30 protein-coding genes and 1 pseudogene (1 of these 31 running past the window's edge) are annotated in these 57,671 nt (G+C 43.2%); 23 read left to right on the top strand and 8 right to left on the bottom strand.

What is annotated here, in order from left to right; translation table 11 throughout:
* The 5 genes from RDN93_RS04285 to RDN93_RS04265 all read right to left on the bottom strand — a co-directional run.
* Nucleotides 1–617, bottom strand: the 5' portion of a protein-coding gene (locus RDN93_RS04285; protein ID WP_308744332.1) for a polysaccharide biosynthesis/export family protein. It extends 184 nt beyond the left edge of the window; only the first 617 of its 801 coding nucleotides appear in the window; the start codon lies at nt 615–617; the stop codon falls past the left edge of the window.
* Between the two features lie 42 nt (nt 618–659).
* Nucleotides 660–1,238, bottom strand: a complete 579-nt coding sequence (locus RDN93_RS04280; RefSeq protein WP_308744331.1) for a UpxY family transcription antiterminator — start codon at nt 1,236–1,238, stop codon at nt 660–662.
* A 342-nt stretch (nt 1,239–1,580) separates the two neighbouring features.
* Nucleotides 1,581–2,528: a tyrosine-type DNA invertase cluster 3b gene (locus RDN93_RS04275; protein WP_308744330.1), complete on the bottom strand. Its 948-nt coding sequence runs from the start codon at nt 2,526–2,528 to the stop codon at nt 1,581–1,583.
* Between the two features lie 198 nt (nt 2,529–2,726).
* A complete protein-coding gene (locus RDN93_RS04270; protein ID WP_308744329.1) occupies nt 2,727–3,905 on the bottom strand; it encodes a heparin lyase I family protein in 1,179 nt (392 codons plus the stop codon).
* Nucleotides 3,906–4,028: 123 nt separating this feature from the next.
* Nucleotides 4,029–4,580, bottom strand: a complete 552-nt coding sequence (locus RDN93_RS04265; protein WP_308744328.1) for a DUF4738 domain-containing protein — start codon at nt 4,578–4,580, stop codon at nt 4,029–4,031.
* Nucleotides 4,581–4,694: 114 nt separating this feature from the next.
* Between RDN93_RS04265 and RDN93_RS04260 the strand changes: the two genes are divergently transcribed.
* From RDN93_RS04260 to galB, 8 genes and pseudogenes are all read left to right on the top strand, one after another.
* Complete coding sequence (locus tag RDN93_RS04260; protein ID WP_308744327.1) at nt 4,695–8,207, top strand: two-component regulator propeller domain-containing protein; 3,513 nt, start codon at nt 4,695–4,697, stop codon at nt 8,205–8,207.
* A gap of 175 nt (nt 8,208–8,382) precedes the next feature.
* Entirely contained in the window at nt 8,383–10,989 is a 2,607-nt protein-coding gene (locus RDN93_RS04255) for a cellulase family glycosylhydrolase (protein ID WP_308744326.1), read from the top strand.
* A gap of 304 nt (nt 10,990–11,293) precedes the next feature.
* Nucleotides 11,294–14,269, top strand: a complete 2,976-nt coding sequence (locus tag RDN93_RS04250; RefSeq protein WP_308744325.1) for a TonB-dependent receptor — start codon at nt 11,294–11,296, stop codon at nt 14,267–14,269.
* Between the two features lie 20 nt (nt 14,270–14,289).
* Nucleotides 14,290–15,867 carry a RagB/SusD family nutrient uptake outer membrane protein gene (locus RDN93_RS04245; RefSeq protein WP_308744324.1) on the top strand — a complete coding sequence of 526 codons (1,578 nt, stop codon included), beginning with the start codon at nt 14,290–14,292 and terminating at the stop codon, nt 15,865–15,867.
* Between the two features lie 2 nt (nt 15,868–15,869).
* A pseudogene (locus tag RDN93_RS04240) lies at nt 15,870–16,661 on the top strand (DUF5111 domain-containing protein); the annotation flags it as partial.
* 27 nt (nt 16,662–16,688) lie between these two features.
* Nucleotides 16,689–17,603 (top strand): DUF5114 domain-containing protein, encoded by a 915-nt coding sequence (locus RDN93_RS04235; RefSeq protein WP_308744367.1) that lies wholly within the window; start codon nt 16,689–16,691, stop codon nt 17,601–17,603.
* 11 nt (nt 17,604–17,614) lie between these two features.
* Entirely contained in the window at nt 17,615–18,694 is a 1,080-nt protein-coding gene (locus tag RDN93_RS04230; protein ID WP_308744323.1) for a glycosyl hydrolase 53 family protein, read from the top strand.
* A gap of 65 nt (nt 18,695–18,759) precedes the next feature.
* Complete coding sequence (gene galB, locus RDN93_RS04225; protein ID WP_308744322.1) at nt 18,760–21,207, top strand: beta-galactosidase GalB; 2,448 nt, start codon at nt 18,760–18,762, stop codon at nt 21,205–21,207.
* 117 nt (nt 21,208–21,324) lie between these two features.
* Here the strand turns inward: galB and RDN93_RS04220 are convergent, their stop codons facing one another.
* Together RDN93_RS04220 and RDN93_RS04215 are read right to left on the bottom strand one after the other, a co-directional pair.
* Nucleotides 21,325–22,011 carry a TrkA family potassium uptake protein gene (locus RDN93_RS04220; RefSeq protein ID WP_308744321.1) on the bottom strand — a complete coding sequence of 229 codons (687 nt, stop codon included), beginning with the start codon at nt 22,009–22,011 and terminating at the stop codon, nt 21,325–21,327.
* Nucleotides 22,012–22,015: 4 nt separating this feature from the next.
* Complete coding sequence (locus RDN93_RS04215) at nt 22,016–23,845, bottom strand: potassium transporter TrkG (protein WP_308744320.1); 1,830 nt, start codon at nt 23,843–23,845, stop codon at nt 22,016–22,018.
* A gap of 131 nt (nt 23,846–23,976) precedes the next feature.
* Here RDN93_RS04215 and RDN93_RS04210 point away from each other — a divergent pair, with 131 nt between their 5' ends.
* The 15 genes from RDN93_RS04210 (at nt 23,977) to RDN93_RS04140 (ending at nt 56,019) form a co-directional block, all read left to right on the top strand.
* On the top strand, nt 23,977–25,347 hold the full coding sequence (locus RDN93_RS04210; RefSeq protein WP_308744319.1) for a TrpB-like pyridoxal phosphate-dependent enzyme: 1,371 nt from the start codon (nt 23,977–23,979) through the stop codon (nt 25,345–25,347).
* A 210-nt stretch (nt 25,348–25,557) separates the two neighbouring features.
* Nucleotides 25,558–29,619: a two-component regulator propeller domain-containing protein gene (locus RDN93_RS04205; RefSeq protein ID WP_308744318.1), complete on the top strand. Its 4,062-nt coding sequence runs from the start codon at nt 25,558–25,560 to the stop codon at nt 29,617–29,619.
* 593 nt (nt 29,620–30,212) lie between these two features.
* Nucleotides 30,213–32,348 carry a heparin-sulfate lyase HepC gene (hepC, locus tag RDN93_RS04200; protein ID WP_308744317.1) on the top strand — a complete coding sequence of 712 codons (2,136 nt, stop codon included), beginning with the start codon at nt 30,213–30,215 and terminating at the stop codon, nt 32,346–32,348.
* A gap of 16 nt (nt 32,349–32,364) precedes the next feature.
* Nucleotides 32,365–34,626: a glycoside hydrolase family 95-like protein gene (locus RDN93_RS04195; RefSeq protein WP_308744316.1), complete on the top strand. Its 2,262-nt coding sequence runs from the start codon at nt 32,365–32,367 to the stop codon at nt 34,624–34,626.
* A 250-nt stretch (nt 34,627–34,876) separates the two neighbouring features.
* Nucleotides 34,877–37,039, top strand: coding sequence for a heparin-sulfate lyase HepC (gene hepC / locus RDN93_RS04190; protein ID WP_308744315.1), 2,163 nt, complete (start codon nt 34,877–34,879; stop codon nt 37,037–37,039).
* 30 nt (nt 37,040–37,069) lie between these two features.
* Nucleotides 37,070–39,304, top strand: a complete 2,235-nt coding sequence (locus tag RDN93_RS04185; protein ID WP_308744314.1) for a surface glycan-binding family protein — start codon at nt 37,070–37,072, stop codon at nt 39,302–39,304.
* A 14-nt stretch (nt 39,305–39,318) separates the two neighbouring features.
* Nucleotides 39,319–42,474, top strand: a complete 3,156-nt coding sequence (locus RDN93_RS04180) for a TonB-dependent receptor (RefSeq protein ID WP_308744313.1) — start codon at nt 39,319–39,321, stop codon at nt 42,472–42,474.
* 18 nt (nt 42,475–42,492) lie between these two features.
* Complete coding sequence (locus RDN93_RS04175; protein ID WP_308744312.1) at nt 42,493–44,226, top strand: RagB/SusD family nutrient uptake outer membrane protein; 1,734 nt, start codon at nt 42,493–42,495, stop codon at nt 44,224–44,226.
* Between the two features lie 203 nt (nt 44,227–44,429).
* Nucleotides 44,430–45,716 (top strand): DUF4995 domain-containing protein, encoded by a 1,287-nt coding sequence (locus tag RDN93_RS04170; protein ID WP_308744311.1) that lies wholly within the window; start codon nt 44,430–44,432, stop codon nt 45,714–45,716.
* Between the two features lie 28 nt (nt 45,717–45,744).
* Nucleotides 45,745–47,745, top strand: a complete 2,001-nt coding sequence (gene hepC, locus RDN93_RS04165) for a heparin-sulfate lyase HepC (protein WP_308744310.1) — start codon at nt 45,745–45,747, stop codon at nt 47,743–47,745.
* Between the two features lie 101 nt (nt 47,746–47,846).
* On the top strand, nt 47,847–49,463 hold the full coding sequence (locus RDN93_RS04160) for a sulfatase (RefSeq protein WP_308744309.1): 1,617 nt from the start codon (nt 47,847–47,849) through the stop codon (nt 49,461–49,463).
* A gap of 25 nt (nt 49,464–49,488) precedes the next feature.
* Entirely contained in the window at nt 49,489–51,117 is a 1,629-nt protein-coding gene (locus tag RDN93_RS04155; protein ID WP_308744308.1) for a Tat pathway signal sequence, read from the top strand.
* 44 nt (nt 51,118–51,161) lie between these two features.
* Entirely contained in the window at nt 51,162–52,133 is a 972-nt protein-coding gene (locus RDN93_RS04150; protein WP_308744307.1) for an ROK family protein, read from the top strand.
* A complete protein-coding gene (locus RDN93_RS04145) occupies nt 52,130–53,398 on the top strand; it encodes a sugar MFS transporter (RefSeq protein WP_308744306.1) in 1,269 nt (422 codons plus the stop codon). The genes RDN93_RS04150 and RDN93_RS04145 overlap by 4 nt, the downstream gene beginning before the upstream one ends.
* Before the next feature lie 2 nt (nt 53,399–53,400).
* Nucleotides 53,401–56,019: a DUF4962 domain-containing protein gene (locus tag RDN93_RS04140; protein WP_308744305.1), complete on the top strand. Its 2,619-nt coding sequence runs from the start codon at nt 53,401–53,403 to the stop codon at nt 56,017–56,019.
* Nucleotides 56,020–56,103: 84 nt separating this feature from the next.
* Here the strand turns inward: RDN93_RS04140 and RDN93_RS04135 are convergent, their stop codons facing one another.
* Nucleotides 56,104–57,627, bottom strand: coding sequence for a RagB/SusD family nutrient uptake outer membrane protein (locus RDN93_RS04135; protein WP_308744304.1), 1,524 nt, complete (start codon nt 57,625–57,627; stop codon nt 56,104–56,106).
* Between the last annotated feature and the right edge of the window lie 44 nt (nt 57,628–57,671).

The raw sequence follows: 57,671 nt of genomic DNA, 5'->3' as shown, positions 1-57,671 counted from the left end.
GTAAGATCAACGCTATAACTCTTACGTTCACCATTTTCCTCTCGGATAACCAGAATATTCTCCCGATGGGCTGTCGGCGGTAAATCACCTGCCAGTCCGATAGCTTCGAGTATGGTAACACGTTCACCGGGCAAGTCTTTTACTCCGGGACTGCCCACTTCACCGAGCACTACTATTTTTGCACCTTTAAAGCGTACTAATACGGTAGGATCCTTGATATACTCGCCTTCAATAAGTTTGTTTTTAATCGCATCCGCCAATTCTTGGCGTGTCAACCCTGCCGCCTGCATCTCACCCAAAACAGGTATTTCTATTTTACCACTCTGACTGACTAAAAGGCCGGTGCTTTCCTGGGTATTCGTAGACGAACTTGAACCTAATACCTGGCTGTTCGCGAAAGGAGTTAACAACTCCGGAGCCTTACTATTAATCGTAATCAGAAGCTGGTCATCCGGTTTGATACGCAATTCATAATTATTTTCTATTTTCTGTGGATTCTCATGCAGTTTATCAGCACCTTGCAGATAAAGCATCTTTTTGGATGACACACAAGAAGTCATCCCACCCAAAACACATGCTAATAACATAAAAAGGAAGGAAACTCTACAGTTTTTCATATTCATTATAAATTGAGGATAAAACAAAAAAGAGGGGAAAAATTAGTTTTTCTCGCTGATTGCCTCTACATAACCAATAGGCATATCAACACAAGCACAACCAAGCATATTCAAGCGAACGGCAATCTTACTTTTACCGTCAACATTGACCAGTTCACCAACAAGTCCGGTCAAAGGACCTTTGATGACACGAACCTTTTCACCACGTGCCAAAGGAGAACTGTTCATACAGATTGCTTCTTCGGAATAATCAAGCATAAAACGGAAACGCGCCATTTGATCATCAGGAATCACCGCCGGTGCACTCTCACCCCGCATCACCATATAACGACTCACTGTAGAAAAACTCAAAACTTCCATACGCTCTTTCGGATCAACATGGACAAAAACCATCATTGGAAGCAAGACTGACTCGACCATCTTTCGCCGGTCACTCCATTGATGAATTTCCTGTTGGACAGGAACAAAACTCTCAATCCCCATTCTGTCCAAACGCTCTGCAACCTTCTTCTCGTGATGCATACGAACCAAAGCTACATACCAGCGTTTAGAGTGTGCTACGCCTTCCCCTGTCCCATTACTAGGCCCAGCAATTACTGATTTTGCTTTTGTTAAAATCATGTTTTTTTACCCCATATTTGTCCGTTACTTCTTAGGTAACGGATTGAGTACACACAGCAATGAAAAGGGAAATTACACACATAGACAGGGCACGAGAAAAGCAACTGCCTATTATTCAGCGAGAAAGTCCCTGAATTTTGGCAATAAGAAGTTGGAGCATGAAATTTATATTATTTCATGTTCAGATAGTTTTTTGCCCTATGTTTCAGATAAAACTAAAAAAAGTGAAGAAATATTTGTGTGCTATCTATGTTTTTGTCTATCTTTGCGTCAAATTTATATCCGTTACCTAAGAAGTAACGGCTAGTTACTATCACTGATTACCAATACATTATATCATAGTCATCTGCTAGCGCAGTAGTTCCTTACGTAAGATAAATTCCCTTTATTTACCTCTGTACGTTCTTCCAGTCCGAAGCCTTTCAAATAGATTTGCGTGGTCTTTATAGATTTGTGCCCCAATGATTCACTAATCATTTCAATTGAGACTCCCCGATACTTGGCGGTAGTAGCCCAGGAATGGCGGAACGTGTAGGAAGAAACCGGAGAATTCAGATGTAGCGCCCTTGCCAAATCCTTCAAGCTATTATTAAACCGACGGAGGGCAGACTGATATTCACGGTAAGCACGTTCATCTTTCCGTTTCTTGTCACCATGGAGAATATCGAATAGGTAATCAGGGCAATCGGGCAGAGAGTCCTGCTTGTTCCGTAGTTGGTCAATCATTTCCTTTGCACTGTCCAACACCTCCACACTCATAGGAGTTTTAGTTTTGATACGGCTATAACGCAATACATTGCTTTCCAAAGCCGATTTTTCCAAATGAGCCAAATCTGCGAATGACATCCCGCAAAACTGGAACATCAGAGCAGCAATAGATTGTGTACGGCGTAAACGCTCAGACTTAGGATCTTCGTAAAGAAGCTTATGCAGTTCGGCGGCAGACAAGGCTTTTTTCTGACGGACATCCACGCCCGTATAGACATCACTGAACAACCGCGGCACGTAAGAGGCATTCCCCGCTTCCACTCCCCGATTATAAATGCTACGAAGCATGCGCATATACGTAGAAATCGTATTAGGCTTCAGACCACATTCGTTAAGATACTGCCCGTAGCACCGTAAACGCTCACGGGTGACTTGCCTGAACGACAGATTAGATATGCCGCAGAACTTGCTGAAAGAAAAGAGGGCGTTCTTGTAGACGTGCGCCGTAGAGTGGCGTCCCTCTTTTCGTAAACGACCGATGTAGAGTTCCCCACACCGGCTAAATCCATTTTTACTCATCATTTACATCACTAGTTATTTTATACATATACCATTTGGCAGGTGGCAAAAAAACGAATCTTTTCGCATACCTGGAACGTATTTGCCAAACGGCATATGATTATTGACATTTTTTAATATTACCAGATTCACATAAAAAAATATCCGGATGCCCACTGAAGAACATCCGGATAACACACTCTCTTTACCTTTTTGACTAATTTACCTCTCTGAATAGTTTGCCAGATTGTAACATACCGGCTTCGTGCTATTACCTACACGGTAAATACCGAATTTAAAATAATAGCCGTCTTTGTCGTTACGTCCAATCAGGATTTTCTCATTATCCACAATATGTTTACTAACCTTTTTTCCCTTGTCCTGATAGTCCATCTGCACATCAAGCATACCCGGCTTCACGATTGTTTCGGCTTCTTTCCCATAGACCGTCCAGTCAATATGGATACGGAACGTAATCCAGCAATCCTTCGGAAAATCGGCGAAAGGCATCTTGTAAGCAATGGTAGATGCTTTATATTCAGAGGTCACAGGCTTCATTATTTGCGTTTTTTCTACATTTGCGTTGCAACGGTCGTCTTTATCCGTCAGCCATTTACGGTCGGAGTTTGCCTTGATATAAAACCAGCCGCCGGAAAATCCGAATGCCAAAGGCGGATACCCGCCCTGTTCAACCAGCCAGCCGTTGGCTTTACCGGCTACGTACACCGGATTACCTTGTTTGTCTTTTACCGGATTGCCCTGCTTGTCCAGTTTGGCTTTTTTCTCGTGTCCCATGTTCTTCTTGAAGATAGTAGTCTTGTCCAGCTCGATAAATTCATCAACAGTCAGTGTCTTCACTTCACCCTGCGGAGTCTGAACCAAAGTACGGTCCGGCATTCCGTGCCACTGGGCAAAAATTGTCGAGACATCACTGCCCAATGTAGAAGAAATATATACCGAGAACTCATAGTCGCGGGAAGAGCCTTGCGGGCAAGCTCCTTTACCATGATGATATACAGTTTTCATTATTTGTGCCTTTTTATACGTATCGGCAGGCTTCCCTTTGAAATCATCGGAAGTTGCATAACAATAAGAAAATTCCGCACGCCCTTTTGTTTCCCCTTTGGCGTATCCCGACAGTGTGTTATCATCTTCTTTCAGTTCGAAACGATAAGAAGGTTTTCCGTCGAACATACAGGTGAAGTCGCGTTGAATGGCATGCGGCTTTTTAGAACCGACTGCTACCCAGCAACCGTCTATAATCTGATTGATACGTGCCGAATCTGACTGCACGTTTACACGTTCGGTCAGTGGAACCAGCGTTTGTGTATTTTTAGTCTGGGCGGTCAGTGCCGTGCATCCTACTGCTACCACACAGACAGCTAAAATGTTTTTCTTCATTCTATTCGGTATTAAGTTTGTTGACAGTGCAAAAATACGAAAGGCAACCTCTTCGGCTGCCCTTCATTTGTCTCAAATGTTTTCACATTTGTATAATTCTACTGTCAGTACCCGTTCACAGGCTTAATTGGACGGTTCGTCATTATATTCCTCCTCAAGCATATCCACTCTTTGTATGCTCATCTTTCCATCGGCAGTAATGGTGATAGAAAGCGGCATATACAAATCCGTCTGCGGATAACAAACACTTGCCGCATACACTATTCCCTGCGGAGTGGTCTTGTCATATACGATTCCTTCAAGGACAGAATGCGACAGGAATTTAGCATCCACTACGGACGAGAAGTCATTCTTAGTAAAAGTTTTATCAAACACCTTCTCGCTGCCACGTGTCAGGCGCAACACGATTTTATTATCGACATAGGTATCTCCCATTTCGTTGGTGACATGGGGCAGACTTTCGTCCGGCGTACGCGAAACCATGGAATGATAATCTTTTCCTCTAAACTTGAAGTCCGTTTCGCTTTTGGAAGTTTGCATACGTTGCAGTCCGCGGGCATCCACACTGTCCATTGTAGCCAACGTCGATTTATTATCTGAAGCTCCTTTTTTACCGCCACATGCAGTCACAGCCACTGCCAATGGCAACAAAAGCAAATAAATTAGTTTTCTCATACTAAAGTTTTCTGTTTATAAATAGGTAACAAAGGAACAAAAAGAGCGGGATATTTACAAGTGTAACCGACATTTTTCCTACATTTGCGAAATAAAACTTGTAAACCTGATACCATGTACCGACGAATTAGATGGATTCTTTTACTCATTTGCATCTGCTGCATCCCTTGTGATGTATATGGGCAAAAAGTGAATTATCAGCAGTTCGACAATATCTATCTCGGTGCCGAAGCTTCGGTTATCAGTTGTTTCCTGCAAGATAGCGAGGGGCTGATATGGATAGGTTCCAACAAAGGATTATTCAGTTATGACGGCTATTCCACCCAACAACATTTCACGTATGGCGAACGCAATAATACACGCATCTATTGCGGTATTATCGCAGACAATACGTATCTGTATCTGGGAACAGATAACGGAATACTTGTTTACAATTACCACACAGACAAATATGAACAGCCGGAGACGGATTTCCCCACCGATGTCCGCACCATGGCACTTCAGGGAGATACCTTATGGATAGGTTCGTTGAACGGACTCTACACTTACCGGTTAAAAGACCGCAAATTGTCCCGTTTCGACAGCAATCGTAGCGGCTTGTCTCATAATACAATCTATTCTATTATCCACACGAAAGACAATCAGATTTATGTGGGCACTTATAATGGTTTGTGCCGTTATATACCGGAACATGGAAAGTTTAAAAGTATTTTTCTGCCTGTCGACCGGGCGATAAGCAATCTGTTTGTCAATTCCTTATTGGAAGATATCACCCGGCAGTGCATTTGGATTGGCATGGAAGGCTATCTCTTCCAATACATCCCTGCAACAGGAAAGATGAATGCGATAGAAGTTTTTCATAATAACTCCATCAAATCACTGGCTTTGGATGGAGACGGAAACTTATTGGCTGGTACGGATAACGGACTTTATGTATATAAGAACGATGAAGAGCCTTTGCAACATATCATTCATGACTCACGCAATATCCAGTCGCTGACCAACAACATCGTCTGGAATATCTTTTCCGATCAGGAACAGAATATTTGGTTAGGGACTGATTATGGAATCTCTTTGTCACGCTATAACAGTGCCCTGCAATTCGTGCCAATCTCCCAAATCACGGGCACGGGAGACGGAAACCAGTTCTACTCACTGTTCCGCGATTCAAAAGGCTTTTACTGGTTTGGCGGCACGAACGGGCTACTCCGTTTCATCCACCCCACCGGAACACGCCACGAGGCAGCCTGGTATAAAATGGGAGATAAAACATATCCTTTATCCCACAACCGTATCCGTCATATTTACGAAGATAAGGAACAGCAATTATGGATAGCTACGGATGGCAGCATCAACCGTTATAATTATGCCACTCAGCAGTTTATACATTATAACATCATTGACAGCACGGGGACTTACAATACAAACTGGGCTTATTACCTCTTTGAAGACAATTCCGGCCATCTATGGATTGCCACCTGTCTGGGTGGAATCTTTGTAGTAGACAAGCATAAATTAATGCAATCTGCCGGCGGACAATACATAGCCGAACAAAATTACTCCGTTCACAACGGACTGTCGGGTATGTTTATCAATCAAATCATGCCCGATAAAGAAGGGAACGTATGGGTATTGCTGTACAATAGTAAAGGGCTGGACAAAATCGACCCGCGTACACGGCAAATCACCAAGCTATTTGCCGACGAGTTGAGTGGGGAAAAGAGTCCGAACTACCTGCTTTGCGATACAGACGGTATGCTGTGGGTCGGATATCACGGGGGAGTGATGCGTATCAATCCTAAAGACTCCAGCCGGCAAAGCATATCATTCGGAAGTTTCAATAACAACGAGATTCTGTCCATGACATCGGTGAAAGACCATATTTGGGTTTCCACCACCAACGGGCTATGGATTATCGACCGGAAAACAATGGAGGCACGTCAGCAGAATATGACGGACAAACGTTTTACCAGTTTGCTGTTCGATTCGAAGGACGGGAATATCTATCTGGGCGGTGCCGACGGTTTCGCCGTATCCCATCCCGATATACAGGCAATGCATCATCAAGAACGCCCCATTCTCCTGACAGCTCTGTACATCAATAATCAATTGATGAATCCGGCTACCGCAGATATCCCCAATATCCGCTACACAAACGCCATTGAATTGAAGCATGACCAGAACAATCTGGCTTTTGAGTTGTCCGACCTCCCCTATTCTCTCGAAGAAAAAAACAAATTCGTTTACAGGCTTGAAGGGATGGATAAAGAATGGAATTCTCTGAAATCCAACACAAACCGCATCACTTACAGCAATTTAAGCTATGGAGATTATCAGCTACTTATCAGCAAAGTAGAAAAGAACGGATTTCCTTCCGAGCACCCTTATATATTGGATATAAAGATTCTGCCACCCTGGTATTATACGCTTTGGGCGAAAGTACTCTACTGCCTTTTATTCCTGAGCCTGGTCGCTTGGACCATCAACTTTTTCCGGGTTAAAAACCGGTTGAAGATGGAACGTCTGGAGAAAGAGAAGATTCTGGAACAGTCACGTCAGAAAATGGCATTCTTCACCAACCTGTCCAATGAACTGAAAACGCCCCTCAGCCGGATTATCGCTCCTGTCAGCCAATTGCTTCCTGCCGCGGAAGCGACGCACGAGAAGCAAACTCTGGAAGAAGTGCAACGTAATGCGATGAAGATAAACTCATTGATTCATCAGGTGCTCAACTTCAACCGGATTGAAGACAATGCGGATTCGTTGCTTATCCTGTCGCGTATTGAATTGGTATCTTTCAGTCGCAGCCTGTTCTCCGTTTATGAAGAAAACCCGCGGCTCACTTTCCAGTTCGAAGCGAACAAGGCCAAGATTTATGCGGATATGGATGCTATCAAACTGGGAGTGATACTGGACAGCCTGCTCTCAAATGCCGTGAAGTTTACCCCGGACGGCGGAAGCGTACGTCTCTCCCTTTTCTATTCGCAGGAAAGCGGGCAACTGGATATTTGTGTTTCAGACACCGGAACCGGAATTTCACAACAGGACATTCCATATATCTTCCAGCGCTTTTACCAGTCTCCCCGCTCGGGACATAAGGATGGCACAGGTATCGGACTTTATCTGGTGAAAACTTATACGGAACTGCATGGAGGACATATCAACGGGGTCACTTCTGAAGAGAACCAGGGAACGAGTGTAGGGCTGAGCATTCCTGTCGCCGCCATCGAAGAGGAAGAAGTACCGGCTAATCAGACGAAAAAGTCGTTGGAATCACTGCCTGTACTCAAACCGATTGAAGCCGAATCCCAGGATGAGAAATTCCTGTCGAATATTATCCGCCTGATCGAAGACCATCTTTCCGACGCAGACCTGAATGTTAATGCTTTGTGCGAACTTTCCGGCTTCAGTAACAAGCAGATTTACCGGAAGATTAAACAACTGACGGGAATGTCTCCGGTAGAATATATCAAGTCCATCCGGATGAAAAAGGCGGCAATGTTATTGCAACAGAAGAAATTCACTGTTGCCGAAGTGATGTATATGGTAGGTTTCTCCAATCACTCTTATTTCTCCAAATGTTTCCAGGCTGAGTTCGGAGAAACGCCGAAGCAATATATGCAATGAGACAATTCAACGCTTCTTCACCGCCACTTTAAAATATGAACTTATAAATAACGCTTTCATAGGAAGTTAAGCCTCTTTCGTCCTATTTTTATCCTTATATGTCCAATCTGTGCTTTCATCAAATCAGCACTTCGTATACCTTTGTCGGCATAAATAACCCGCTAAATTTGATAGCATGAAAAGACAGTTTATCCTTACCTTTATTTGCTTGTTGTTCCTCTTCACCGGTATACAGGGGAAAACGAATCCACCTATTATATATATAGACGGAAACGGAGTGATGCGCTGGAGCGACACCCGCGAAGAGGCCTCTTTCTTCGGAACGAATTATACCTTGCCTTTCGCCCACGCCTACCGCGCACTCGGCTATCTGGGATTCGACCGCAAAACTGCTATAGATAAAGATGTATACCATCTCTCCCGCCTGGGACTGAACGCCTACCGCATTCATCTATGGGACGTGGAACTGACCGACGAACAGGGTAATCTACTCGAAAACGAGCATCTTGACCTCATGGATTATCTGATTGCCAAGCTCAAAGAGCGCAATATCCATATTGTCATCACCGCACAGACTAACTTCGGAAATGGTTACCCGGAACGAAACATACAAACGGGTGGTTTCTCTTATAAATATGATAAATGCGATATACACTCCAACCCGCAAGCTATCAGCGCACAGGAAACTTATCTCCGTGACCTGGTGAAACATACCAATCCTTATACGGGACTGGCTTATAAGGACGACCCTTCTATCGTAGGTTTCGAGATTAATAACGAACCCTGCCATTCCGGCACAAAAGAAGATGTAAAAACCTATATCAACCGGATGCTGAAAGCAATCAATAAAACAGGAAACCGCAAGCCTGTATTCTATAATGTAAGCCATAACGGATATGTGGTAGATGCTTACTATGAGACAGCCATTCAGGGAACTACCTATCAATGGTATCCTATCGGACTGGTGGCCGGACACACGCAACAAGGGAATTTTCTCCCTTACGTAGACCGTTATGACATTCCCTTTGCCGATAAAGTGAAAGGATTCAACAAGAAAGCACGGATGATATATGAATTCGACCCGGCGGATATTATGTATTCTTATATGTATCCGGCTATGGCGCGTACTTTCCGCACAGCCGGTTTCCAGTGGATTACGCAGTTTGCCTATGACCCGATAGACATTGCGTCTGCCAATACGGAATATCAGACTCATTTTCTGAATCTTGCCTATACTCCCAATAAAGCTATCAGTATGAAAATCGCCGCCGAAGCTGCCCGAAGTTTGAAAAGAGGAGAATCGTATGGAAGCTATCCGCAGGATACTATATTCGGTGACGGCTTTCGCGTCAGTTATACGGAAGATTTAAGTGAGTTGAATAATGGGGAGAAGTTTTATTACTCCAATCAGACAAATACACAGCCCAGGGATGCATCAAAGTTGGTTTCAATTGCCGGATGCGGCAGTTCGCCGATAGTAGGTTATGAGGGTACGGGAGCTTATTTCATTGATTGCCTCGAATCAGGAGTATGGCGACTCGAAATAATGCCGGATGCGATAGTAGTCAATGACCCGTTTGCCAAGCCGTCACCCGAGAAGGAAGTGGTCAGCATTATTTACGGTGCATGGGATATGGCCTTACAAATCCCCGATTTGGGTAAAGTATTTACTCTTACCGCTCTAAATAAGGAGAATAGCCGGAAAGAAGAAACAGTAACGGATGGAGTTATCCGTGACCTTCATCCGGGTGTTTATCTGTTGAAACGTAACGGTTGCAACCCGAAGCAGAACTGGAAAAGGGATTCCCAATGGAATTCGATTCGAATCGGAGAATTTGTTGCTCCCGCTCCCCGCGCTATGAATTATAAAGTCGCCCATACTCCGGCAACAACTGTTGAAGCAGGCAAAACGCTGACTATTAACGCACAAGTAGCAGGAAGTGTTTTACCCGATTCCGTCATCATCTACACAGATAAGGTTTCTTTCTGGAACGAGCATAACCCGTATATAAAGATGAAACGTACAAACGGATATACATATCAGGCTACTATTCCTGCCGAAAAAATAAAGGAAGATTGTTTCAGGTATAACATCATCGTCTGCCGGGGCGACAGCACCCGTACTTATCCTGCCGGAAACTCCGCCACCGGAAATTCCTCGGGAACAAAAGGAACTCCATTAGACTGGAACTACACTTCCGATTCATACTGGACTACTCGTGTTGTCGTCCCAGGCAGTGCGATACAACTGCTGAAAATAACAGATACAGATAACCGGATAGAAGCATATACGCTTCCCGAATGGAACGACCTGCAACGTACTTTGATTGATTCTTCTCCGGTTGAAAAGCCGCTGCGCCGGTTCAGATTCACGCCGAAAGGAGAGAATCCGCAACACTTTCTCCGCACATTCGTGAAAGATGGAATCGAAGAAAGAAAAGATAAAGTGAAAAACTGTACTACGCTCTGCATTCGCGTAAACTGCGACAAGCCCCTTCCACAAGGATTCAGCGCAGGTTTCGTCACTTCGGACGGATATACTTACAAAAGCTTATGCCCTGCTCCGACTGCAGATGGTATTATACGGATACCTCTGAAAAAGTTGCGCCAGACGGACACGGCATTATTGCCCATAGCTTATCCGACATTCCTGAAACAATATTTCCACCCGGAGACGGGAATTCCTTTCCGACCGGAAAAGATAGAGAAACTGGAACTGTCGATGTCGGGAGCCGGCGAGCCAACCGTAGAGATTGAACTCGGTGATGTATGGCTGGAATAAACGTATCTAAGAGTTTTTATTTAATACAGAAAATAAGAGTTTTCAGTGCGGAGAATAAGAATTTTGAGTGCAGTAAACTATAATCTTTTATGCACTCGCGTAGTTGTCCCGTTGCAAGGTGACAATAGTCACCTTATAAAGAAACAAATGTCACTCTATAACATGACATTTATCACGATGCTATGTGACCACCAGCTTCCAAAAGGCGGAAAATTCTTAAAGATACGAAATATATTAGTGAAAAGCAAGAGAAGAAATAAATAAGAATCAATACAATAAATCTATTATCAATAACACATTAATTATGAATAGGAACATCTTAAATCTACGCCATCTGACTGTACTGCTAATATTGTGTACAGCCTTTTTAGGAGGCGCGATTCCTGCCCTCGCCCAACAGGCTGGCAAAAAAATCACCGGACAAGTGATTGATGAGAACAAAGAACCGATGATTGGAGTAAGCATCCTCATCATGGGCACTTCTACCGGTACGGTTACCGACTTTGACGGTAACTACACATTGAACGTGCCGCAAGGCAGCAAAGAGTTGCAATTCTCTTATGTAGGATACGAAACAAAAGTCGTAGCCCTTCCTGCAAGCGGTTCTGTATTGAACGTACAGATGAAAAGCGATTCTCAGGTATTAAGTGACGTAGTCGTTATCGGATATGGTACGCAACGTAAGAGTGACCTGACCGGCTCGGTGACAAACGTCAGCAGCAAAGACTTCAATATGGGACTGGTCAGTTCTCCCGAGCAACTGATTAACGGCAAAATCTCCGGTGTGCAGATTATGTCCAACAGCGGTTCGCCCACGGCGGGAAGTACGATTCGCGTACGTGGCGGTGCCTCACTGAATGCCAGCAATGACCCGTTGATTGTATTGGACGGTGTCCCTTTGGAACAGGGCGGTATCAGCGGCAACGACGGAAACTTCCTGAGCCTCATCAACCCGAACGACATTGAAAGCATGACGATTCTAAAAGACGCTTCTTCCACCGCCATCTACGGTTCGCGTGCCTCCAACGGGGTAATCCTTATCACTACCAAGAAAGGGACTTCGGACAAATTGCAAATCACATTCAGCACTACCAATTCCATTCAGACGCGTACGAAACTGGCGGATATGTTGAGCTACGACCAGTTCGTCAACACAATCCGGACGCAAGGGACTACCGCCCAGCAAGCTCTGTTGGGAACAGCCCGCACGGACTGGAACGATGAGATTTATCAGAACGCTTTCGGCACGGACAACAATCTGAGCATCTCCGGAAAGATTGCCAAGAACTGGCCGTTCCGTGTGTCGGTAGGCTATTATAACCAAAGCGGTCTGCTACGCACCGACAATGCGGAACGCTATACGGGAAGCATCATGCTGACTCCTTCTTTCTTCAAAGACCACTTGAAGTTGAATATCAACGCCAAAGGTTCTATCAATAACAACACATTCGGCAATACAGACGCCATCTGGGCGGCGGCCACCATGAATCCGACGGTTCCCGTCTATTCGGGACTGGATACCTTCGGCGGATACACGGAAGCAACGGACAACACAGGAGCTCCCGTCAACGGTGCTGTAATGAATCCCGTAGGACTTGTTAAAATGAATGATTCTCAAAGTAACGTAAGACGTTTTATCGGAAATGTAGATGCGGATTACCGTGTTCATTTCTTCCCCGACCTAAAGCTGCACGCTACACTGGGTTATGACTACGCACAAGGCAAGGGCAGCGTATATGTCCCGGCAGAAGCGGCACAAAACTATAATACCTCCGGTCTGGATTACAGCTACGGCCCCGAAAAGAAGGAAAACCGCCTGCTCACCTTATACGCCAATTACAACAAACTCGTCGAATCTATCAAGAGCAGCTTTGACGTGACAGCCGGCTACGACTATCAGTACTGGAAATCGACCACTCCGCTTTATAGCGAAATGAATACGCTGGGAGAGATACAAAAGACTTCCAAGGCGAAGGACGAACGCCACGTGTTGCTCTCCTACTACGGCCGTCTGAATTATTCGTTCGATTCACGATATATGTTGACTACGACTATCCGCCGGGACGCCACTTCACGCTTTGCCAAGAATGTACGTTGGGGTACTTTCCCTTCGGTAGCTTTGGGCTGGAGAGTGACGGAAGAATCTTTCCTGAAAGAAAATAAAGTATTGAGCAACCTGAAAATCCGTGCAAGCTACGGTGTGACCGGACAGCAGGACGGTATCGGCAACTATAATTATCTGCCTATCTACACTCAGAGCCAGAATGGAGCGGAAGCCAGCATGGGCAACGGATACATTCATACCTATCGTCCCAGTTCGTACGTGCCCGACTTGAAATGGGAAACGACCACTTCATGGAACGTCGGATTTGACTTCGGCTTCCTGAAAGACCGGATTACAGGTAGCTTCGACTACTACACCCGTCAGACAAAAGATTTGATTGCCACAGTTCCCGCTGCTGCCGGAACGACTTTCGACCGTAATATCACTACGAACGTAGGAAATGTGGACAGCCGGGGTATCGAATTCAGCATTAACGCAACACCCGTTCAGACTAAAGACTGGAACTGGGATGTCAGCTTCAATATGACCTGGCAGAAGATGAAAGTCAAGAACCTGTCGCTCGTTGCCGGTGCCGCCGCAACCAATACTTCGGTCGGCCCAACCATCGACAGCTATCAAGTGCAGACGTTGACCGAAGGATATGCTCCTTATATGTTCTACGTGTATCACCAGCTCTATGACGAAAAGACCGGAAAGCCCGTAGAAGGCGCTTACGTGGACCTCAACGGAGACGGGGAAATCAACACGGAAGATTTATACCGTTACCACTCTCCCGCTCCCGACTATATCCTCGGTTTCAGCACTTCCCTACGCTGGAAGAAATGGACATTAAATACCAGTCTGCGTGCCAATATCGGTAACTACGTCTACAATGCCATGGCAATGAATGCCGGAGCTTGGGAAACAGTGAGCTACAACTCTTATCAGTTGAACAACCTGTCGACCAGTTATCTGAAAACCGGATTCAAGACCCGCCAATACTTGTCCGACTATTATGTAGAGAATGCTTCTTTCCTGAAAATGGATAACTTGTCACTGAACTATAACTTCGGGCAGATTTGCAAAGGATGCAGCCTGAATGTCAGTGCAATGGTTCAGAATGTATTCTGCATCACGAAGTACAGCGGCGTAGACCCGGAAGTGCCGAACGGTGTAGATAATTCTTTCTACCCGCGTCCGCGTACATTCTCACTTAACGTAGGTTTCAACTTCTAATCACTAAAAACAAGCGAATCATGAAAAAGATATTATATACAGCCTTCTATTTTTGCAGCACATTGCTGCTGGGTTCCTGTATAGGCGACTTAGACCAATATCCGCACGAAGACGAAACATCTTCTACGATTTATACAAGTGCCGATAATTATAAAGCCGTTTTAGGTAAAATATATGCCGCTATGGTCACCACAGGCCAAGAAAAAGGCGGTGATCCGGATCTGAGCAGTAACAGCGGCCAGGATTATATGCGTTGCTTCTTCAATCTACAGGAATGTGGAACGGACGAGGTAGCTTCCACCTGGCTGTCAGGCGATAACGTTACCGGACTGACTTATCTGAGTTGGGATGCCAACGACCCTTGGGTATCGGATATGTACTATCGTATTTATTACAACATCGCACTGTGCAACGAGTTTCTCCGTAATGCTACGGATGAAAAACTCTCCCAATTCACGGAACAGGAACAGGGTGAAATCCGTCATTACCGTGCCGAAGCCCGTTTCATGCGTGCCTTGTTCTACTATCATGCAATGGATTTGTTCCGTAATATCCCATTTATTACAGAGAATGACCCGACTGTCGGCTATCTGCCTCCGCGATATACAGCTACACAGGTTTTCAGCTATATTGAATCAGAACTGACAAGCATCACGAGCGATATGCTCGACAAAGCCAACTGTCCTTACGGACGGGCTTCCCAGGGAGCTGCCTACACATTGCTGGCCAAACTGTATCTGAATGCGGAAGTTTACATCAATACACCAAAATATACCGAATGTATCAGTGCCTGCAAAGAAGTTATCAAGCAGGGATATTCGCTGGAAGATGATTATAGCAAACTGTTCAATGCAGATAATGATAAACGCACTGCCAATGAAATCATCTTTACCTTGCCGGTAGACGCTACGCATACCGTATCATGGGGTTCTTCCACTTACATTGTCTGCGGTGCGGTAAGTAATACCTCGGACTTGCAGAAACCGGAAGATTACGGAGTGAAAAGCGGTTGGGGCATGTTCCGTGTACGTGGAGAAATCCCTTCCCTGTTCACGGGAGAAGAGGATAAACGTGTTATGTTCTTCACCGACGGGCAAACGCTGAACTTGGATAAGATAGACAACCAAAGCAATGGTTACTTTGTCACTAAATGGACTAACCTGACTGATGCAGGGGAAACAGCCTCGAATACAGCAGATGGTGGCGTCAATACGGACTATCCTTTGTTTCGCCTGGCAGATGTGTATCTGATGATGGCAGAAGCCGTAGTACGCGGCGGAAGCGGAAGCGACAGGGGTACAATCCTGGGATATATAAACGAATTGCAAGAACGTGCTTACGGTGATGACAGCCATAAAAAAACCGATGCAGACCTAACGGAAGATTTCATTCTGAAAGAACGTGCCCGCGAACTTTATTGGGAAGGCCATCGCCGTACAGACCTAATCCGCTTCGGTATGTTCACAACCAACAAATATTTATGGCAATGGAAAGGTGGGGAAAAGAATGGCGCGCCGGTCAACAGCAAGTACAATATCTACCCGATACCCAACACTGAACTCACCGCAAATCCGAATTTATTCAATGAGAATTATTAATCATGCTAATACGGAACTACAATATGAAAAGAATTAATAACCTATTAATAATATTCTCCGCACTTCTGCTTCTTGGAGCCTGCGAGAACGACGGAGATAAATATTTTCTGTCCACCCCGACAGAGAACGAACTGATTGCTTCCTCTGACGCTGTAGTGCTGACCGAAGCCACCGCCAAACTTTACGCTCTATCATTTGCCTGGACAGAACGCACCCTGCAAATCAGCGACCCGGTCCTGAAAGCCCCCGATGTATTGAAAACCGCACTGGAAGTATCATTGAATGAGGATTTCTCCGGGACAATAGTGGAGTCTACCGAAAGCGGACTTTCCAAATCTTATACGGGTGCCACCCTGAATATCGTTGCCAATACATTAGGAGCAACCCCCAACGTAGCTACCCCTTTCTATTTCCGTCTGAAAGGTACAACAGGAAATAATATGGAGCCGATTTACAGTAATGTGGAAAAGGTTAATGTTACTTCTTACGAATTGGATATGAGATTCGGAAATATCCTTGACCAGAACGCACAGGACACGAACCTGGACTTGTTCTCCACCAACTCCAACAGAATCTATACAGGATTTATCGGAGCGACCAGTTGGATGAACTTCCTTTTCCAGGAAGCTGACGGAACAATCTGAAGAACAGCTAACTCCAGTGATATCGGAAAGCCTTTCATCATTACTTCCGAAGGCACATGGGGCATCTGGTTCCCGAATCCGGCAGGGTGTTATTATGTAAATTTCGATATTCCGGCCAAACAATGGACTGCATTACTACTGCCTTCACTCACCGTCAACGGAATAGAAGGCATCACTATGACTTACAACCGTTCTACCAATCAATGGCAAGGAACATTCACGGCAACAGAAGCCGGAGATATCACCATTCAGATTAGTGGTACAGGCAAGCAATATGACCATACAACCGTTACCGGAAGCGACAACGCAATCAGTGATGAACTAGCTAAAGATACCCCGTTCGCCTTCAACGGAAATTCCAACGGGCTTACTTTCGGAACAACCTCCGGTGATATCACGGTTAATGTTCCGCAAGCAGGCGAATGTACGTTAACGATTGATTTAAGTAATCCGCAACAATGGACTGCGGCAGTAACCGCAGGAGGAAGTAGCGAGCCTACCTATCCGGCAACATTAGCCATATACAGTGCAGAAACATCCCCCCAATTCTTGACTACCCTGACACCTACCGGTAAAGAAGGAGAAGAAGGTACATTCCAAGGTGTTTTCCAAATGAAAACCGGTTGGGAGAATTTCAAGATTGCAGACACAGAAGGGAGTATATGGTATGGTCCGGTGGACGGCTCTCCTCAAAGTTTAGTTGCCGGTTCTGATTGGAGTTTTTGGTTTGACCAAGAAGCCCTTGAAAGTTTTATGATTACAGCCAGCCTTCGCGACATGACATGGACACCGACAAAAATCAGTCAAATCAACATCTGTGGTGGATTCAACAACTGGTCATTAACCAGTGATGTAATGACATATAACGCCGGTACACAAACGTGGAGTGCTACCTGCAATATCTCCAACACAGAAAACGGATTCTATTTCTTATTAAATCAAAATTGGGATTGGTCTCTTAAAGGAAGTACCGACGGTCTGTATCTCGCGCCATCTGCTGGCGACGGCAGCTATATACCCGCAGAAGCCGGTACATACTTGATTACTCTTGACATAAGAACTATGACATTTACAATGGATAAACAAAATTAAATGAACGAGTTATGAAACGATTCAAACATATACTTCTGGCTTCCGCACTTATGTGCGGAGCCTTCTTCACCGCCTGCAACGACAATGAAAACACTCCTGTATTCCCGGAACAACAAGAAGAATATTACGATATGTCCGGCTTTGCCAAAGGCGCTGATGTCAGTTGGTTGACGGAGATGGAGAACTCCGGCTATCTGTTTTATGACGCTGACGGAAAGGACAGAGAATGCATGGAACTATTGCGCAGTCTCGGCATGAACGCTATCCGCCTGCGTGTATGGGTAAATCCCAGTGAAGACGTATTCGGTTGGTGTAACAAGAACGATGTCTTAGTCAAGGCATGGAGAGCGCAAAGACTGGGCTTCCGTCTGATGATAGATTTCCACTACAGCGACACCTGGGCCGACCCCGGAAAACAATACAAGCCGGCAGCTTGGGAAAACATGAATGTGGAAGAACTGAAAACAGCTATTGCCGACCATACCAAAGAGGTGCTTAATATGCTGAAAACAAATGGCATTGATGTGGAATGGGTACAAGTGGGCAACGAGACACATCAAGGTATGTTGTTTCCCACCGGCCAGACTACAACAGATGAAGGAAGTAGAAACTTCGCCCGGTTTATTACCTCCGGTTATGATGCGGTAAAGGAAATCTATCCGGATGCCAAAGTCATCGTACACCTTGACCAGGGACAAAGGGCCAGTCTGTATAACAGTATTTTTGACGGACTAAAACAAAACGGAGGCAAATGGGATATCATCGGTATGTCACTCTATCCGGACATGATGCCCGATGAAGGAGAACCCGATGACTGGGAAGCTATGAATAACGCCTGTATCGCCAATATGAAAGCACTAATAGCCAAATACAACACTCCGGTAATGATGTGTGAAATCGGCGTCAACTGGAATTATGAAAAAGCAGAAGCATTCTTTACCGACTTCATGACCAAAGCTAAAGAAATAGACCAATGCCTCGGCGTTTTCACTTGGGAACCCCAGTGCTATGGTGGCTGGAAAGGCTACCACAAAGGAATGTTTGACGACAGCGGCAGACCCACTGATTCATTTAATGCCTTCAAGAGATAAAATTATTGGAAGCTTTTTTATATCTTTACCCCGAATCCAAAATTATTTATACCTGAAAAGTGAAAATGAACATGAAACACCAAAAACAGTTAGTAACTGTACTTTTGATGGGAGCCGCTTGCAGCCTGCAGGCGCAGCGCAGCGAGACGCTGCTCGAGAAGAACTGGAAATTCAGTAAAGGAGACTTCAAAGAAGCTAGTCAGCCTGAGTTTAATGACACAAAATGGGAATCGGTCGTCATCCCGCACGACTGGGCAATCTTTGGCCCTTTCGACATGAATAACGACCTTCAGAATGTTGCCGTCACACAGAATTTCGAGAAAAAAGCATCTTTGAAAACAGGACGCACCGGTGGACTGCCTTATGTAGGCTCCGGTTGGTATCGTACCAGTTTTGATACTCCTGCCGATAAGGAAGTGACCCTACTCTTTGACGGCGCCATGAGTGAAGCCCGCGTCTATGTAAACGGCAAAGAAGCTTGCTTCTGGCCTTTCGGCTACAATTCTTTCCATTGCAATGTGACTCCTTTCCTGAATAAAGACGGAAAGAGCAATACACTCGCCGTACGTCTGGAAAACCGTCCGCAATCTTCGCGCTGGTATCCGGGAGCCGGCTTGTATCGCAATGTACACTTGATTGTTACCGACAAAGTTCATGTGCCTGTATGGGGAACACAGATTACAACTCCTCATGTGAGCAAGGAATTTGCAGCCGTACGCCTGCAAACGAAAATAGAAAATGCCGGTGAAAAAACACAAATCCGTGTAGAGACGGAAATACTGTCTCCGGACGGAAAGGTCGTTACCCGTAAAGAGAATACAAGCCGCATCAACCACGGACAGCCGTTCGAACAGAATTTCATTGTAAACGCACCTGAACTTTGGTCACCGGAAAGCCCGTCTCTCTACAAAGCGGTTTCTAAAATCTATGCAGACAACAAGCTGGTAGATACCTATACTACCCGCTTCGGTATCCGCAGCATCGAGTATATCGCTGATAAAGGTTTCTACCTGAACGGAGAACACCGGAAATTCCAGGGAGTATGTAATCATCACGACTTGGGTCCGTTGGGAGCGGCTATCAATGTAGCGGCACTCCGCCACCAACTTACCCTTCTGAAAGATATGGGTTGTGACGCTATCCGTACATCGCACAATATGCCCGCTCCGGAACTTGTTGAACTATGTGACGAAATGGGATTTATGATGATGATTGAACCGTTTGACGAATGGGATATTGCCAAATGTACAAATGGTTATCACCGTTATTTCGATGAATGGGCGGAACGCGATATGGTGAATATGCTTCACAATTACCGTAATAATCCTTGTGTAGTGATGTGGAGTATCGGTAATGAAGTTCCCACTCAGTGTAGCCCAGTCGGTTATAAAGTGGCTAAGTTCCTGCAGGACATCTGCCACCGTGAAGACCCGACCCGCCCTGTGACTTGCGGAATGGATCAAGTGAGCTGTGTGCTTGCCAACGGTTTTGCAGCAATGATTGACATTCCGGGACTTAATTATCGTACGCAGCGTTATAAAGAATCTTACGACCAGCTTCCACAGAACTTGATTCTAGGTAGCGAGACAGCTTCTACCGTCAGTTCACGCGGAGTTTACAAATTTCCGGTGGAAGATAAGAAAGGTGCTAAATATGAAGACCACCAATGTTCTTCGTATGACGTGGAAGTATGCCCTTGGTCGAATATTCCGGATGAAGATTTCGCATTAGCCGATGATAACCACTGGACTATCGGACAGTTCGTATGGACAGGATTCGATTATCTGGGTGAGCCTTCACCGTATGATACCGATTCATGGCCGAATCATAGTTCCATGTTTGGCATTATCGACCTTGCCAGTATTCCTAAAGACCGCTACTATCTTTACCGTAGCGTATGGAACAGGAATGCAGAGACACTGCATATCCTTCCTCATTGGACTTGGCCGGGGCGCGAAGGTGAGATAACTCCGGTATTCGTATATACCAACTACCCGACAGCCGAACTGTTTATCAACGGAAAAAGCTATGGCAAACAAAGCAAGAACAACAGTTCTTTGAAGAACCGTTACCGCTTGATGTGGATGGATGCCGTATATGAACCGGGCGAAGTAAAAGTAGTAGCTTATAACAAGGACGGAAAAGCAGTAGCAGAAAAAACAGTCCGCACTGCCGGCAAGCCTCATCATATCGAACTGACCAGCAACCGCAACGAACTGACAGCCGACGGGAAAGACCTCGCCTATGTCACCGTAAAAGTGGTAGATAAGGACGGTAACCTCTGCCCTGCCGACAACCGGCTGATAAACTTCTCCGTAAAAGGAGCCGGCAAATTCCGGGCAGTAGCCAATGGCGACCCCACCAATCTGGAACAATTCCATCTCCCGAAGATGCATGCTTTCTATGGAATGCTGACGGCTATTGTACAGACTGATGAAACAGCCGGAGAAATCGTACTGACCGCCAAAGCAGGCGGTGTGAAAGCCGGAACAGTCCGTCTTCAGGCAAAATAATTACGCTGTTCCCAATTAGACTTTATAAGAAAGCCGGATAATCATTGTAGTCTTTTCAGATTACAACAGATTATCCGGCTCTTCTAATCATATTTTATAAGCCAACATGAATAATCATCAAATAGCCTTCCAGAAAGATTGAAAGTCCCGGTATTTACCGTAACAAACCAATTCATCCCCTTCTTCTACTTTTTCATTTTCCGGCAGTTCGTTCTTCACATGAAGTTCTGTCAGAGAAACACCCAGGCAATTGGTTATTTTATCCGCCCGCTTCAGTCCGATGAGTTTCAGGTGGAATTCCTCATATAAGTTCAGTTCATTGACAAAGTATCCCACAAACTTATGCGGTACGGTGAACTTCACGACATAATATTCCGAATCAATGCGAAAAGCTTCCATGTTTGTCCCGAAATCAAGTAACTGCACCAGGCTGCGGGCAGCATCCTCCTCCGGCGTCAATATCTTCTCCAGACTAAAAGCTTCCAGTACGGCTTTATGCACCCCATCAATCGCACGAGCATAAATACGGGCTACCTTCTTCTGTTTCAACAAGGCTACTACCCGCACAGACGCACCGAAATTCTCGCCAATCGCGACAATCACCACATCCACACTATTCAGCGGAAGTACCGACAAGGATTGTTCATCCGTTGCGTCAATCACAAATGCAGTGGCAATCTTATCTTTGATGCTATCCACACGGCTCTCACTAATATCCGCGCCAATAATCTCGTGTCCCAACGCAGATAATTCTTCGGCCAACACATAGCCGTAATTTCCTAAGCCGATAATAATATACTTCATATCTTTAGTTTATGATTATGTTATCACTCGGATAACGGTATTTTGTATTCTTTTTCTGTTTCACAATTCCAAGCATCAGCGTAATCAAGCCCACACGCCCGATAAACATCAATAATGCCACCAATAACTTACTTGCGTCACACAACTTCGGAGTCAGATTCAAGCTGGAACCTACCGTACTAAGCGCCGACACACACTCGAAGGTCAATGCCATCAACGATGCCTGAGGTTCAAGGATGCTCAATATAAAGATAAAGAGAAACAGTACTCCCAGTGACATGACTACCGTAGCATTGGAACGCCGGATAGAGTCGTGGGAGAGTTCCCTGCCGAATACTTCCACACGTTCTGTCCCACGCAGCACAGCTACAAGATTCATGACAACTACCGCAAAAGCATTTACCTTGACACCACCCGCAGTAGACTGGGCGCCACCGCCAATCCACATCAACACCAGATAGACCAACAAAGTCTGTACACTCAAAGAAGCCAGATCTACACTACTGAAACCGGCTGTTCGCGGACAAGTCGCATTGAAGAAAGCCTGCGTCCATTTGTCCGCAACGGGCATTCCTGCAAACGAGGCGTTCCATTCGAAAGCAGCAATCGCCAACGTGCCGATAACCAACAGCAGGAAAGTCATAATCAGCACAATCTTGGTATTCAGATTATAGAGATGAAGCATACGGTGCTTTTCCAGTTTGCGGGTACGTACCAACTTCCAGAAATGACGCAAATGATACAATACAATATCTTTGAAATTGACCAGAATAGGGAAACCGATACCACCCAGGATAATCAGCAAGGATACTGAGATAAACAACCAATTATGATTAGTCATCACCATCGGATTTCCTAAATTCCCGGAAAGTGTGGAGAATCCGGCATTACAAAAAGCGGAAATAGAATGGAAAGCGGAAAAAGCCAGCTCACCCTCCAAACTCATTCCCAGTGTGCCGTGAATACTGAACCAGATAGAAACCATGCCGATGCCTTCAATCACTAAAGTAAACCCCAATATATATAATAAGGTGGACAGCAACGAGCTTAATGAATTGGAACTGACCATATCACGTACAACCAACTGATTGTAAAGAGAAGTGTTTCCCATAAAGAACATCGCAAAGAAACTGGTCAAGGTCATCACTCCCAGTCCGCCTATCTGAATCAGTAAAATAATGACGACAAGACCGCCGGTAGTAAAGGTGGTCGATACATCCACCGGAACTAACCCCGTGACACATACCGCACTCGTAGCCGTGAACAACGAATCAACCCATGTGATGCCGTTCACCGTACATCGTGGCAACATCAGCAACCCTGTACCTATTAGAATAATAGCGAGAAAACTGACAGCCAGTATCAAAGACGGATTGGTGCGGCGTCCCAACAGGCGTACCAGTCCGTTGGACAGATTCAATAAGGAGAAAATCAGCAGTAATACCAAATGATAAAACTTTCCATGCAAGAACTCCCAAAGTTGCAAAATAGCTCCTTCCTCTTCCGGACGGTGGAATATGACCGGTATCAAAGTGAGATACAGCAATCCGCTCAATATCCATGCCAACCTTCGATATTGCTTTTTAGTACTTCGGTATTCAAGAGAGATGTGCAAGGTAACATCAATCAGGAAGATAACCCAGACAGCTTTGTAAAGGACTTGTATTTTCGCTATTTCATCTACCGACAGCGGAAAACCATGTTCGTAAATAACCCCGACAATCAGCGCAAGAGACGCCAAGTAGGTTAATGCTTCTACTAAGCCCAGTATAATACGTATATAAGGTTTTAGCAGTTTGTTTTGGTATAACAAGAATTTATGATAAATCTTCATATCATATTTTTTATAACGTCGTGCAAACTTAACTAAAATAACAATCGAAACCGATTCTTTGTTGACAAAATTACCCGAATATTAAAAATTTTGTCTACATTTGGCAGCAGAAAATTAAAAACCACAATATTATGAGTGACAAAAGAAAACGGTATATCCTACCGGAAGAAGAAATTCCACACTACTGGTACAACATTCAAGCCGATATGGTAAATAAACCGATGCCACCATTGCATCCGGGAACCAAGCAACCACTGAAAGCTGAAGACTTGTATCCTATTTTTGCAGAAGAACTATGCCGCCAGGAGCTGAATCAGACTGACGCATGGATTGAAATACCGGAAGAAGTACGCGAAATGTACAAGTATTACCGCAGCACTCCGTTGGTACGCGCCTACGGATTGGAAAAAGCCCTCGGTACTCCGGCACATATTTATTTCAAGAATGAAAGTGTAAGCCCTATCGGTTCTCACAAACTGAACTCTGCTCTGGCTCAGGCTTATTATTGCAAGCAGGAAGGCGTTACCAATATCACCACCGAAACCGGTGCCGGACAATGGGGAGCCGCTCTTTCTTACGCAGCTAAAGTATTCGGTTTGGAAGCAGCCGTTTATCAGGTAAAAATCAGCTATGAACAGAAGCCTTACCGCCGCAGCATCATGCAGACTTTCGGAGCACAGGTCACGCCTTCTCCGTCCATGTCCACCCGTGCAGGTAAAGATATCCTAACCGCGCATCCTAATTACCAGGGTTCACTGGGTACAGCCATTTCGGAAGCTATCGAGCTGGCACAAATGACTCCTAACTGTAAATACACGCTAGGTTCGGTACTTAGCCACGTAGCTCTTCACCAGACAATTATCGGTCTGGAAGCTGAGAAGCAGATGGAAATGGCGGGTGAATATCCGGATGTGGTCATCGGCTGTTTCGGTGGCGGTTCCAACTTCGGCGGTATCTCCTTCCCTTTCATGCGTCATAACATCCTGGAAGGAAAGAAAACCCGTTTTGTTGCTGCCGAGCCCGCTTCTTGCCCGAAACTGACACGCGGTAAATTCCAATATGACTTCGGCGACGAGGCAGGATATACTCCGCTGCTCCCGATGTTTACATTAGGACACAATTTCGCTCCGGCTCATATCCATGCCGGCGGTCTTCGCTATCACGGCGCAGGTGTCATCGTTTCCCAATTACTCAAAGACGGTCTGATGGAAGCGATGGATATCCAACAGTTGGAATCGTTCGAAACCGGTTGCCTGTTTGCACAGATGGAAGGTATTATTCCGGCTCCGGAATCCTGCCACGCTATCGCGGCTGCCGTTCGCGAAGCCAATAAATGCAAGGAGACAGGAGAAGAAAAAGTAATCCTGTTCAACCTGTCCGGTCATGGGTTGATCGATATGGCTTCTTATGATAAATATTTGGCCGGCGATTTGGTCAACTATTCATTGACAGATGAAGATATTCAGAAGAATCTGGATGCGATAGGTGATTTAGCCAAATAATCTACTTATTTCACAATCAAGCTATATAAACCAAGCCCGGGCAGCCAATGTACCGGGCTTATTCGTTTTTCAGTAAGCATCTCCACTTATTACATACCTACAAGATATTTAACATAACCCTGGAAAAATAGAACAGATTCCCTGTCATTTTACACAGCATATAAAAGAATTTACTATCTTTGATGCCATTATTAATCTTATGACCTAATAATGAGCTATCTAAAAAATATAGTAATCTGCCTGTTCTTTTTATGCATAGGAACGAATTCAGCCTTTTCCGAAATTCCGGAACAAATCAATTTTTCCTATATTTCTATCAATGAAGGATTGTCGCAAAGTACCGTATTTGCCATTGACCAGGACAAACGGGGTAATATGTGGTTTGCGACTTATGACGGAGTGAACAAATATGACGGATATGCATTTACGGTTTACCAGCATAATGAGGATGACCCTAACAGCATTGCCAATGACATCGCACGAATCGTAAAGACAGATAGCCGGGGACGGGTCTGGATAGGCACGCGGGACGGGCTGTCATGGTATAACGAAGAAAAAGACCAGTTCAACAATTTCTTCTATGAAAGGAAAGGGAAACGCCTGCAAATCAACGGCATTGCCGAAATATCACCGGAACAGTTACTTATAAGTACACAGGAAGGCCTGATTATGTTCGACATAAAAGAATCCAGATTTGTGGATGATTCTTTCAGTACGGCCATGCATAAGATTGTAGCTTCCACTCTCTACAGATATGGCGATATTATCTACATCGGCACAATGGAAAACGGGCTATATAGCTATTCCATTCCTGAAAAGAAACTGGAGAAAGTTATTCCCATACAGGACAGCAAGCAAATTCAAGCTATTTTACAACAATCACCTACCCGCATCTGGGTGGCTACCGAAGGAGCAGGCCTGCTTCTGCTCAATCCGAAAACCCAAAAGGTAAAGGTCTATCAGCACTCTTCTTCCAATCCCAAGAGCATTAGCTCCAATTACATACGTTCACTGGCACTGGATTCGCAAAACCGCTTATGGATAGGGACATTTAATGACTTAAACATTTATCATGAGGCAAGCGACTCGTTCATTTCATACAGCAGCAGCCCGGTGGAAAACGGCAGCCTGTCGCAACGTTCCGTACGCAGCATCTACATGGACTCACAAGGGGGGATGTGGCTCGGTACGTATTTCGGAGGATTGAACTATTACCATCCTATCCGAAACCGTTTTAAGAATATCCGACGCATTCCTTATAAAAATTCGTTGAGCGACAATGTCGTAAGTTGTATCGTAGAAGATAAGAACAAGAACTTATGGATAGGCACGAACGATGGCGGACTGAATCTGTTCACGCCCGGTACGCAACAGTTTACACATTATGCGTTGCAAGAAGACGAGCGGGAAAAAGGAATCGGTTCCAATAATATCAAAGCGGTATATGTAGACGAGCAGAAATCACTGGTATATATAGGTACGCATGCGGGAGGATTGACCGTACTCCATCGTAACGGTGGGCAGATGGAAAGTTTCAATCAACGCAACAGCCAACTGGTGAATGAAAATGTATATGCCATTCTTCCCGACGGAGAGGGTAATCTTTTATTGGGGACACTAAGTGCACTGGTCAGCTTCAACCCGGAGAAACGAAGTTTTACTACGATAAACAAGGAAAAAGATGGTACTCCATTCACTTCCCAACGGATAACAATCCTGTTCAGAGATTCGCGCAAGCGTCTTTGGATTGGCGGCGAAGAGGGAGTATCGGTCTTTCAGCAACAAGGGTCGGATATACAGAAGGCGCCTATTCTCCCGACATCTTCCGTTACGAAAATGTTTACCAACTGTATTTATGAGGCCAATAATGGTATCATTTGGATAGGCACGCGCGAAGGTTTCTATTGCTTCAATGAAAAAGAAAAGTCAATCAAACGGTATACCACAGCCGACGGTTTGCCCAATAATGTAGTCTACGGTATTCTGGAAGATACTTTCGGACGCCTTTGGTTAAGTACGAACCGGGGAATTTCCTGCTTTAACCCGGAGACTGAAAAGTTCCGCAACTTTACCGAATCAGACGGTTTGCAAAGTAACCAGTTTAATACTTCCTCGTACTGCCGCACTTCCAACGGGCAAATGTATTTCGGCGGTATCAACGGTATCACAACTTTCCGTCCGGAATTACTGCTGGACAACCCTTATACTCCGCCGGTAGTCATAACCAAACTGCAACTGTTCAATAAAACGGTTCGTCCGGATGACGAAACAGGTATCCTGACCAAGAATATCAATGAAACGGAAAGTATCACATTGAAATCCTGGCAAACCGCCTTTACTATCGAGTTTGTCGTATCCAACTATATTTCAGGACAGCATAATACATTTGCCTACAAGCTGGAAGGTTATGACAAAGAATGGTATTATCTGACAGACAAACGTTCTGTCTCCTACTCCAACCTGCCGCAAGGTACTTATCATTTTCTGGTAAAGGCTGCCAATAGTGACGGAAAATGGAATATGACTCCCACCGTACTCGAAATTATCGTTCTCCCTGTATGGTATAAGACGTGGTGGGCAATACTTCTCTTCCTCGCCACTTTCATCGGCTTCATCACTTTCGTATTCCGTTTCTTCTGGATGCGTAAAAGCATGGAAGCGGAACTGGAAATAGAACGCAGGGACAAAGAGCACCAGGAAGAAATCAACCAGATGAAGATGCGTTTCTTCATCAATATTTCTCATGAACTGCGTACCCCATTGACTCTTATCTTAGCTCCTTTACAGGAAATCATCAATAAAATAAGCGACCGTTGGACACGGAACCAACTGGAGTATATCCAGCGGAATGCCAATCGCCTGCTACACCTTGTCAACCAGTTGATGGATTATCGCCGCGCTGAACTTGGAGTATTCGAATTAAAGGTAAAGAAAGAGAATGCCCACCAATTGATACATGATAATTTCCTGTTCTATGATAAGTTGGCACGTCATAAAAAGATAACCTATACTCTCCATTCCGAGTTGGAAGACAAAGAAGTGTTGTTCGATCCCAATTATCTGGAACTGATAGTCAACAACCTGCTTTCAAATGCTTTCAAATATACGGAAAGCGGACAAAGTATCACTGTTACCCTGAAAGAGGAAAATAACTATCTGGTATTGCAGGTCAGTGATACCGGTATCGGTATTCCTATCAACAAACAGGGGAAGATATTCGAACGCTTCTATCAGATTGAAAGCGAGCACGTGGGAAGCGGTATCGGTCTTTCATTGGTACAACGTCTGGTAGAGTTGCATCATGGGCGCATCGAATTGGATAGTGAAGAGGGAAAAGGCAGTACATTCTCTGTATATCTGCCGCAGGATATAAATATCTACAAGCCATCCGAGCTAGCTTCCAACGATACCAAAAACGAAGAAGAGCAAGTCTATTCCACCAACTCCAAGGATATGTATTTCATTGATACGGAAAAGATTGAAAATGAAGTCATAGAGTCAGGTGACAAGAAGCGGGGAACGATTCTTATTGTAGAAGACAATAATGAAATCCGTCATTATCTCAGCAGCGGACTTTCCGAGCTATTCAATACGCTGGAAGCCGGAAACGGTGAAGAAGCTCTGGAGAAACTGAAAGACAATGAAGTCGATATCATTGTTACTGATGTGATGATGCCCGTAATGGATGGCATCAAATTTTGTAAGAATGTGAAACAGAATATCCGCACCTGCCATATCCCGGTTATTATCCTGTCAGCCAAAAGCGAAATAAAAGACCAGATGGAAGGCCTGCAAATGGGCGCGGATGATTATATCCCCAAACCATTCTCTCTTGCCATACTGACTACAAAGATACAGAACATGATGCGTACCCGCAGGCGTATGATCGAACGCTATTCCAAGTCTTTGGAAGTGGAACCGGAGAAGATTACGTTCAATGCCATGGATGAAGCCTTGCTGAAACGCGCCGTTGCCATTGTAGAAAAGAATATGGATAACATCGAATTCTCTACAGACGAGTTTGCCAGAGAAATGAACATGAGCCGTTCCAACCTGCATCTGAAATTGAAGGCTATCACCGGTGAGTCTACTATTGATTTTATTCGCAAGATTCGCTTTAATGAAGCTGCCAAGTTACTGAAAGACGGACGTTATACGGTAGCGGAAGTCAGTACGATGGTAGGATTCAATACGCCGTCTTACTTTGCTACAAGCTTCAAGAAATATTTCGGATGCTTGCCTACGGAGTATATAAAGAAGGCCAAAGGATAATCTCGGAGAAATCATAAATCCATAAACTGCCACATTTTTGTATTTATTCTACGTATTATAGGGGGAAAATACAAAAATATGGCAGAACTAATAATCAGCTATTTACCCCCCAAAATAGGGTGAAATTAAGATTAGTTTACAGAAAACAATAGGATGATTTTGCTTTTTTCAGACTGAGAACTGCATTTTTCTCTGAATCCACTATCTGTCAACACATTACCTATAATCTTCCCCTGTTTTTTATCATTAGTGAATTACAGTTGTGCAATCGCCAAGTTACACTTGTCCTTCCGAATAGATACACAAGTGTAACTCATGAGGTACTCAACTGTAACCAGTCAACTCTATTAGAAGAAAACATTAAAAGGATAGTATGATTTATACAATTCAATTAGATGAAATCATTATACTTCCGCATAATTTGGAGAACGAATACGGTCCTTTATACATATCCAACAGTATCATTACACAAATTTGATATACTATTCGATAAAACTATTAACAACAAAGCTACTTTCTCCCATATATTTGCATAGAGTTAGTGACCATCTCAAATATAAAAATCAAAATCTATCCAAACTAAAGTTTATACTATGAATTGCAAAAACAGATTCCGAATTAATATATGGCTGTTTCTTATCATTACACTCGCAGGATGTACAGATAATGATATTCCACAAAAAGAAAATAACGACATTCCGCCAAAAGAGGAACCAACACCCCCAAAAGAGGATACCGAAGAATCTTTATTTGATATTCTCAATCTTGATTATTCCGGATTAGAAGAAGTGAAGGCTTTGTATAAAGCCGGTGATAACGATGCAGCCATGCAAAAACTGCTTACCTATTACCAAAACAGAACTGAGATTCTAAATCCGAATCTATCTACCACCCTTAATGAAACGGAACAGGGTTATGCTGACTATGCGATAAACGAATATCGTTTTTATGTCAATGACAATTATCTGGAAGATAAAACTAGAAAGATTCCTTATTCATTGCAAAACAACGATAAAACAATCAATTGGGAATTTGCTCCAAAGGGTGCTGACAACGAATATCAGAAACAATTGCATCGTCACAATTGGATCCCCCTTCAAGGGAAAGCCTACCAAAACTCACATGATGAAAAATACATGCTCTCATGGAAAGAAGTGTATGCCGACTGGATTGCCAAGAACCCCAAGCCGGATGGGAAACCGGACAAATTCAAATGGTATCAACTTCAAGTATCCACACGTATCATGGGACAAACAGAGTCATTCGAGTATTTCAAGTCCTCTCCCAACTTCACTACCGAATGGCTTTCTTTTTTCCTCATACACTTTGCAGAACACGCCGACTATTTGTCCTTGTACAAATATGCCGGAGAAAACAATATTCTACTGAGCCAGGCAGTAGCATTAGTATTTGCAGGGACTCTATTCCCTGAACTTAAAAATGCCCCACAATGGCAAAAAACGGGATGCGACATCATCAATGAACAGACCTCTAAATTGTTTTTAAAAGATGGAATGACGAATGACCTCTCACTCCATTATCATATCGGTATAGTGGACGGTCTATACGATTTAAAAAGACTCATCCAATTGAACAAGCTACCGGACAATCTGCTTTCTCCAGAACTGGACAACGCCCTACTGAAAGCGACTAAAGTCGTCATGCACTTTACATATCCCAATTACTTCACAAAAGGAAGTAAGAATTGCAGTCCCGCATTCAATGATTCGTGGATAAAAACACGCAGCGTACTGAACAAAAATTTCGTAAAATACGCTGAAATGTACCCGGATGATTCAGAACTTGACTACATGAAAACTTATGGACAAGGAACTCCACCCGATAATAAAATCAAAACATTCGAATATTCAGGATTTTATGTACTACGCAATGGCTGGACTCCCCAATCGACGATGTTGGTACACAGTAACAATATATCTTCCAAGTTAGAAGACTCAAGCCACAACCAACTCGATAACGGAACGTTCGAGCTATATCGCAACGGCCGTAACTTCTTTCCGGATTCCGGTGTTTGCTCGTATGTGAAAGAAAATGATACGGAAGTAATGGAACTACGCAGATGGTTCCGCCAAACCAAGGCACACAACACAATGATTCTTGGAAAATCGAAAGAGCATGAAGCCACCGGAACCGAAAACATTAACAAGACACAAGGCAAGCTATTACTTGCCGAAGAAAACGATAGCCAACAATTAATAGTAACGGAAAATCAAGGATACAGTAACTTCAAACACCGACGCGCCATCTTCTATATGAAAAAGCCTGTCGAATTCTTCGCTTTCGTGGATGAAGGCTTCGGAACAGCTACCGGATATTCCAAATTATATTTCCATCTTTGTGACGAGGCATCAGTCAACAATGTCAATTTGGATATTCAAGAGATAGGTGCGCATACTACTTTTGAAGACAATAATAACTTACTTATTCGCAGTTTTGGGAATCAAAACATTGTATTAAAACCTTTTGAGGGACGAATCTCTTATCAGACAGATAGAAAATTCTCTGTCAGAAAGGCTTATTCACTTGTCATGGAGAAAAAGAAAAATACATCCGTACGTTATATTACCATATTATATCCGGTAACAACAGCTTCCAATCACAAGATTAATGCTAAATTTACAGATAATCCTTCAAATTCGGACAATGTCTCCATCGAAGTGACTATTGATAATGATACATATAATTTAAATTACCAGCTTAAGAATTAATATAAAAAACAACACTATGAACATTCGACGCAGATACTTTAACTGCATCCTTTTATTTTTAATCTACTCTTTCACTGTAGATGCCCAACCTATAACTCTTAAACAGGATATTAATTGGCCTGAATTCATGAGCCGGCAAGATATGATATGGGAAAAGTTACCTGAATACTGGCATGAATCGGCTTATCTGGGCAACGGCAGATTAGGATTAATGATTTATAAAGAACCCGGAGAAAACTACTTACGTCTTGAAACGGGCAACTGTGATGTGCACGATCATCGTACAAAAAGAGATGTATTCGGAATCCCCAGACTACTTACCGGATACTTTGCCCTGCATCCCAAAGGAGAAATAATCAGCGGCAAGATGCGTCTTGACCTTTGGAATGCCGAAGCATCAACAGATATTATCACGACCAAAGGGGTTATCCATCTACAAACCTTTGTCCACACTGACAATATGATAATAGCAGTAAAAGCAACTACTGAAGGAGAAGAGCATGACTTCAAATGGGAATGGGTAGCCGCAGAAGCTAACAGTCCCCGCTATCTACTTTTTAAAAAACGGGGACAAACCAATAAAATTCCCAAAGACTATGAACTCAACCCTGCACCGATAATCAACCGGAAAGGGGATATCAACTTATCTGTTCAGAAGTTACTGGCAGGTGGTGAGACAACAGTAGGCTGGAAAGAGACTCAACCGACTAAAAAAGAACGTACTTTATGGATAAACCTTACACATACATACCCTCAAAACAATTCAAGTGAAATATGTAAAACTGAAATCCGGAAAGCTATACGCGAAGGCTATCCATCCTTGCAAAAGACACATCGTAAATGGTGGAATTCCTTTTACCCAAGTAGCTTCATTACATTGCCGGAAGCGCAAAAAGAGAACTTTTATTGGATTCAAATGTACAAACTAGCTTCTGCCACCCGTGGCGACCGTGCCCTAATAGACAATACAGGGCCGTGGCTGACGGAGACTCCCTGGCCAAATGCCTGGTGGGACCTCAATGTACAACTCACATACTGGGCACTGAATGCTTCCGACCATTTAGATCTCGCAGCCTCTTTAGAAAATGCACTTTACAATCACATAGACCAGCTACGTCTCAATATTAATCCGGCTTATCGCCATAATTCGTTAGGAATAGGAGTCGCTTCCAATTTGGAATGTATGAGCACAGAGGTAGGTATTCCAGGAAAAGGAAGAACGCAAGTAGGTTTGCTCCCGTGGGCTTGCCATAACCTATGGCTTATTTATCGCCACAAGATGGATGATGATATCCTGCGAAATAAATTATTTCCTTTATTGAAAGAATCAATCAACTACTATCTGCACTTTCTAAAAAAGGGAGAAGATGGAAAACTTCATCTTCCGGCAACTTACTCTCCAGAGTACGATACTGCGGAAGATTGCAATTTTGATCTTGCACTATTACGTTGGGGATGCCAGACACTACTGGAATCAGCACAACGCTTGAATATTCAAGATCCATTGGCTGAAACATGGGAAGACGTTCTTCATAATCTCACTCCTTACCCTATGGATGAGAATGGATTACTTATCGGGAAGGACATGCCATATGTTTTCTCGCACAGGCATTATTCACACTTACTCGCCATCTATCCCCTATATCTTATCAATAAAGAGCAACCAGGCGATATTGAAACGATTGAGAAATCACTCGTTTTTTGGCAAAGCAAACCCAAGGCGCTCTTAGGCTACTCATGTACAGGTGCTTCTTCCATATCTTCTGCTATTGGAAAAGGAAATGACGCATTATCTTATTTGAACAAATTATTCGGCAAGTTCCTCAGCCCTACTACCATGTATAAGGAAAGCGGCCCGGTTATTGAGACACCTCTATCCGGTGCTCAAAGTATTCACGATATGCTACTACAAAGTTGGGGTGGTAAGATCCGCATTTTCCCGGCTATTCCAGATGCATGGAAAGACATAGCATATTCCGGTCTACGCACGGAAGGGGCATTCAAAGTATCTGCCGGCAGAAAAAAGGGAAAGACACAATTTATTCATATCAAAAGCCTGGCAGGGGAGCCTTGTATTATAACGACTGACATAACTAATCCTGTCTTTAATGGAAAAAGAAATTTCACTGTGCAATCCCTCGAAAACAGTACTTACCAAATTGATTTAAAGAAAGGAGAAGAGGTGTTCATTTCCCCAAAAGGAGAAGAACCGGAGTTTGTCATCTCCCCGATTCCCCATACTTCCCATAATCATTTTGGATTAAAAATCATCCAATAGGATATCTAAAAACGTACAAAACCTGTTTTGTAAATAAATAGGATTAGATTACATTATGGCACATAATAAGCCTGCTATCAGAGTTATAGCAGGCTTATTAAACAGAAATAATATATGATTCAACAAATTTAATATCAAAAAAATCATTTTTGAACAAAGCTTGAACAACATAGCCTAATTATCATAAATAAACAAAGTACATTTGCAAGCAGTAAAATATAACTTTTAATAATTAAAAACCTAATAAAGTATGAAGAACATCTTCTATTATTTATTTACCTGTTCGTTCTGCTTATTTGCATTCAGTGCATGCACAGACGATGACGATGAACTGACCACAAACGGAAGCGAATTTACATATCCGCAACCCAAGCCTAATGATGTTATAAATGAAAAAGTTTTCGATGTTATTAATCTCGATTATCCGGGATTAGAACAAGTTAAAGCACATTATGAAAAAGGTAATTTGTATTATGCCGCAAAAGCACTACTTAATTACTACCAAAGAAGGACAGGGGTACCTGCTAACCCACTTCTTAACTTAATGAATATTACTGCTACAGACAATGATGTAAGCAAAGCTGAAAACGCATTGACATACCGTTTCTTCGTAAATGGTTTTACTGACAAAAGCGATCTACCTTATCAACTAAAAAAGACAGATGGAAAACTTAATTGGAACAACCATCCAGATGGCACTTCTGATGAATATCCCAAACAGCTTCACCGCCATCAATGGTTCATTCCCCAAGCTAAAGTATATCGTACAACAGGCAATGAACAGCATGTTCTTTCATGGATTGACGTTTATGGAGATTGGATTGCGCAAAACCCTAAGCCTACAGAAGAAGTAAAAGACATTAAACCATGGTGGCAATTACAAACAGCCACCCGTTTGGCAGATCAAGTCGAATTATTTGAATATTATAAAAATTCGATCAATTTCACCCCAGAATGGCTTTCTACCTTTTTATGTAGTTTTGCAGACCATTGTGATTACTTGACACAATATAAATATTCCGAAGGTGGTAATGTTTTAGCTACCCAAGCCCGCGCATTGGCATTCGCCGGAACATTGTATCCCGAATTTAAAAATTCCATAAAATGGGCGGAAACAGGTTTCAGTTACTTAGGTAATCAATTCTTAGAAGACGGAATGCATGAAGAGTTAGATCTTAGTTATCACATTGATGTGTTCAACACATGTAGTGATCTTATTAAACTAATAAATGCTAATAACCTAAACAACTCATTTGCTACTAATTTAAAAACATCATTGGAGAAAGCAGGGAATATCATTGTACAATTCACTTATCCCAATTACTTTAAAGGCGTTAATTTCAAAGACAACAGCAATGACAAAGATGATTTTAGAGAATATTATGTTCCTGGATTTAACGATACTCGTCAAAGGTCTTGGAATAGAAGTGTCTTAAACAAAAACTTCACAACTGCCGCCACACTTTTTCCTGATAATGAAGAATTCAAATTTATGGCAAGTTATGGAAATAATGGTGGAACTTGTCCGACAAATGAAATAAGAGTATTCAAAGAATCCGGATATTATATACTACGGAACGGTTGGGAAAAATCATCAACGATGATGATACTCAGCAACAATTATTTAGACAACGGAAATCCGAAAAACTCACCTTGGTCTCACAATCAACCGGATAATGGAACATTTGAACTTTACCACAATGGTCGTAATTTCTTTCCAGACTCAGGAGTATGCGAATACTATAGTTATACCGGTTCTACAGCTGCACAAACAAATGCAAGACGAGCTAAATTCCGCTCAAGTAAGATGCATAACACACTTACACTTAACGGAAAAGATTACACTGCAACTTTAGGAAAATATCTTTCACACGGAACTATTGAAAATAAAACCGAAGTAATTGTTTTTGAGAACAAAGGATACTCAAATCTGACACATCGCCGTTATGTCTTTTTCGTTGAAAAAAAATTCTTTGTTATTGTAGATGAAGGAATCGGAGAAGGGGTTAAAGAAGAGCCGACATTGCTCCATTTCAATCTTTGCGATGGTGGAATAATCAATATTAATAAAGAGAACAAAGAAGTGCGGGCAACTTTTACAGACAACAACAATATTATTATTAGCACTGTATTTGCAAATGGAGACTATACATTGACCGAATCTCAAGAGGGAGAAATGTCATTCAAAACATCCGAAGCCAAATATACAGTTCCTCGTCCTGCATATTATCTCACTATGCCCAAAGGAGAAAGAACAGCTTCTCGTTTCTTAACCATCATTTATCCGAAACAAGGATCGCTTGATGATGTGAAAATCACAGGTAGTATGAATGCAGACTACAACGATAAGGGAGTGTCTGGTATTACAGTAACTATAGATGGTGAGACTTATAATTTATCCTATACGTTATAATACAAATTCAAATTCTAAAATAATACAGAAATGAACCTTAAAGAATTATTTACCAAATGTTTCATGCTCTTCTCAATATGTTTATTGGGGCATGTAGCTGTATCTTGCTCGGATACGGAAACGACCGATTCCGGGAATTTTACGCTCTTCTTTTATGGAGTCACTGACATAGGTCCCTCAATGAGTTGTGAACTACAAGCTCCAAGCTATATTGGAGGCACACCTTATGATTTTGCTATCACAAACGTGACACACGAAGGTGAAACATATACAACAGAAAGTTTCACGGTCAATGCTGAGACAGGAGTCATAAACATTCAAAACACCAATACATTACCCACCGGTTTATACAGTATTAGTGTATCTTGTTTCTGCAACGGCAAATATTATGAATTCAAAGATGCCGTAAAAGTAAATATGCTTCTTGCAGTTCCTGAAGGAGTGTCCGTTACACCTGAAGAAGTCCTCTTAAAAATGGATGAAAACGATTGGGTAAAAGCAAGCGCACAAGTAACTACAGAGAAAGAAAGTCATGTATCCATTACCCAATATGCTATTGCGAAAGATCCTTCAAAAGAATACATGGAATATTTTACAATATCTCCAACTACTGGCAAAATCACTATTGTTGAAAGCTTTGCAAACCAAATCATAGCAGGTGAAGAATATGTATTGGACTTGAAACTAACGACGAAAGCTGGTGAACATATTTATCCGAATGCAGTAACTTTCAAAGCTATTTCTAAGCCACGTAATTTATCATATTCCCCTATTTATGCAGAAGTAGATGAAGGATATGCACACGAATCTGCAATTCCTTCTATCCAAGGTTCAAAAGAAGAACTAAAATACGCCATTAAATCTGTAAATCCGGCAACTACCGCATTTACAATAGACCAAGCAACCGGTAAGATTTCTCTAGCAGAGAATAATGGTTTAGAAAAGAGTGAAACTCCATATGTTATCGACATAACCGTCAGCAATATTTACGGAAGTACTGAATTCACAGAAGCCTATAGCATAAAAATTGTTGAATACACTGCACCTATAATACCAGAAACATTCTCATACGAAGCTCTCTCCCTCTTCAAAGGCGAAGAAGGTAACCAAACCATCAAAAAAGGTTTTGAAGGCGGTAATCCTTATTTTGATTTTGATGAAGGCAATAGTGCGGAAATACAAAAACTTCTAAATAAAAAAATAATAATTGATAATGCAACCGGTTCAATTTCCGTAAGTGCAGATAATAATCTGGAGGCTGACAAGACATATGATATTCATGTAAAAGTAACAAATAGTAAGCCAGTGATAGGAACCGCTATATTCAAACTTACCATAAAGAAAAATCCGAATGACTTTACATTTGTTAGTTACGGAACAAATCTAGAACAGCCTATGCCTGAAATTGGTTCCAAAATGAACCTTGACATAGAAGAAGAAGAGAACGAGGCAAACCGTAATCAATTCAGATTTATCAATAGAGGAAATCTTCCCAAAACGCTTTCCGTGTTCAAGAATGACATACCAAGTAGTGCTACTCAAACATTCAAAATCGCTGAAAGATACGGCAAATTTGCCAATACAACCATTGATGAAAATAACGGAACTATAACATTAGGTTCAAGTCCGATGAGTGCTTATGAAGGTGGCATTCTTTTAATTGAAGTAACATCATCAGGAAATGATGCACCGTCAATATCAAAAAGAATCCCATTATTCTTCAGCACTCCTAAAAATATAAATAATCAAGTTTTACTTTATACGCCTATTGTTGTCAGAGCTAATCCACGTACAGGCGTTTCTAGTAAGACGAAATGTGAAGTTATCAAATGGGCATCGGGTCAAATTTTCAACGGTTATGAAGACATTACAAAGCTTGTTTTAGATTACAGGGCTAATCATACATTCTACAACTTTAGTGTAAACCCGAATCATGGCAGTGGAGCTTTAGCCCAAAACCCCAACCTATTAATATATCAAGTATGGAATAAATATAAACCGGGAAGTACAGAAAAAGATGCAATGTCTTATTACATGAGCACAGGAAACTATGATGCCAAACTTGCTTATATCAACGCCGCAGATCGCCAAATAATAGTAAATCCAGATAAATGGATAGGTAATGATAATGAATATGCCAACGGAGCTGTTACAGCCCAAATCAGACTCAATTTGAATGGAATACCTGAAAATATAGAAAGCTCAGGAAGTCAATATTTCTCTGTCATTATCTGGCTTGACGAAAACTATGAACCTAATAAATAGAAAAAGCAACAATTATGTATAAATCGAATTACCATATATTGAGCAAAAGAGGGTGCACCACCCTCTTGGCTCTCCTAGTATCTATCATCACATTTGCACAGAATGTGACGATAAAAGGAGTTATTTTTGACGAAACAAATCTACCTTTAATCGGTGCAACAGTACAAGTGAAAGGCGGACAGGCAGGTGCCGCAACTGATTTAGATGGGAAATATAGCATTCAAGCACCTAAAAACGGAACACTTATAATCAGCTATATTGGTTATAAGACACAAGAAATAAAGATACAAGGAAAAACAAGCATCAACGTAACTCTTATGCCGGACAATCAGACATTAGACGAGGTTGTTGTCGTTGGTTATGGAACTATGAAAAAAAGCGACTTAACAGGTTCCGTAGCATCTGTCTCGCAGAAGAATGTGGAAGGCTTCAAAACAAGTTCTGTCATGGAAGCTTTAGGTGGCCAAATCGCCGGTGTACAAATCACCCAAAATGACGGTACTCCCGGTTCCGGATTCAACGTAAACATCCGCGGTGTAGGAACTTTGACCGGAGACGCTTCTCCTCTTTATATTGTAGACGGATTTGAGGTATCCGGCATTGACCATCTCGCTAACTCAGATATAGAATCTATAGAAATTTTAAAGGATGCTTCCGCATCTGCTATTTACGGTGCTCGTGCAGCTAATGGTGTTGTATTAGTAACCACTAGATCCGGTAAAACAGGCAAACCAGTCATTGTTTACAACGGTTCTGCAAGTTATCGCAATATCAGCAAAAAATTAGATATGCTATCACCCTATGAATTTGTAAAACTTCAAGTAGAACTGAACAAAAAATATACAGACGGATATTACCGTGAAGGAGTAGATAAAGATGGAAAACCTTATCCCTATCAAACCTTGGATGATTACCTCACAGAAGGAGGGGTAAGATGGCAAGACGAAACATTTAATCCGACTTGGTCACAAGATCACAATGTAACAATCACTGGTGGTACAAATGACACCAAATACTCTGCATCATTCTCACACTATGATGAGAACGGTATTTTTACCAATAGCGGATTCAAAAAAACTACAGGTAAATTCCGTGTTAATCAGAAACTGACCAAATCGATTACATTAGATGCTACATTCAACTATTCTAATATCATACGCGAAGGAGTAGGAACTACAGCAGACAGCGGACGTTTCAATATGCTTGCAATGATTTTACGTGCACGTCCGACTGGCGGTAACAGTATGACAAACGAAGAGTTATTGAACTCTGCTATTGACGTTATAGAATTGACTGAAGGAGATGGAAGTCTCGCACAAGTAAATCCTATCAAACAAGCAGAATCTGTAAATAATAAAAGAAATGCCGAAATGTGGGGAACCAATATGTCGCTCACTTACAAGATAACAAAAGACTTGACTTTCAAAACTGCTGCAACTTATAATACGACTAACACTCGTGCTGATATCTTCTACACACAAGAATCACGTGAAGCCTATCGAAGCGGCGGTAATCCTTATGGACAGACACAGATGACCAAAGATGTACGCTTTGTGAATTATAATAACTTAACTTATAGAAAGAAATTCAACAAGAAGAACACTCTGGACGTAATGCTTGGCCATGAATACTCCTATCGTGGAAGCGAATATTTATTAGGACAAGCCAAAGATTTTCCATTTGATAATCTAGGAAATAACAACTTAGGATTGGGAGCCACTCCCAGCCAGGTAAGAACCTATAAAAGTGAAAAGAGATCACTTTCGTTTTTTGCGCGCGGTACTTACAACTACGACAACCGCTATCTACTGACAGCTACAGTGCGTGCCGATGGTTCTACAGTATTCTCCAAGAAAAACAAATGGGGATATTTCCCGTCATTTTCAGCAGCTTGGAGAGTTTCAGAAGAGGCATTCCTCAAAAATATCGAATGGATTTCCAATATGAAAGTACGTTTAGGATGGGGAATCGTTGGTAATGACCGTATTGCTAACAACCTTTCACAAGATTTATATACAACAAGTAAATACGGAATAGGAAGTAGTCTTGTTACTGTACTCAATTCCAAACACTTGCCCAATAAAGATTTGAAATGGGAAGGTTCTTCCACCACAAACTTAGGTTTCGACTTAGGCTTCTTAGCTAACCGACTGAATGTAACAGCCGATTTCTTTATCAAAAATACTAAAGACTTACTATTAAGCCAAGATTTAGCCTTTGTATCCGGATTTAGTAGCCAAACGCAAAACATCGGTAAAATACAGAACAAAGGCATTGAATTAAGTATCAATAGTACTAACATTCAAACACGCAACTTCAGTTGGCAGACGGATTTCAATATATCTTTCATTAAAAACACATTGAAAGAGCTACAACCTGGAACCTACACCAAATATGACCGTGCAGGATTCAGCGGTGATTTCAAAGGATACGATTACATTGCTACTATTAACTCTCCATTAGGACAGATGTATGGTTATGTATTCGACGGTGTCTATCAATATTCTGATTTCTACCAAGTGGCAGGAAGTGACCAATTCATATTAAAACCCGGAGTGACTGATATTAGTGAACATGCTGGAACAACCGTAAAACCTGGTATGGTGAAATATAAAGATATAGACGGAGATGGTGTAATCACAACCAGTGACCGTACAGTCATTGGTAACGGTATCCCAAAATGGTATGGTGGTATCACCAACACTTTTAAATATAGAGAGTTTGACCTTAGCTTTATGCTTCAGTTTAACTACGGTAACGATATTTATAACGCAACCCGTTTGTTTGCTACTCAGTCACAAGACGAACGCTCCAACCAGTTGGCAGAAGTTGCAGACCGATGGACTCCGACACATGCTTCCAATAAAGTTCCATCCGCCAAAGGATATGTCAAAAATGAATTATATTCCCGCTTCATTGAAGATGGTTCATTCTTACGTTTAAAGAATGTAGTCCTTGGATATACTATCCCAAACAAATGGACTAAAAAAGCATATATATCACGCTTACGCGTCTATGCTTCTGCACAAAACTTATTCTGCATCAGCGGATACAGCGGATATGACCCAGAAGTTAGCACAGCTTCCAGTAATCCAATGACTCCAGGACTTGATTGGGGAGCCTATCCAAAGAGTCGAATTTTCACATTCGGCCTTGAAGTTCAGTTTTAACAACTAATACCAAATAAAATGAAGAAATTTATCTATTATATCATTACATTAGCTTGTATATGCTCTGTAAGTTCTTGTTCACTAGACGAGGAAGTATATACAGAAGCTGACAAAACGACATACATGAAAAATGCTTCAGAAGCACAATATGTATTGTTGGGAGTTTATCGGGATATGGTTCAAGCCAATTTATATGGCTACAATCTCTCATGCCTACTCCCCATCCCTAGTGACTTGGCAAAATGCGAAGGAAGCACAACTAATGGTTTCCGTCAAGTACCGGCTAATGCATATACCCCTGCACAAGCCGACATACAAAACACATGGCAGTCTCTTTATGGAGCGGTCTATGATGCCAACAATTTTATTGAAATGTTACAATTACGTATCAATGAATTTCCTGAAAAAGACCGTTCATTAGCTACCATCTATATGGCAGAAGCACGCGGATTAAGAGCTTTATATTATTTCGAATTGGTACGTTGGTTTGGAAATATCGCATTAATCACCAATACACAACAATCCTATCAGCATCCTTCTACATACACACAGGCAAAACCGGAAGATGTATATAAATTTATTGAAGAAGATTTGCTATACGCTGTAGACAATTTACCTTATGCAAAAGATGATGCGTCACGTTCTGATAATCGCTTCCGTTTATCTAAAGGTGCTGCAATGGGATTATTAGCAAAAGTCTATGCAACTTGGGCCGGACAGCCTGTTAATGACGAAAGTAAATGGGAAAAAGCAGCACAAATTGCTGGGGAATTAATAAACTCCGGCAAACATCAACTACTCAGCGACTACGAACAACTTTGGAAGAATACCTGTAACGGAGTATGGGATGCAAATGAGAGCCTAATTGAAGTTAGTTTCTATGCACCTGCAATCACAGGTTCTTCACTTTTGGATCCTTGTGGACGCATTGGAAAATGGAATGGAGTAGCCTTAAGCGGAAAGAGAAGTAATAAAGGTAACTGGAAAGTTTCCTGTACTTTTCTTCGTGATTGGTACAAACGCCAAGATGACAAGAGATGGGCACTTTCATTCGCAGATTATATATATGCAGAAGATAAAGAAACAGGTAAAGACGGAATTAAAACTCCTGTAAATTCAAACTTTACTTTTGAACAAGCTATCACCAGCGATGAGGAACTAAGTAATAGTGGCATGAAAGATAGTGATATTAAAAAGTTACGAGAAGCTCGTTATAAAGATTTCGATAACAAATGTTGTCCCGCCAAATGGGATACAGAAAAATATGTAGAAGCCAACAATGCATTATTAAGCACTGACTATTCTAACATTAATTGGTATATTCTCCGTTATGCTGATGTATTACTACTCTATGCAGAAGCGTTAAATGAATGGAAACAAGGTCCAACAACTGAAGCGTATACAGCCTTAAATATGGTACGTAGACGTGGATTTGGGAAAGACGTCCAAACACCAAATACCAATGTGGACCGAAGTGGACTGGATTACAAAACGTTCCAACAAGCAGTGCGCGATGAAAGAGCTTATGAATTAGCATATGAAGGACATCGACGTCAAGACTTAGTCCGTTGGGGGATTTACTATGAAACTATCCAGAATACTTATTACGATATGCTGGATTGGTGTGGACAGACTCCTCACTACATATGCTTTGAATTCACTCAAAAGGGTAAACATGAACTACTTCCTATTCCACAACGTGATTTAGACTTGATGACTAGTTTTAAGCAAAATCCAGGCTGGGGAAAATAAGTAATTTCCCTTTAAAATAAAAAGAATAATCCTCTCCAATATGCCCTCACCAAGGCATATTGGAGAATATTAAAACCTTTTTCAACAAAATCGAAACTTGAAAAGCAGAGTTCAAACACCTTTTGGACAATCCTGCAACGCAAAGTTTGCCCTTTCCACTACTTTTGTATCAGTTACAAAACTTCTAAAAACAATCACTTAAAATGAATAACATGAAAAAGAAACTTGTTCTCTTTGCTTCGGTTACTATTGCACTTGCATCGTGCCAGACAGCCCCAAAGGAAGACTACAGTTGGATTAAAAAAGGACTGGATGTAGCTTCTGCACAATTACAGCTTTCAGCAGAAGAAGTTGACGGTACAGGCCAGCTTCCACGTTCCATCCGCACAGGTTATGATATGAATTTCCTTTGCCGTCAGTTGGAAAGAGACTCATTGACTTTCAAAGACTCACTCCGCGCACAACCGACAGCAGAACAACTGGGCAAACGCCGTCTTTGCGGTGTTTACGACTGGACAAGCGGTTTCTTCCCCGGTTCTTTATGGTACGCATACGAACTGACAGGAAACGATACACTGAAAACAGAAGCTATCCAATATACCAATCTACTGAATCCGGTACGCTATTATAAAGGCACACACGATTTGGGATTCATGATTAATTGCAGCTACGGTAACGCAGAACGTCTTGCACCCAACGACACAATCGCAGCAGTGATGAGAGAAACAGCCGACAATCTTTGCGGACGTTTCGACGATTCTATCGGTGCTATCCGCTCATGGGATTTCGGAACGTGGAACTTCCCGGTTATCATCGACAACATGATGAATCTCGACCTTCTGTTCAATGTAGCAAAAGCAACCGGTGACAGCAAATATAAAGATATTGCTATCAAACATGCCATGACTACCATGCACAACCATTTCCGTCCTGACTATACTTGCTGGCATGTAGTGAGCTATAACAATGACGGTACAGTGGAAAAGAAACAAACTTTCCAAGGCAAGAACGATGATTCTTCATGGGCACGCGGACAGGCATGGGCTGTATATGGTTATACAGCTTGCTATCGTGAAACAAATGACAGCACTTTCCTGAACTTCGCCGTCAAAATTGCCGACATGATTATGAATCGTGTAAAGACAGACGATGCTATCCCATACTGGGATTATGACGCTCCCGTCGCAGAAGAAACTCCGCGTGACGCTTCGGCCGCTTCTGTTACTGCTTCGGCATTAATCGAATTAAGCACAATGGTTCCCGACGGAAAGAAATACCTGGATTACGCAGAAAAGATTCTGAAGAGCTTGTCAAGCGACGCATATCTTGCAAAAGTTGGCGACAACCAGGGATTCATCCTGATGCACTCTGTAGGTTCACTGCCTAACGGCTCTGAAATTGATACTCCGCTGAATTATGCTGACTACTACTATTTGGAAGCATTGAAGAGATTCATGGACCTGAAAGGTATCAACTACAAAAATATCTAAGACATAAAACCATAACACCGATTATATCATGAATAAGACTTTAAAGTATATCGTTCTGCTGGCAATCGCTTGTTTTGTAGGCAGAGCTAGCGCCCAAGAGTTGAAAAGCGAAGTATTTTCGCTTCTCAACCTCGACTACCCGGGACTGGAAAAAGTAAAAGCCCTGCACCAGGAAGGTAAAGACGAAGATGCCGCAAAAGCATTGCTTGACTACTACCGGGCTCGCACTAATGTAAAAACTCCGGATATTAACTTGAAAAAAGTCACTATCGGCAAAGAAGAGCAACAATGGGCGGACGACGCACTGAAGCATACTTTCTTTGTTCACAAAGGTTATCAGCCTTCTTATAACTACGGAGAAGACATCAACTGGCAATACTGGCCGGTAAAGGATAACGAACTTCGCTGGCAGCTTCACCGTCACAAATGGTTTACTCCGATGGGTAAGGCTTACCGTGTATCCGGTGATGAAAAATATGCCAAAGAATGGGCATACCAATACATCGACTGGATTAAAAAGAATCCGTTAGTGAAGATGGACAAGAAAGAGTACGAAATGGTAAGTGATGGAAAAATCAAAGGCGAAGTGGAAAACGTACGTTTCGCATGGCGTCCTCTGGAAGTGAGCAACCGTCTGCAAGACCAGACTTCACAGTTCCAGTTGTTCCTGCCTTCTCCTTCTTTCACTCCGGACTTCCTGACTGAATTTCTGGTGAACTACCACAAACATGCCGTACATATCTTAGGCAACTACTCCGACAAGGGTAATCACTTGCTGTTCGAAGCCCAACGCATGATTTATGCCGGCGCTTTCTTCCCTGAATTCAAAGATGCTCCGGCTTGGAGAAAAAGCGGTATCGACATTCTGAACCGTGAAATCCATGTACAGGTATATGAAGACGGCGGACAGTTTGAACTCGACCCGCACTATCATCTTGCCGCTATCAACATTTTCTGCAAGGCATTAGGTATCGCAGATGCCAACGGATTCCGCAAGGAATTTCCGCAGGATTATCTGGATACTATCGAAAGTATGATTATGTTCTACGCAAACATCTCTTTCCCGGATTACACTAACCCATGTTTCAGCGATGCCAAGTTGACAACAAAGAAAGAAATGGTGAAGAACTACAAGTCATGGAGCAAATTGTTCCCGAAAAACCAGGCTATCAAATACTTCGCAACAGAAGGCAAAGAAGGTGCATTGCCGGATTATATGTCCAAAGGTTTCCTGAAATCAGGTTTCTTCGTATTCCGTAATTCTTGGGGAATGGATGCCACTCAGATGGTAGTAAAAGCCGGACCGAAGGCATTCTGGCACTGCCAACCGGACAACGGTACTTTCGAACTTTGGTTCAACGGCAAAAACCTGTTCCCGGATTCAGGCTCATATGTATATGCAGGCGAGGGTGAAGTTATGGAACAACGCAACTGGCATCGCCAAACTTGTGTGCACAACACTGTTACTCTGAACAACAAGAACCTGGATACTACGGAATCTGTTACCAAACTCTGGCAGCCGGAAGGTGCAATCCAAACTTTGGTTACTGAAAATCCGAGCTACAAGAATCTGAAACACCGTCGTTCCGTATTCTTCGTTGATAACACTTACTTTGTAATTGTAGACGAAATGGCGGGCAGCGCCAAAGGTTCTATCAACCTTCATTACCAGATGCCGAAGGGAGAAATCGCAAACAGCCGCGAAGACATGACATTCCTCACTCAGTTCGAGGATGGAAGCAACATGAAATTGCAATGTTTCGGACCTGACGGTATGAGTATGAAAAAAGAACCCGGATGGTGTTCAACTGCTTACCGCAAACGTTACAAACGTATGAATGTATCGTTCAACGTGAAGAAAGACAGCGAAGAAGCTGTACGTTACATCACTGTTATCTACCCGGTTAAGAAGAGCGCAGATGCCCCTAAATTTGCAGCTAAATTCAAGAACAAGGCGTTCGATGAAAACGGACTGGAAGTAGAAGTGAAAGTGAACGGAAAGAAACAGTCATTAAAATATAAACTATAAAAAAGCTGACTAAACAGTCGGTTGTGTCCCAAATTCTCCTCCCTCCGGAAGGAGGGAAATCAGAGATGCGACCGACTGTTTAGTCAGTCTCTTTCAGCATTATGAAAAACTATTACTACTCTTCTCCCCTACTCCTTCCATTGGCTGCATTAAGCCTCGCTTCCTGCGGCAACCAAAAGAAAGAAGAAACCAAACGCCCGAACATCATCTTTATGATGACGGACGACCATACCACCCAAGCGATGTCCTGCTATGGTGGAAACTTAATCCAAACTCCTAACATGGACCGGATTGCCAACGAAGGCATCCGCTTCGACAACTGTTATGCAGTCAACGCCCTCTCCGGCCCTTCACGTGCTTGTATCCTCACCGGCAAATTCAGCCACGAAAACGGTTTTACCGATAACGCAAGCACATTCAACGGCGACCAGCAGACATTCCCAAAACTTCTCCAACAAGCCGGATACCAAACCGCAATGATCGGTAAATGGCATCTTATCAGCGAACCGCAAGGTTTCGACCATTGGAGCATCCTCAGCGGCCAGCATGAACAAGGTGACTACTACGACCCCGACTTTTGGGAAGACGGCAAGCATATCGTAGAAAAGGGATATGCAACGGATATTATCACTGACAAAGCAATCGAATTTCTCGAAGGCCGCGATAAGAACAAACCGTTCTGTATGATGTATCATCAGAAAGCGCCGCACCGTAACTGGATGCCTGCTCCCCGCTACTTGGGTATTTTCAACAATACCACTTTCCCGGAACCGGCCAACCTGTTCGACGACTACGAAGGACGTGGAAAGGCAGCCCGTGAACAAGATATGTCCATCGAACACACGCTGACTGAAGACTGGGATCTCAAGCTACTGACCCGCGAAGAGATGCTGAAAGATACCACAAACCGTCTTTACAGCGTATATAAACGCATGCCTCTCGAAGTACAGGATAAATGGGATTCTGTATATGCACAGCGTATCGCTGAATATCGCAAGGGTGATTTGAAAGGCAAGGCATTAATCAGTTGGAAATATCAACAGTATATGCGCGACTATCTGGCTACCACATTAGCGGTAGATGAAAATATCGGTCGCCTGATGAATTATCTCGAAAAGATTGGCGAACTGGACAACACCATTATTGTCTACACTTCCGACCAAGGTTTCTTCCTTGGCGAACACGGCTGGTTTGACAAACGCTTCATGTACGAAGAATGTCAACGTATGCCACTTATTATCCGCTATCCGAAAGCTATCAAGGCAGGAAGCACAAGCAATGCCATCAGTATGAACGTGGACTTTGCCCCTACTTTCCTCGACTTTGCCGGAGTGGAAATCCCGTCTGATATCCAAGGCGCATCCTTGAAACCGATATTGGTAAACGAAGGCAAAACTCCCGCCGACTGGCGCAAAGCCGCTTACTATCATTACTACGAGTATCCGGCTGAACATTCTGTAAAACGCCACTACGGTATCCGTACACAGGATTTCAAACTCATTCATTTCTACAATGATATCGACGAATGGGAAATGTATGACATGAAAGCCGACCCAAGAGAAATGAACAACGTCTTTGGCAAACCGGAATATGCAGAGAAGCAGCAGGAATTGATGCAGCTTCTCCAAGATACCCAAAAGCAATATAAAGATACCGACCCCGATGAAAAGGAAAAAGTTCTTTTCAAAGGCGACAGAAGACTGATGAAGAACAGATAAAGATTAACCAAAAAACAATTATATCATGGATAGAAGAAGTTTCTTAAAAAACACAGGCTGGTCTTTCCTCGGATTGGCAGCTTCAGGCAGTTTATTGGGAGCTTGCGCACCAGGAAGCAAGGATGCCAAGAAAATCATGCCATCAGCAAGCAACCTCAAAATGTATTGGGGCGACTTACACAACCACTGTAACATCACATACGGACACGGCGACATGCGCGACGCTTTTGAAGCGGCAAAAGGACAATTGGATTTTGTCAGTGTAACCCCTCATGCCATGTGGCCGGATATTCCCGGCGCGGACGACCCTCGTCTGAAATGGGTAATCGACTACCACACAGGTGCTTTCAAACGTTTACGTGAAGGCGGTTACGAGAAATATGTAAAGATGACGAACGAGTACAACAAGGAAGGTGAATTCCTGACATTCGTAGGATACGAGGCGCATAGCATGGAACATGGAGATCATGTTGCATTGAACTATGATTTGGACGCACCACTTGTAGAATGTACTTCAATCGAGGATTGGAAAGAAAAAGCCAAAGGACACAAGGTATTCGTCACTCCGCACCATATGGGATACCAAGGCGGTTATCGCGGTTACAACTGGAATTGCTTTACCGAAGGTGATATTACTCCGTTCGTAGAAATGTATTCCCGCCACGGTCTGGCAGAAAGCGACCAGGGCGATTATCCTTATCTGCATGATATGGGACCGCGCCAGTGGGAAGGAACGATTCAATACGGTCTTGACCAAGGCAAGAAATTTGGTATCATGGCTTCTACCGACCAGCACTCCGGTTATCCGGGAAGTTATGGCGACGGACGTATCGGTGTACTGGCTCCGTCACTGACCCGTGACGCTATCTGGGAAGCGCTCCGCACCCGTCACGTATGCGCCGCGACAGGTGACAAGATTCTTATAGATTTCCGTTTGAACGACGCCCTTATGGGTGATGTAGTTCGTGGCAACAGCCGTCGCATCTATCTGAACATAACGGGCGAAAGTTGCATTGACTATGTAGATATTGTGAAGAACGGCCAGATTCTGGCCCGTATGAACGGCCCGTTGACTCCGGTTGCCCCGGAAGGCGATACCGTACGTTGCAAAGTGAAAGTTGATTTCGGTTGGAACCGTGAAGAAAGATACGTACATTGGCAGGGTAAACTGTCACTGGACAAAGGACAGCTTCATAGCGTGACTCCTTGTTTCCGTGGCGCAGCCTTCACTTCTCCGCAGGAAGGTGAAACAGAGTTCCACACACACGTCAACCGCATCGTATCTGTCGGCGACAAGGAAACCGAACTGGATATGTATAGCAGCAAAAACCCGAACACAACAACTGCAGCCATGCAAGCTGTAATCCTTGATGTTGAGATGCCGAAAGACGGTAAGATTATCGCTGAATTCAACGGCAAGAAGTTTGAACATACATTGGGCGAACTGCTCGAAGGTTCACGTTCGCACTTCATGATCGGCTGGTTGAGCGAAGCAATCCTCTTCAACCGTGCAATGCCGGAAAGCTGCTTCACAGTAGAGCACTATATGGAAGATAAAGAGCCTCAACGCGATACTGACTATTACTATGTACGCGTCCGCCAACGTGACGGACAATGGGCTTGGAGTTCACCAATCTGGGCAGAAAGAGTGTGATTTTCAGCTATTAAGCAATAAATATCAAGCATTACTTTGCAGATATGGAAAAAGAATACGCTATAGGGATAGACCTTGGCGGAACTTCTGTGAAATACGCCCTTATTGATAATGAAGGCGTATTTCATTTTCAAGGGAAGTTACCGTCGAAAGCCGATGTATCAGCAGAAGCTGTCATCGGGCAGTTGATTGCCGCCATCAACGAAGTGAAGGCTTTTGCAGAAAAGCAAGGGCTCAAGGTGGACGGCATAGGAATCGGAACACCGGGAATCGTGGATTGTACGAACCGTATTGTTCTGGGTGGCGCGGAAAATATCAAAGGCTGGGAAAACCTGCACTTGGCAGACCGCATTGAATCGGAAACCGGTATTTCGGCTTTATTGGGAAATGACGCCAATCTGATGGGATTGGGCGAAACGATGTACGGAGCTGGCCAAGGCTCTACCCATGTTGTTTTCTTAACGGTAGGAACCGGTATCGGCGGTGCGGTAGTCATCGACGGCAAACTGTTCAATGGTTATGCCAACCGGGGAACGGAATTGGGGCATGTGCCTCTAATAGCCAACGGCGAACCTTGTGCCTGTGGCTCTGTCGGCTGTCTGGAGCATTATGCTTCTACTTCAGCTTTGGTGAGACGTTTCAGCCAACGGATAGCGAAAGCCGGCATTTCTTATCCGGGTGAAGAAGTCAACGGAGAACTGATTGTACGTCTTTACAAAGAAGGCGACAGGATTGCGACCGAATCCCTCGAAGAACATTGTGACTTCCTGGGACATGGAATCGCCGGATTTATCAATATCTTCAGTCCGCAAAAAGTCGTAATCGGTGGCGGACTGTCGGAAGCCGGAGATTTCTATATCCGGAAAGTAAGTGAGAAAGCTCACCGTTATGCCATCTCCGACTGTGCCGTGAATACGGAAATCATGGCTGCCGCATTAGGCAATAAAGCCGGAAGTATCGGAGCTGCCTCACTTGTATTTACTCAATTTTCCGCTCCCAATCTAATTAAATTATGAAAAGAAATTTAGGAATGCTGGCGCTGATTATGGCGTTCTGGTTCACCATCTCATTTATTACTAATATTCTGGGACCACTCATTCCGGACATTATTCACAATTTTAACCTGAGCGACCTGGCGATGGCGGGATTTATCCCGACTTCCTTCTTTCTGGCTTACGCCATCATGTCCATCCCTGCCGGATTGCTTATCGACCGTTTCGGTGAGAAGCCCGTATTATTCGGTGGATTCCTGATGCCGTTCATCGGAACAATCCTGTTTGCCTGTATGCACACCTATCCGATGTTGCTGGCTTCTTCTTTCATCATCGGACTGGGAATGGCTATGTTGCAAACCGTATTGAATCCGCTTCAACGTACCGTAGGCGGAGAAGAGAACTATGCTTTCATTGCCGAACTGGCACAATTCATGTTTGGAATCGCTTCTTTCCTGAGTCCTCTGGTATACACGTATCTGATTCGGGAACTCGACCCTGTGACTTATACTGCCGGAAAAGGTTTCTTTATTGATTTGCTGGCAGACGTTACCCCAAGAGAAATGCCTTGGGTATCCCTTTACTGGGTATTCGCTTTAATCCTGCTGGTAATGTTGGTTGCTGTCAGTGTATCCCGTTTCCCGAAAATCGAATTGAAGGAAGATGAGAAAAGCGGTTCCAGGGACTCATATCTGGCTTTATTCAAACAGAAATATGTCTGGTTGTTCTTCTTGGGAATCTTCTGCTATGTAAGTACGGAGCAGGGAACCTCTATCTTTATGAGCACGTTCCTTGAACAATATCACGGCGTGAATCCACAGACTGACGGCGCACAAGCCGTGAGTTACTTTTGGGGACTGATGACTGCCGGATGCCTGGTAGGCATGGTGTTATTGAAGTTGATTGACAGCAAGCGATTGTTGCAGTTCTCAGGAGTGTTGACGATTGTATTGTTGCTCTCCGCACTGTTCGGAAACAAAGAAGTATCGCTCATTGCTTTCCCTGCTATCGGATTCAGCATTTCGATGATGTATTCCATCGTATTCTCATTGGCATTGAATTCCGCATCACAACATCACGGTTCTTTTGCCGGCATCCTGTGTTCGGCAATCGTAGGCGGAGCCGGTGGACCGATGATTGTCAGTACGATAGCGGATGCTACTTCCCTTCGCACCGGTATGCTGTTTATCCTCGTTTTTGTAGGATACATCACCTTTATCGGTTTTTGGGCTCGCCCGTTGATTAACAACAAGACAGTAAAACTGAAAGAGCTGTTTAAAAAAGCATGATTATGAAACAACGAACCTATATTTTCCTATTGTTCTCCATCCTGCTGTCCGCAAACGGGTATGCGCAGAAAGGCATCATGCATCTGAGTCAGCAGACACTGATGCACGAAGTCCGCGAAACGCCTTCTCCACTGGATGGACAGCATATTGCAGTCAACCCGCCGCGTTTCATGTGGCCGGATAAGTTTCCTCATCTCGGCACTGTTCTCGACGGTGTGGAAGAAGAGGATTACAAACCGGACGTGACCTACCGTATCCGCATTGCACGCGATCCGGAGTTCAAGTCAGAGGTAATCACTGCGGAAAGGAAGTGGGCTTTCTTCAATCCTTTCAAGCTGTTCGAAAAGGGGAAATGGTATTGGCAACACGCCTATGTGGACAAGAGCGGAAAGGAAGAATGGTCACCCGTTTACCATTTTTATGTAGACGACCAGACACGCACGTTCAATCCGCCTTCACTACAAGAAGTATTGGCTAAATTACCTAAGACCCATCCCCGCATCCTGCTCGATGCCAACGACTGGGACAACATCATCGAACGGAACAAGAATAATCCTGAGGCACAAGCATATATCACGAAAGCCAATAAATGCCTGAATCATCCTTTGAAGCATTTGGAAGAAGAGATTGATACGACACAAGTTGTCAAACTGACCAATATTGTGCAGTATCGTTCCGCCCTGATCCGTGAAAGCCGGAAGATTGTAGACCGTGAAGAAGCGAATATCGAAGCGATGGTACGCGCCTATTTGCTGACTAAAAATGAAGTGTATTATAAAGAAGGCATCAAACGCCTTTCCGAAATTCTTTCCTGGAAAAACAGTAAATATTTTGCAGGAGACTTCAATCGTTCTACTATCCTGTCCATGAGTACTTCGGCTTATGACGCATGGTATAACCTGCTGACACCGGAAGAAAAGAAGTTGCTTTTAGGAACTATCCGTGACAACGGCAAGAAATTCTATCACGAATACGTCAACCATCTTGAAAATCGTATTGCGGACAACCACGTTTGGCAAATGACTTTCCGTATTCTGAATATGGCAGCCTTTGCTACGTATGGCGAACTTCCGATGTCTTCTACTTGGGTAGACTATTGCTACAACGAATGGGTATCCCGTCTGCCGGGACTGAATACCGATGGCGGATGGCACAACGGTGATTCTTATTTCCATGTCAATCTCCGTACATTGATCGAAGTCCCCGCTTTCTACTCCCGTATCAGCGGATTCGACTTCTTTGCCGACCCTTGGTATAATAATAACGCGCTTTACGTTATTTACCAGCAACCGCCATTCTCGAAATCTGCCGGACAGGGTAATTCACACGAGACGAAGATGAAGCCGAACGGGACACGGGTAGGTTATGCGGATGCATTGGCACGTGAATGCAACAATCCTTGGGCAGCCGCTTATGCACGCACGATATTGGAGAAAGAACCGGATATTATGAAGAAAACATTCTTAGGAAAATCCGGTGACTTGACCTGGTATCGTTGTACGACAAAGAAATCCTTACCGGAAGAAGAACGTTCACTAGCTGAACTTCCCATGGCAAAGGTGTTCAATGAAACGGGAATCGCAACAATGCATACTTCTTTGGGAGACATAGATAAGAACGCAATGCTGTCATTCCGTTCCAGTCCTTACGGTTCTACCTCCCACGCACTTGCCAATCAGAATGCTTTCAACACATTCTATGGTGGAAAAGCTATTTTCTACAGTAGTGGACATCGTACGGGATTCACAGATGACCATTGTATGTATTCTTATCGTAACACACGTGCGCATAACAGCATCCTCGTCAACGGAATGACACAAAAGATAGGTACGGAAGGATACGGATGGATTCCGCGTTGGTATGAAGGAGAAAAGATTTCATATATGGTTGGAGACGCGTCCAATGCTTACGGCAAAGTGACTTCTCCCCTATGGTTAAAGCGCGGTGAATTGTCCGGCACTCAATACACGCCTGAAAAAGGTTGGGACGAGAACAAAGTAGATATGTTCCGTCGCCATATCATTCAATTGGGAACTACCGGGGTGTATGTGATCTACGATGAACTGGAAGGAAAAGAAGCCGTTACCTGGAGTTACCTTCTGCATACGGTAGAGCTCCCTATGGAAATGCAGGAACTACCCAATGAAGTAAAAGTCACCGGAAAGAATAAAGCCGGCGGCACTTCCGTTGCCCATTTATTCAGTTCGGCCAAAACAGAACAAGTCATCGTGGATACTTTCTTCTGCGCCTCGACCAACTGGAAAAATGTGACGAATGCTCAGGGAAAGGCTCTGAAATATCCCAATCACTGGCATTTCTCCTCTACAACGGTTCCTTGCAAGACTGCCCGTTTCTTAACGGTTATGGATACACATGGAAACAACCGTTCGGATATGAAAGTGATTCGTAAAGGCAATACCATACAGGTAGGCAATTGGGTTATCACTTGTAATCTGACAGATAAAGGAAAAGCGGCTATCAGTGTCACCAATAAGGCTGAAAAGGTTTCCTTGAATTATGACGCAGGTAAAAAGGAAGGTGCAACGATTGTAACTGACCAAGTGAAAGGTAAACAAGTCAACAAGGTTCTGACAGACTACCTGCCTGATTTTGAGATATAATCAGTGCCATTTATACTAAAAAGATTGTCCCATTCTTCTTTTATTACCCAAAGAAGGATGGGACAATCTTATAGATATACGAATTTATAAATCGTAAATAGACAATCTCGGATACTTTGAATAAAGTCCGGTATTCTGCAACTCTTCCTTTTCAGGAATACGGAACAGGTAATATTTACTATTCGGAACAAAGGGAGTGTTATCCGGCAGACTGATAATAGTATGTCCCTTAACGGATATTTCTTTATCACCTACCATAATCTTTCCGTCATATTCCTTACGCTCTACCGATTGCTGATTACGGATGAGGTCAGTCAAAGCAAAACCTTCTCCCCACAATTCCTTACGGCGCTCTTTCCATATTTCCTGTATCAACGCATCACCGGTTTCCGTAACTGCCGCCGCCGTTGTACCTTCCTTCATACGGGCATCACGCAAAGTCTTTAACAACTGTTGTGCTTCGCTCTCCTTACCTGCCAGATGAGCAGCCGCCTCAGCTTTAATGAGATACATTTCCGAAGTGCGCATCAATACCAAATCCGCCAACATATTGTCGAGATCTTTGAATATGAATTTCTTATTCAACATAGCCCAGTCTCCATAAGCCGTCTGCCCCCAGTCGAATAAATCCTTGCGGTAGTCACCCTCTTCAAACTCTTCCTTGAAATAAGGATCGGCATTGAGACTTGTATAAGCGTCGGATGTGCAGTCTTTGAAATAAAACAGATAACAGGGCATATTGTCGTCAATCGTACATGACAAGCCCCACATCCACTCTTTATTGGTATAATCATTGAATCCACTCTTATATTCATCCTCATTCATCAAATAAGAGTTGATTGCCAAAGCATCTGACGCATAGTCATATGCCTTCTGCCAGTTACGAGCATACAGATGAGTACGTGCCAGCAAGCCCAACGCTACAGAATAATCAATCTGATACTGGGCATTTGCATCATTTCCATGTGAGTAGTTTTCCGGAATAAACAACAAAGCATCTTCTAAATCACTCAAAGCCTGGGCAAATACTTCAGATACACTGGAAGCCGGTTTTCCCGTCAAAGCAACATCGTTATCCGTCGGTTCGGTATATATTGGAACGCAGACAGCATTCGGGTCTTTATCAATGGCAAAAGAATAGTGCGTAGCCAAAATCATATATGCATACCCACGGGTAGCAAATGCCTGTCCTTTAATCCTTGACTTATCTTCTTTCGTTCCTGCCACATCGTCTATATGCTTCAATATACCGTTACAATTATTAATCGGATCATACATCAAATCCCAAAATACGCCATTATACTCACCGCGGGAATATCCGTTTGTCAGATTATAACTTCCGGAGAAACCGTAGCTTCTCGTCCTTACAGCGTCCGAACCGGCAAAATCATCATTCAGCATTATGGAACCCATGCCAATGGATGCATAAGTAGAACCCGTATTAAAAATATAGTTCCACGCACCCCTCAACACACGTTCCGCATTCTTCGTATCTTTATATACATTCGGAGCGTCTAATGAAGTGGTAGGAGTAGTATCCAAATCACATGACACCACCGCACATACCATCAAAATAACTCCACATACGTTTTTAAGGTTTATCTTCATTGTTGTATTCATTTTAAAGTTTTACATTGATACCAAATGAAATT

It is taken from the genome of uncultured Bacteroides sp. (assembly GCF_902491285.1).
Taxonomy (GTDB): Bacteria; Bacteroidota; Bacteroidia; order Bacteroidales; family Bacteroidaceae; genus Bacteroides.
Note: the sequence above shows the minus strand (reverse complement) of the source record. Positions and strands in the feature narration are given on the sequence as shown.

Excerpts from the sequence above, each read along its gene's own strand:
- RDN93_RS04280 (WP_308744331.1), bottom strand. The coding sequence starts at position 1,238 with ATGATTTTAACAAAAGCAAAATCAGTAATTGCTGGGCCTAGTAATGGG.
- RDN93_RS04275 (WP_308744330.1), bottom strand. The coding sequence starts at position 2,528 with ATGATGAGTAAAAATGGATTTAGCCGGTGTGGGGAACTCTACATCGGT.
- RDN93_RS04270 (WP_308744329.1), bottom strand. The coding sequence starts at position 3,905 with ATGAAGAAAAACATTTTAGCTGTCTGTGTGGTAGCAGTAGGATGCACG.
- RDN93_RS04265 (WP_308744328.1), bottom strand. The coding sequence starts at position 4,580 with ATGAGAAAACTAATTTATTTGCTTTTGTTGCCATTGGCAGTGGCTGTG.
- RDN93_RS04260 (WP_308744327.1), top strand. The coding sequence starts at position 4,695 with ATGTACCGACGAATTAGATGGATTCTTTTACTCATTTGCATCTGCTGC.
- RDN93_RS04255 (WP_308744326.1), top strand. The coding sequence starts at position 8,383 with ATGAAAAGACAGTTTATCCTTACCTTTATTTGCTTGTTGTTCCTCTTC.
- RDN93_RS04250 (WP_308744325.1), top strand. The coding sequence starts at position 11,294 with ATGAATAGGAACATCTTAAATCTACGCCATCTGACTGTACTGCTAATA.
- RDN93_RS04245 (WP_308744324.1), top strand. The coding sequence starts at position 14,290 with ATGAAAAAGATATTATATACAGCCTTCTATTTTTGCAGCACATTGCTG.
- RDN93_RS04235 (WP_308744367.1), top strand. The coding sequence starts at position 16,689 with ATGACTTACAACCGTTCTACCAATCAATGGCAAGGAACATTCACGGCA.
- RDN93_RS04230 (WP_308744323.1), top strand. The coding sequence starts at position 17,615 with ATGAAACGATTCAAACATATACTTCTGGCTTCCGCACTTATGTGCGGA.
- galB (WP_308744322.1), top strand. The coding sequence starts at position 18,760 with ATGAACATGAAACACCAAAAACAGTTAGTAACTGTACTTTTGATGGGA.
- RDN93_RS04220 (WP_308744321.1), bottom strand. The coding sequence starts at position 22,011 with ATGAAGTATATTATTATCGGCTTAGGAAATTACGGCTATGTGTTGGCC.
- RDN93_RS04215 (WP_308744320.1), bottom strand. The coding sequence starts at position 23,845 with ATGAAGATTTATCATAAATTCTTGTTATACCAAAACAAACTGCTAAAA.
- RDN93_RS04210 (WP_308744319.1), top strand. The coding sequence starts at position 23,977 with ATGAGTGACAAAAGAAAACGGTATATCCTACCGGAAGAAGAAATTCCA.
- RDN93_RS04205 (WP_308744318.1), top strand. The coding sequence starts at position 25,558 with ATGAGCTATCTAAAAAATATAGTAATCTGCCTGTTCTTTTTATGCATA.
- hepC (WP_308744317.1), top strand. The coding sequence starts at position 30,213 with ATGAATTGCAAAAACAGATTCCGAATTAATATATGGCTGTTTCTTATC.
- RDN93_RS04195 (WP_308744316.1), top strand. The coding sequence starts at position 32,365 with ATGAACATTCGACGCAGATACTTTAACTGCATCCTTTTATTTTTAATC.
- hepC (WP_308744315.1), top strand. The coding sequence starts at position 34,877 with ATGAAGAACATCTTCTATTATTTATTTACCTGTTCGTTCTGCTTATTT.
- RDN93_RS04185 (WP_308744314.1), top strand. The coding sequence starts at position 37,070 with ATGAACCTTAAAGAATTATTTACCAAATGTTTCATGCTCTTCTCAATA.
- RDN93_RS04180 (WP_308744313.1), top strand. The coding sequence starts at position 39,319 with ATGTATAAATCGAATTACCATATATTGAGCAAAAGAGGGTGCACCACC.
- RDN93_RS04175 (WP_308744312.1), top strand. The coding sequence starts at position 42,493 with ATGAAGAAATTTATCTATTATATCATTACATTAGCTTGTATATGCTCT.
- RDN93_RS04170 (WP_308744311.1), top strand. The coding sequence starts at position 44,430 with ATGAATAACATGAAAAAGAAACTTGTTCTCTTTGCTTCGGTTACTATT.
- hepC (WP_308744310.1), top strand. The coding sequence starts at position 45,745 with ATGAATAAGACTTTAAAGTATATCGTTCTGCTGGCAATCGCTTGTTTT.
- RDN93_RS04160 (WP_308744309.1), top strand. The coding sequence starts at position 47,847 with ATGAAAAACTATTACTACTCTTCTCCCCTACTCCTTCCATTGGCTGCA.
- RDN93_RS04155 (WP_308744308.1), top strand. The coding sequence starts at position 49,489 with ATGGATAGAAGAAGTTTCTTAAAAAACACAGGCTGGTCTTTCCTCGGA.
- RDN93_RS04150 (WP_308744307.1), top strand. The coding sequence starts at position 51,162 with ATGGAAAAAGAATACGCTATAGGGATAGACCTTGGCGGAACTTCTGTG.
- RDN93_RS04145 (WP_308744306.1), top strand. The coding sequence starts at position 52,130 with ATGAAAAGAAATTTAGGAATGCTGGCGCTGATTATGGCGTTCTGGTTC.
- RDN93_RS04140 (WP_308744305.1), top strand. The coding sequence starts at position 53,401 with ATGAAACAACGAACCTATATTTTCCTATTGTTCTCCATCCTGCTGTCC.
- RDN93_RS04135 (WP_308744304.1), bottom strand. The coding sequence starts at position 57,627 with ATGAAGATAAACCTTAAAAACGTATGTGGAGTTATTTTGATGGTATGT.